Source organism: Octadecabacter sp. B2R22 (assembly GCF_018861045.1).
Classification (GTDB): domain Bacteria; phylum Pseudomonadota; class Alphaproteobacteria; order Rhodobacterales; family Rhodobacteraceae; genus Octadecabacter.
Map to the genome: position 1 here is coordinate 1 of NZ_JAHKQJ010000010.1, position 56,579 is coordinate 56,579.

Annotated in this window: 56 protein-coding genes (1 of these 56 running past the window's edge); 34 read left to right on the forward strand and 22 right to left on the reverse strand. The window is 54.2% G+C overall.

The annotated features are described in order from the left end of the window. The 3 genes from KO486_RS12905 to KO486_RS12915 form a co-directional block, all read right to left on the reverse strand. Positions 1 to 1,408, reverse strand: a 1,408-nt coding sequence (locus KO486_RS12905; protein WP_216037701.1) for a recombinase family protein, incomplete at its 3' end; no start/stop codon positions are given. Then, positions 1,405 to 1,614, reverse strand: coding sequence for a hypothetical protein (locus KO486_RS12910; RefSeq protein ID WP_216037702.1), 210 nt, complete (start codon positions 1,612 to 1,614; stop codon positions 1,405 to 1,407). The genes KO486_RS12905 and KO486_RS12910, both read right to left, overlap by 4 nt. Before the next feature lie 135 nt (positions 1,615 to 1,749). Further along, complete coding sequence (locus tag KO486_RS12915; RefSeq protein WP_216037703.1) at positions 1,750 to 2,970, reverse strand: AAA family ATPase; 1,221 nt, start codon at positions 2,968 to 2,970, stop codon at positions 1,750 to 1,752. Between the two features lie 997 nt (positions 2,971 to 3,967). On the opposite strand from KO486_RS12915, the gene KO486_RS12920 reads away from it, so the two are divergent. The 7 genes from KO486_RS12920 (at position 3,968) to KO486_RS12950 (ending at position 16,088) form a co-directional block, all read left to right on the forward strand. After that, on the forward strand, positions 3,968 to 5,296 hold the full coding sequence (locus tag KO486_RS12920; protein ID WP_216037704.1) for a hypothetical protein: 1,329 nt from the start codon (positions 3,968 to 3,970) through the stop codon (positions 5,294 to 5,296). A gap of 377 nt (positions 5,297 to 5,673) precedes the next feature. After that, on the forward strand, positions 5,674 to 7,353 hold the full coding sequence (locus tag KO486_RS12925) for a class I SAM-dependent DNA methyltransferase (RefSeq protein WP_216037705.1): 1,680 nt from the start codon (positions 5,674 to 5,676) through the stop codon (positions 7,351 to 7,353). Continuing rightward, entirely contained in the window at positions 7,343 to 8,692 is a 1,350-nt protein-coding gene (locus tag KO486_RS12930) for a restriction endonuclease subunit S (protein WP_216037706.1), read from the forward strand. Before KO486_RS12925 ends, KO486_RS12930 begins: the two co-directional genes overlap by 11 nt. Further along, complete coding sequence (locus tag KO486_RS12935; protein ID WP_216037707.1) at positions 8,692 to 9,972, forward strand: FRG domain-containing protein; 1,281 nt, start codon at positions 8,692 to 8,694, stop codon at positions 9,970 to 9,972. The genes KO486_RS12930 and KO486_RS12935 overlap by 1 nt, the downstream gene beginning before the upstream one ends. After that, complete coding sequence (locus KO486_RS12940; RefSeq protein WP_216037708.1) at positions 9,969 to 13,085, forward strand: type I restriction endonuclease subunit R; 3,117 nt, start codon at positions 9,969 to 9,971, stop codon at positions 13,083 to 13,085. Before KO486_RS12935 ends, KO486_RS12940 begins: the two co-directional genes overlap by 4 nt. Positions 13,086 to 13,125: 40 nt before the next feature. Further along, complete coding sequence (locus KO486_RS12945; RefSeq protein ID WP_216037709.1) at positions 13,126 to 14,271, forward strand: DUF4268 domain-containing protein; 1,146 nt, start codon at positions 13,126 to 13,128, stop codon at positions 14,269 to 14,271. A gap of 245 nt (positions 14,272 to 14,516) precedes the next feature. Next, positions 14,517 to 16,088, forward strand: coding sequence for a hypothetical protein (locus KO486_RS12950; RefSeq protein WP_216037710.1), 1,572 nt, complete (start codon positions 14,517 to 14,519; stop codon positions 16,086 to 16,088). A gap of 67 nt (positions 16,089 to 16,155) precedes the next feature. On the opposite strand, the gene KO486_RS12955 is transcribed toward KO486_RS12950, so the two are convergent. From KO486_RS12955 to KO486_RS12965, 3 genes are all read right to left on the reverse strand, one after another. Then, on the reverse strand, positions 16,156 to 16,470 hold the full coding sequence (locus tag KO486_RS12955) for a hypothetical protein (protein WP_216037711.1): 315 nt from the start codon (positions 16,468 to 16,470) through the stop codon (positions 16,156 to 16,158). 473 nt (positions 16,471 to 16,943) lie between these two features. Next, positions 16,944 to 17,972 (reverse strand): AbrB family transcriptional regulator, encoded by a 1,029-nt coding sequence (locus KO486_RS12960; RefSeq protein WP_216037712.1) that lies wholly within the window; start codon positions 17,970 to 17,972, stop codon positions 16,944 to 16,946. Further along, entirely contained in the window at positions 17,969 to 18,619 is a 651-nt protein-coding gene (locus KO486_RS12965) for a GntR family transcriptional regulator (RefSeq protein WP_216037713.1), read from the reverse strand. The genes KO486_RS12960 and KO486_RS12965 overlap by 4 nt, the downstream gene beginning before the upstream one ends. Positions 18,620 to 18,800: 181 nt before the next feature. Here KO486_RS12965 and KO486_RS12970 point away from each other — a divergent pair, with 181 nt between their 5' ends. From KO486_RS12970 to KO486_RS13040, 15 genes are all read left to right on the forward strand, one after another. Further along, positions 18,801 to 19,760, forward strand: a complete 960-nt coding sequence (locus KO486_RS12970; RefSeq protein WP_252734779.1) for a GAF domain-containing protein — start codon at positions 18,801 to 18,803, stop codon at positions 19,758 to 19,760. Positions 19,761 to 19,885: 125 nt separating this feature from the next. Next, the gene (locus KO486_RS12975; RefSeq protein WP_216037714.1) at positions 19,886 to 20,401 is read left to right on the forward strand and encodes a carbon monoxide dehydrogenase subunit G; all 516 of its coding nucleotides are present in this window, start codon (positions 19,886 to 19,888) and stop codon (positions 20,399 to 20,401) included. A 37-nt stretch (positions 20,402 to 20,438) separates the two neighbouring features. Next, the gene (locus KO486_RS12980; RefSeq protein ID WP_216037715.1) at positions 20,439 to 20,924 is read left to right on the forward strand and encodes a (2Fe-2S)-binding protein; all 486 of its coding nucleotides are present in this window, start codon (positions 20,439 to 20,441) and stop codon (positions 20,922 to 20,924) included. 13 nt (positions 20,925 to 20,937) lie between these two features. Continuing rightward, positions 20,938 to 23,304: a xanthine dehydrogenase family protein molybdopterin-binding subunit gene (locus KO486_RS12985; RefSeq protein ID WP_216037716.1), complete on the forward strand. Its 2,367-nt coding sequence runs from the start codon at positions 20,938 to 20,940 to the stop codon at positions 23,302 to 23,304. 63 nt (positions 23,305 to 23,367) lie between these two features. Continuing rightward, the gene (locus KO486_RS12990; RefSeq protein ID WP_216037717.1) at positions 23,368 to 24,150 is read left to right on the forward strand and encodes a xanthine dehydrogenase family protein subunit M; all 783 of its coding nucleotides are present in this window, start codon (positions 23,368 to 23,370) and stop codon (positions 24,148 to 24,150) included. 74 nt (positions 24,151 to 24,224) lie between these two features. Beyond that, positions 24,225 to 25,157 (forward strand): XdhC family protein, encoded by a 933-nt coding sequence (locus KO486_RS12995; protein WP_216037718.1) that lies wholly within the window; start codon positions 24,225 to 24,227, stop codon positions 25,155 to 25,157. A 119-nt stretch (positions 25,158 to 25,276) separates the two neighbouring features. Then, entirely contained in the window at positions 25,277 to 26,419 is a 1,143-nt protein-coding gene (locus KO486_RS13000) for a lytic murein transglycosylase (RefSeq protein WP_216037719.1), read from the forward strand. Positions 26,420 to 26,478: 59 nt separating this feature from the next. Then, a complete protein-coding gene (locus tag KO486_RS13005) occupies positions 26,479 to 27,408 on the forward strand; it encodes an ABC transporter ATP-binding protein (protein ID WP_216037720.1) in 930 nt (309 codons plus the stop codon). Then, a complete protein-coding gene (locus tag KO486_RS13010) occupies positions 27,405 to 28,166 on the forward strand; it encodes an ABC transporter permease (RefSeq protein ID WP_216037721.1) in 762 nt (253 codons plus the stop codon). Before KO486_RS13005 ends, KO486_RS13010 begins: the two co-directional genes overlap by 4 nt. Before the next feature lie 44 nt (positions 28,167 to 28,210). Further along, positions 28,211 to 28,999 (forward strand): S49 family peptidase, encoded by a 789-nt coding sequence (locus KO486_RS13015; RefSeq protein WP_216037722.1) that lies wholly within the window; start codon positions 28,211 to 28,213, stop codon positions 28,997 to 28,999. Between the two features lie 161 nt (positions 29,000 to 29,160). Continuing rightward, positions 29,161 to 30,141, forward strand: coding sequence for a calcium/sodium antiporter (locus KO486_RS13020; RefSeq protein WP_252734781.1), 981 nt, complete (start codon positions 29,161 to 29,163; stop codon positions 30,139 to 30,141). Between the two features lie 357 nt (positions 30,142 to 30,498). Further along, on the forward strand, positions 30,499 to 32,352 hold the full coding sequence (gene uvrC, locus KO486_RS13025) for an excinuclease ABC subunit UvrC (RefSeq protein ID WP_216037723.1): 1,854 nt from the start codon (positions 30,499 to 30,501) through the stop codon (positions 32,350 to 32,352). A gap of 164 nt (positions 32,353 to 32,516) precedes the next feature. Then, positions 32,517 to 33,179: a CDP-diacylglycerol--glycerol-3-phosphate 3-phosphatidyltransferase gene (gene pgsA / locus KO486_RS13030; protein WP_216037724.1), complete on the forward strand. Its 663-nt coding sequence runs from the start codon at positions 32,517 to 32,519 to the stop codon at positions 33,177 to 33,179. Beyond that, positions 33,179 to 33,424: a molybdopterin converting factor subunit 1 gene (gene moaD, locus KO486_RS13035; protein ID WP_216037725.1), complete on the forward strand. Its 246-nt coding sequence runs from the start codon at positions 33,179 to 33,181 to the stop codon at positions 33,422 to 33,424. The genes pgsA and moaD overlap by 1 nt, the downstream gene beginning before the upstream one ends. Then, a complete protein-coding gene (locus KO486_RS13040) occupies positions 33,421 to 33,858 on the forward strand; it encodes a molybdenum cofactor biosynthesis protein MoaE (protein WP_216037726.1) in 438 nt (145 codons plus the stop codon). The genes moaD and KO486_RS13040 overlap by 4 nt, the downstream gene beginning before the upstream one ends. On the opposite strand, the gene KO486_RS13045 is transcribed toward KO486_RS13040, so the two are convergent. After that, entirely contained in the window at positions 33,844 to 34,416 is a 573-nt protein-coding gene (locus KO486_RS13045) for a DNA-3-methyladenine glycosylase I (protein ID WP_216037727.1), read from the reverse strand. The two genes, KO486_RS13040 and KO486_RS13045, sit on opposite strands and share 15 nt — an antisense overlap. A 100-nt stretch (positions 34,417 to 34,516) precedes the next feature. Between KO486_RS13045 and KO486_RS13050 the strand changes: the two genes are divergently transcribed. The 4 genes from KO486_RS13050 to KO486_RS13065 all read left to right on the forward strand — a co-directional run bounded on the left by KO486_RS13050 (position 34,517) and on the right by KO486_RS13065 (position 38,989). Continuing rightward, positions 34,517 to 35,320 carry an EAL domain-containing protein gene (locus KO486_RS13050; RefSeq protein WP_216037728.1) on the forward strand — a complete coding sequence of 268 codons (804 nt, stop codon included), beginning with the start codon at positions 34,517 to 34,519 and terminating at the stop codon, positions 35,318 to 35,320. Positions 35,321 to 35,489: 169 nt separating this feature from the next. Further along, positions 35,490 to 36,665 (forward strand): acetyl-CoA C-acetyltransferase, encoded by a 1,176-nt coding sequence (locus KO486_RS13055; RefSeq protein WP_216037729.1) that lies wholly within the window; start codon positions 35,490 to 35,492, stop codon positions 36,663 to 36,665. A 91-nt stretch (positions 36,666 to 36,756) separates the two neighbouring features. Beyond that, on the forward strand, positions 36,757 to 37,479 hold the full coding sequence (phbB, locus tag KO486_RS13060) for an acetoacetyl-CoA reductase (RefSeq protein WP_216037730.1): 723 nt from the start codon (positions 36,757 to 36,759) through the stop codon (positions 37,477 to 37,479). 574 nt (positions 37,480 to 38,053) lie between these two features. Further along, a complete protein-coding gene (locus tag KO486_RS13065) occupies positions 38,054 to 38,989 on the forward strand; it encodes a transcriptional regulator GcvA (RefSeq protein ID WP_216037731.1) in 936 nt (311 codons plus the stop codon). 46 nt (positions 38,990 to 39,035) lie between these two features. Here the strand turns inward: KO486_RS13065 and KO486_RS13070 are convergent, their stop codons facing one another. The 3 genes from KO486_RS13070 to KO486_RS13080 all read right to left on the reverse strand — a co-directional run bounded on the left by KO486_RS13070 (position 39,036) and on the right by KO486_RS13080 (position 40,301). Next, a complete protein-coding gene (locus tag KO486_RS13070) occupies positions 39,036 to 39,203 on the reverse strand; it encodes a YdcH family protein (protein ID WP_216037732.1) in 168 nt (55 codons plus the stop codon). 124 nt (positions 39,204 to 39,327) lie between these two features. After that, entirely contained in the window at positions 39,328 to 40,089 is a 762-nt protein-coding gene (locus tag KO486_RS13075) for a methyltransferase (RefSeq protein WP_216037733.1), read from the reverse strand. Next, positions 40,086 to 40,301, reverse strand: a complete 216-nt coding sequence (locus tag KO486_RS13080) for a DUF2007 domain-containing protein (protein ID WP_216037734.1) — start codon at positions 40,299 to 40,301, stop codon at positions 40,086 to 40,088. Before KO486_RS13080 ends, KO486_RS13075 begins: the two co-directional genes overlap by 4 nt. A 54-nt stretch (positions 40,302 to 40,355) precedes the next feature. Between KO486_RS13080 and KO486_RS13085 the strand changes: the two genes are divergently transcribed. Further along, entirely contained in the window at positions 40,356 to 41,354 is a 999-nt protein-coding gene (locus KO486_RS13085; RefSeq protein WP_216037735.1) for a polyprenyl synthetase family protein, read from the forward strand. Here the strand turns inward: KO486_RS13085 and KO486_RS13090 are convergent. From KO486_RS13090 to KO486_RS13100, 3 genes are all read right to left on the reverse strand, one after another. Further along, entirely contained in the window at positions 41,347 to 42,195 is an 849-nt protein-coding gene (locus tag KO486_RS13090; RefSeq protein WP_216037736.1) for a 4-(cytidine 5'-diphospho)-2-C-methyl-D-erythritol kinase, read from the reverse strand. The two genes, KO486_RS13085 and KO486_RS13090, sit on opposite strands and share 8 nt — an antisense overlap. Continuing rightward, the gene (locus tag KO486_RS13095; protein ID WP_216037737.1) at positions 42,185 to 43,906 is read right to left on the reverse strand and encodes a tetratricopeptide repeat protein; all 1,722 of its coding nucleotides are present in this window, start codon (positions 43,904 to 43,906) and stop codon (positions 42,185 to 42,187) included. Before KO486_RS13095 ends, KO486_RS13090 begins: the two co-directional genes overlap by 11 nt. Positions 43,907 to 44,058: 152 nt before the next feature. Continuing rightward, on the reverse strand, positions 44,059 to 45,705 hold the full coding sequence (locus tag KO486_RS13100; protein WP_216037738.1) for an electron transfer flavoprotein-ubiquinone oxidoreductase: 1,647 nt from the start codon (positions 45,703 to 45,705) through the stop codon (positions 44,059 to 44,061). 215 nt (positions 45,706 to 45,920) lie between these two features. Between KO486_RS13100 and greA the strand changes: the two genes are divergently transcribed. Together greA and KO486_RS13110 are read left to right on the forward strand one after the other, a co-directional pair. Next, a complete protein-coding gene (greA, locus tag KO486_RS13105; protein WP_216037739.1) occupies positions 45,921 to 46,391 on the forward strand; it encodes a transcription elongation factor GreA in 471 nt (156 codons plus the stop codon). 12 nt (positions 46,392 to 46,403) lie between these two features. Continuing rightward, entirely contained in the window at positions 46,404 to 47,426 is a 1,023-nt protein-coding gene (locus tag KO486_RS13110) for a hypothetical protein (RefSeq protein WP_216037740.1), read from the forward strand. On the opposite strand, the gene KO486_RS13115 is transcribed toward KO486_RS13110, so the two are convergent. Together KO486_RS13115 and mobA are read right to left on the reverse strand one after the other, a co-directional pair. Next, complete coding sequence (locus tag KO486_RS13115; RefSeq protein ID WP_216037741.1) at positions 47,423 to 48,019, reverse strand: GNAT family N-acetyltransferase; 597 nt, start codon at positions 48,017 to 48,019, stop codon at positions 47,423 to 47,425. The two genes, KO486_RS13110 and KO486_RS13115, sit on opposite strands and share 4 nt — an antisense overlap. Then, positions 48,010 to 48,591: a molybdenum cofactor guanylyltransferase MobA gene (gene mobA, locus KO486_RS13120; protein WP_216037742.1), complete on the reverse strand. Its 582-nt coding sequence runs from the start codon at positions 48,589 to 48,591 to the stop codon at positions 48,010 to 48,012. The genes KO486_RS13115 and mobA overlap by 10 nt, the downstream gene beginning before the upstream one ends. Before the next feature lie 89 nt (positions 48,592 to 48,680). Between mobA and KO486_RS13125 the strand changes: the two genes are divergently transcribed. Together KO486_RS13125 and KO486_RS13130 are read left to right on the forward strand one after the other, a co-directional pair. After that, a complete protein-coding gene (locus KO486_RS13125; RefSeq protein ID WP_216037743.1) occupies positions 48,681 to 49,394 on the forward strand; it encodes an AzlC family ABC transporter permease in 714 nt (237 codons plus the stop codon). Then, the gene (locus KO486_RS13130) at positions 49,391 to 49,720 is read left to right on the forward strand and encodes an AzlD domain-containing protein (RefSeq protein ID WP_216037744.1); all 330 of its coding nucleotides are present in this window, start codon (positions 49,391 to 49,393) and stop codon (positions 49,718 to 49,720) included. The genes KO486_RS13125 and KO486_RS13130 overlap by 4 nt, the downstream gene beginning before the upstream one ends. Here KO486_RS13130 and KO486_RS13135 read toward each other — a convergent pair. From KO486_RS13135 to KO486_RS13150, 4 genes are all read right to left on the reverse strand, one after another. Beyond that, the gene (locus KO486_RS13135; RefSeq protein ID WP_354667497.1) at positions 49,714 to 50,343 is read right to left on the reverse strand and encodes a hypothetical protein; all 630 of its coding nucleotides are present in this window, start codon (positions 50,341 to 50,343) and stop codon (positions 49,714 to 49,716) included. The two genes, KO486_RS13130 and KO486_RS13135, sit on opposite strands and share 7 nt — an antisense overlap. Positions 50,344 to 50,347: 4 nt before the next feature. Further along, positions 50,348 to 50,482 carry an aa3-type cytochrome c oxidase subunit IV gene (locus KO486_RS13140; protein WP_216037745.1) on the reverse strand — a complete coding sequence of 45 codons (135 nt, stop codon included), beginning with the start codon at positions 50,480 to 50,482 and terminating at the stop codon, positions 50,348 to 50,350. A gap of 61 nt (positions 50,483 to 50,543) precedes the next feature. Continuing rightward, complete coding sequence (locus tag KO486_RS13145) at positions 50,544 to 50,999, reverse strand: DUF6173 family protein (protein ID WP_216037746.1); 456 nt, start codon at positions 50,997 to 50,999, stop codon at positions 50,544 to 50,546. Positions 51,000 to 51,014: 15 nt separating this feature from the next. Further along, positions 51,015 to 51,476: an Lrp/AsnC family transcriptional regulator gene (locus KO486_RS13150; protein ID WP_216037747.1), complete on the reverse strand. Its 462-nt coding sequence runs from the start codon at positions 51,474 to 51,476 to the stop codon at positions 51,015 to 51,017. Between the two features lie 102 nt (positions 51,477 to 51,578). On the opposite strand from KO486_RS13150, the gene KO486_RS13155 reads away from it, so the two are divergent. Together KO486_RS13155 and KO486_RS13160 are read left to right on the forward strand one after the other, a co-directional pair. After that, positions 51,579 to 51,815: a DUF6356 family protein gene (locus KO486_RS13155; RefSeq protein WP_216037748.1), complete on the forward strand. Its 237-nt coding sequence runs from the start codon at positions 51,579 to 51,581 to the stop codon at positions 51,813 to 51,815. 55 nt (positions 51,816 to 51,870) lie between these two features. Further along, a complete protein-coding gene (locus KO486_RS13160) occupies positions 51,871 to 52,572 on the forward strand; it encodes a class II glutamine amidotransferase (protein ID WP_303435360.1) in 702 nt (233 codons plus the stop codon). On the opposite strand, the gene KO486_RS13165 is transcribed toward KO486_RS13160, so the two are convergent. After that, complete coding sequence (locus KO486_RS13165; protein WP_216037750.1) at positions 52,560 to 53,588, reverse strand: MBL fold metallo-hydrolase; 1,029 nt, start codon at positions 53,586 to 53,588, stop codon at positions 52,560 to 52,562. The genes KO486_RS13160 and KO486_RS13165 overlap by 13 nt on opposite strands. Positions 53,589 to 53,614: 26 nt before the next feature. After that, on the reverse strand, positions 53,615 to 55,315 hold the full coding sequence (locus KO486_RS13170) for an acyl-CoA dehydrogenase (RefSeq protein ID WP_216037751.1): 1,701 nt from the start codon (positions 55,313 to 55,315) through the stop codon (positions 53,615 to 53,617). Positions 55,316 to 55,437: 122 nt separating this feature from the next. On the opposite strand from KO486_RS13170, the gene KO486_RS13175 reads away from it, so the two are divergent. Then, entirely contained in the window at positions 55,438 to 56,385 is a 948-nt protein-coding gene (locus KO486_RS13175) for an L-threonylcarbamoyladenylate synthase (RefSeq protein WP_216037752.1), read from the forward strand. 5 nt (positions 56,386 to 56,390) lie between these two features. Here the strand turns inward: KO486_RS13175 and KO486_RS13180 are convergent, their stop codons facing one another. Then, positions 56,391 to 56,579, reverse strand: the 3' portion of a protein-coding gene (locus KO486_RS13180; RefSeq protein ID WP_216037753.1) for a YqgE/AlgH family protein. The gene runs 378 nt beyond the window's last position; 189 of the gene's 567 nt are visible here — the last part of the coding sequence; the start codon falls outside the window, past its right edge — the gene reads right to left on this strand; its stop codon occupies positions 56,391 to 56,393.

Below are 56,579 nucleotides of genomic sequence, written 5' to 3' on the forward strand. Positions count from 1 at the left end.
ACCGGACACGTGTCTGATACTTCTCTGCCAACTTTGGGTGAATGCGGATGGGATCGTCGGCAGGTGCGTGCGAAAGCTGTGCCTCCAGCGCCTCTCGCCGCTCTGTGAGCGCTTGCATCTTATCCTTTACTTGTTCAGCCGGAATCCCAGCGATGATAGCGTCGACAAGTTTGCCGTGGTCGCGGGTGGCTGTCGCGAGCTCTTTCTCGAGTGCGCCGCGTCCTTGTTCTGCCTGTGCGCTCAGTCGGTTACGCTCCTTGGCGTATTCCTTACAGAAGACTTCAAGCAGGTCTTGGTCCATTAGATTGCCGTGCAGGGCACCTAAGACTCGTTCCTCCAGATCCGTTTGAGAAATCGTCAGGCGGTTTGTGCAGAGCGCTTTGCCTTTGTTGCGCGCTGTGGAGCAGCCAAACTGGGTTTGAGACACCTTGGAGAACCCACCACCACAACAGCTGCATTTTAAGAGACCTGAAAACAATGTACGCGGGCGACGTCTGTCCCAGATGTTATCGCCAGTGTTCTTGGTCTTTAGCGCTCCTTGGCGGGCTTTGGCTGCGTCCCAGAGAGTTTGCTCGATGATGCGCAATTCTGGGACATCTGATTTGACCCACTCATCTTCTGGATTGAGGCGCGATACGCGTTTGCCCGTATCGGGATCTTTGGCGTAGTTCAGTCGGTTCCAGATCTGGCGGCCGATATAGAGTTCGTTGTTGAGAATGCCGGTGCCGCGTTCCCTGTTCCCATGCAGCGTGGATGCGCCCCATCCTCGGCCGGAAGGACCTGGGATGCCTTCGTTGTTTAATGCTTCTGCGATCTTCTTAGGTGAAATGCCGTTGGCATAGTCTGTGAAAATACGCCGGACAGTCTTGGCTTCTTGCGCGTCGATCGTGCGGTCTCCGCGGATGGCCTCGCCATTGGGGCTGAGCTTGATTACATTCTTGTACCCATATGCTTTGCCGCCTGCGGACTTTCCTGCAAGTGCGCGACCCTTTAGGCCTCGATGCGTCTTGGCGGCAAGGTCTTTGATGAACAGAGAGTTCATCGTACCCTTGAGGCCGATGTGCATCTCTGAGACAGAGCCCTCGCTGACCGTCTCAATCATCACGGATTGGAATTCTAGCTTTTGATAAATGGACGCGATGTCCGCTTGATTGCGGGACAGACGGTCAAGCGCTTCCGAAATAACAACGTCGAATTGTCCGGTTGCGGCTGACCTCAGCAGATTTTGAATACCGCTGCGCATCAGGCTCGCGCCAGATGTGGCTTTGTCCGAGTAGACCTCAACCACATCCATCCCTTGCTTCGCTGCATAATCACGACATGTGCGGATTTGATCATCAATGGATGCATCACGCTGCATGTCTGTTGAAAAGCGGGCGTAGATGACGGCGCGAAGAGGCGAGTTCATGATGATGGCTCCTGTGGTTCTTCGGAATGGTCTGTCCGTGCGGCTTCGCGTGCGAGCGCCTTGATCGCGCTATGTAGCTCAGTGATATCGCGCGATTCTGATGGGCGTTTGGCCAGTGTTAAGCGTGGGTGCGAAACGTAAAGTGGGCGATGCTCGCTCAAAGGCAACGAGCCGTCTTCTGGGGTGCTATGTTTGGTCTTTGGCATAGAAAAAGTATCCTTATCTTCATTTAGCGCGACCAAAATCGGCCGCTATTAATGGCTAGGTAGGAGTAAAATTTGAAAAACCATATAGGTTGAGAAAGTTGGGCAGGGGATTCCTGTGGAAAACCCAAATTACCCCTAGTGCAGCACAGGGTTTTGCCCCACCGCAGCGGCTTCGTCGATGAGTTGTTGAATACTTCGCAAAGACGGCGGATGTCCCTGCGACACGTCAGTTGACACGCGTGCGATCAAACAATCAGTGACCTCTTCAAAGAGCCGACCAGCAGACTGTTCTCGGATGAGCTGGGCGAGATCCGTTTGCTCAGGATACCCAATATTGAACACACGGCAGCGATCAAGCAAAGGGGCTGGAATGCCCGCGATATCATTTGCTGTCATGATCCAGCTGATCTGGCTCATGTTGTAGCTGCGGCGTGTGTAAGGGCATTCCCACGCCTTTGATGACGAAGGCTCGAGCAAGCCAAGAAGAGCGCCTGTCAAAGATACCTGTTGCCCATTGCTGGCTGTCATCGTGCCTGCCTTCTCAATCTCATCAACGATCATGACAGGGTTTGCGATACCGGTCTTAGCGACCTCTTGCAGCGGCACACCCGCTTGCGATTTACCCCAAGTTGCGTCCGAACCCACAACCGTAAAACTGGCGTTTGATGCGGCAGCGTCAAGTGTTCTGACGGGAACACCAGCAAGCTGTGCCAATTTGCGTGCGTATGTCGACTTTCCGCACCCCGGCGGCCCGATCAAGATGAAAGGGGGCAGGTTCAGCCACGTTTGTCCGGCGCTATATTGCGCACGTAATGCTTTGTACGCCCAATCAGAAACTCCGGACATCCAGGGTGCAGACGCATGAAGTTCCGCAATCATCACGTCCAGACAATGCATCGTTTTGGGCCCGACCAATTCCGGACAAGATGTCGCGATCTCTTCCACGAACTTTTGAACCTCCTCGCGAGACGCGCCGCTTTTGCGGACAGATTGATGCCGACGTTCTGCATCTTTAAAGTCCTGTTCCGCGAGATCGTACACGAAGCTAACTTGCACCGCGTCTTTGACTGCAGCGATGAAGTCATCGTCTGGATCTTCGTGCGTAAATCCAAGTAGATCGATGAGGTCTTGAGCGATCAGGCCGCGCTGCGTGATGATCTCAGCAACGCGATCTGTCATGAAGTTGCCGATCTCGTCGTCAACACGCCGTTCAACCGCTCTGTCAGAGATCGCGTGTTCACGCAAAAACTCGGACAAGCCAGCGGCTTCAGCTCGTTTGAGAAGCTCGGATTTTTGCTCCCCGAGAGTGGTTTGTTTTGGGAGAAGTTCAGTAAAATCTTCGAGATAATGTGTCATTAGTCCACGCCTTTAGCATCCATTTGTAATGGCTAAATGGTACAGCGGATCTGATGATGGTCTTGTATGCACACGTCGATCGGCCAAGCCGATCGCTTGGTTTACAGCTCTATCGCTGTGATAATCAGTGGTGTGTGTATCAAAGTCATGGCGCAAATATCGGTGCAGGTCATGCTTAAATCAAGTGAAATAAATTCCGGAATGGAATATATTCTGAGCTGTGGCCCGGCCGCATCGGCGGTTGCGTGAGCGCAATTCTGGCGAAAACACTGCGACATCCATCGAGGTTAAGGCCATCAATTGGTTTTGTGTGCTGAGCGAAATGGCGTGCCATTCCTGCCACTCGAGCTCGGACAAAACGGCAAAGCGAAGTGTTATCGGCAACCATTGATCGCATCAATTTTAGATACGGAGAAAGAGTATCAAGCTCGGACAGCAGCAAGAACATCTGGGGGTCTTCGATATAGGGTGAGGGGGTTGCACCATGACATTCGGAACAAACGTAACCGTTGAAGATTTGAGGTTCGGCATAGAATTGCTGGACTCAAAATCTGTCAAAAAGATAATGAATACCTTAAGGTTTGGGTCTCGAAAGGGCGCGCAGCGAGCCCTTCGTTTGGAGTTTTGAAAGAGGGCAACGCGCCTCTTCACCGGACAGCCATAATCGCACCGTAGGGAAGATTATGGCTAGTAGGTTATGACACAGGCTGCTTATGACACAGGCTGCCCGAAGCCTTTCGAAACGATCGTCTTGTCTGGAGCGTTGCGCCGCTCCACCACGCTTCGTGGGGACACCCCACACCCCGGACCTATGAAAAAAGGAAAGAGAAAAGGGGGAATGTTTGTGAAATTTAGTGACCTAAGAGAATGAGGATGGTTTGAGGGAAACCGGACATTTGAACCGTTTGGCCGGCAATATCGGCGTTATCCACATCTGATCTGATCCGATGCCCATTCTTGGGTTTGGGCTTTCACGGGGTCACCCAATGCTGGTCATATGAAAGATTTATTTGACACCCCGACCGAACCAAAGACCGCAAACCCTTGGGCCGCATCTGTGCGGATCAAAAGCCGCACCTTGTCGCAAGCCTATGGGCAACGACGGCATGACTTCCGAGTTGGGATGCAGCCACAATACGTTGATCTGAGCAGGGCGAATTTGAACCGTGTGCTGTTAGAGCCGCGCCCACTTCCACAAATCCGCGATGAGATCGTGGAGCTTCGTGAGCGGCGTGGCGCACAAAGGGCGATGAAATCAAACTGTGCAATCGTAACGGCTGGGATTATCACTTTTGGCCGTGAAGCGGCAAAACAGTTCAACGGGCTCTCAATTGAACAGCAGGATGCGGCGTATCTGGAACTTGCCCAAGCACTGGCAAGTCACCTAAATACGCGCCTTGAGGCGTTGGTCCATCACGGCGACGAAACGGCCTCACATGCTCATTTTGAGCTGCGGGCTTTTGCGGGCAACGGGCATCCGATCAGCAAAGAAATGACACGCCAAGGGATGTCCGAATTGCAAGATATGACCGCCGAAATCCTGCAGCGTTATTGTCCGGACATTGAACGCGGTCACCGTAAAAAAGATCGGCTTGATGCAGGGGCGGATTATCCCGACACGCTCAATCGGTCTGTGCGCCAGTTGCACGAAGACCTCCCTTCGGAAATTGCGGTGAAAGAGCAAGAGATCCAAGGTCTGAATGCTGACATCGCCGAGAGACAGGCGTCGATTGCCAAAGATCAAGAGCGGGTCGCAAAATTGGAGTACAAAGAAGTGCTGCAAGCGAACGAAGAAAAACGCCTTGGCAAATACCGCGTTCGGATTGCGAAAAAAGTGGTAGCGTTGAAGGCGGTTCAATCGCAACAAGTCGAGCAACGTGAAAGATTGAAACAGCGTCAGGCAACACTTGAGCGAGCCGAACGAAAGAACGCGGCCAAGACGGAAGATCTCGTAAAAAAAACCGTTGCGGCTGACACCGCGATTGCCCAAGCAGAGTATGCCAAAGCGGATTACGAAGCAGGTGCGGCGGCGGTTGAGGCTATTGTTGAGGAAATGGCAAATGGCACCATTCAAGAAACTGCCGAGGAAATTACATTGCAGAATCCAGAACCAATTAAAGTGGCCTCGAAAAGAGTTCAAAAGCGTCTGACTACGTTGGTGCATCGATATCTTGACCTGCAGCTTGCATGGGAGAAGCGGACTGTTTGGTTGAATGAGATGCTCGGGAAAATGCAGAATTGGCTTGGGCGTGATGATTTGTCGGAAGGCGCGAGGAGTGAAGGTGACAGGATTGAGCGCGAATATGAAAGTTGGCCGGAGTTGTGATTTGGTGAAAGGCTTATAAAACTACGTGTGGCCTCATAGGTGGATTGCGGTCTGTCTCTGTAACCAACTGTTTTGTCCCAAGGCATGGGCGAAGTCCTGGGCAATCCTCTCGTCGCCACTGTGTAAATGGATCGACTGCTCATAACGCTGATGACGTCGAGCTCGCTCCGGTTGATTGCGAACTTGAGCGGCTGATGGGGCGTAAAGTCAAATTGCAACTTTAAGGATTAGTAGTTTACATACGGGAATACCATTGGTGATTAGGCGTTTTGGCCTTATCCAATCTCTTTGTTGGCACTGAAGTGGTTGAAATGTTTTAAGGCTATTTTGGCGTGATTTTAGAAGTAACGGCATGGATGCCGGTTTAAGGGCGAATTATGACTAACGAAGAAGAACAACAATTCCTGTCAAGCCTTGAGAAAAAGCTATGGAACGCCGCTGACAAACTACGCTCCACCCTGGACGCATCGCAATACAAGCATACAGTACTGGGCCTCGTTTTTCTCAAGTACGTCTCAGATTCCTTCCAGATTCGCCAAGATGAACTGATTGAGCAACTTAAAGACGCCGACCATGACTATTACCTAAATCCGGGCGATTATGGTGATGCAGAATCCGGAGAATACGCTGCGGAAATTTCCGCAGAGCTCGAGCAGCGCGATTACTATGCAGAAGTGAACGTCTTTTGGGTGCCGGCTGCTGCCCGTTGGAAATTCCTGCAAGACAACAACAAAACCGTCATTGGTGGTGCGGAACTTACACTCCCCGACGGCAATACGAAAAAGTTTAGCTCCGTTGGTCATCTGATCGATAACGCCCTTGAACAGATCGAAGCGGACAACCCAAAGCTTAAAGGCGTTCTTAATAAGCTCTACACCCGCCTGCAAATCGACCAAGCTAAGCTGGGCGAACTGATCGACCTTGTCGCTACAATCCCTTTCACGCACGCTAGCCTGAATTCCCAAGACATCCTTGGCCATGTCTACGAATACATGCTGGGGCAATTCGCGTTGGCTGAGGGCAAGAAGGGTGGCCAGTTCTATACGCCTAAGTCCATCGTTACCCTGATCGTGCAAATGCTAGAGCCCTTCAAAGGCCGTGTTTATGATCCCGCCATGGGGTCAGGTGGTTTCTTCGTTCAATCAGAGCACTTCATTAATGCCCACAAAGGCCGCATTGGTGATGTCTCAATCTACGGACAGGAATACAACCACACCACATGGCAACTTGCTGCCATGAATATGGCCATTCGAGGGATTGATTTTAACTTTGGGAAAGAGCCCGCCAGCACATATACCAACAATCAACACCCCGATCTGCGCGCTGATTACGTTATGGCCAACCCGCCCTTCAACATGAAGGAATGGGACGCAGGCGTCAGCGATAATGACCCGCGTTGGAAATACGGCACGCCGCCTTCGGGCAATGCCAACTTCGCATGGTTGCAACATATGCTCTATCACCTCGCGCCCAATGGCGCGTTGGGATTGTTGCTTTCTAATGGCTCGATGAGTTCCAACACCAATAACGAAGGCGCTATTCGCCAAAAGCTGATCGAAGAAGATCTGGTTGAATGCATGGTTGCCTTGCCAGGGCAGCTTTTCACCAACACGCAAATCCCCGCATGCATCTGGTTCTTGACTAAGAACAAGGGCGCGCGCACCTCTGCCAGTGGCCGCCTGTTACGCGACCGCAAAGGTGAGGTTTTGTTCATCGACGCGCGAAACTTGGGCTATATGAAAGACCGTGTTCTGCGTGATTTCACCGACGATGACCTAAGCCAAGTCACAGGTGCCTTCCACAATTGGCAAATGGGCGAAGGTTACGCCGATGTCGCAGGTTTCGTGAAATCCGCCAAACTTGAAGAGATCCAGAAACACGACCACGTCCTCACCCCCGGTCGCTATGTTGGCGCGGCAGATCAGGAAGAAGACAGTGAACCTTTCGCCGAGAAAATGGCGCGGCTGACTACCCAGTTGAAGGGGCAGTTTGAGGAATCTGATCTTCTGGAAGTTGAGATCAAGAAAAACTTGGCGGGGTTGGGTTATGGGTTTTGAGGTTGGAATACCGATTGATCAAATTACGGATGGAACACCGATAACCTATGGTGTCGTTAAACCGGGACCTGAAGACGGTTCTGGCGTTAAGTTCATACGCGGAGGTGATGTCGTTGGCGGCAAGATCAGGGTCAAAGAACTTCGAACGATTACTCATGATGTAAGCGCCCAATATAGGCGAACTCTACTGAAAGGTGGCGAACTCCTCGTGTCGTTAGTTGGAAACCCTGGCGAGGTCGCCGTTGTCCCAGCTGAATTATCCGGTTGCAATATTGCACGGCAGGTTGGGCTTATTAGGATAGACACCAGCAAGTTTAACCCCTGGTTCGTGCAATATTACCTCATGTCTCCACTGGGTAAGGCGCAACTTTTCGCATATTCAATGGGATCAGTGCAAAAAGTAATCAACCTTAAGGAACTAAAAAGGGTGGAAATCCCTGATGTTCCTCTGGGCGTCCAAAATAAGATCGTAAAACACCTAAGAGATTTAGACGACAAAATCGAACTGAACCGCCAAACCAACCAAACATTAGAAGCGATAGCGCAGGCGATGTTTAAGAGCTGGTTTGTGGATTTTAAACCCACTCGCGCGAAGATCAAAGCAGTTGAGGACGGCCAAGACCCCACCCGCGCCGCCATGGCCGCCATCGCCGGAAAAACCATCGATCAACTCGACACGCTCTCCGCCGAACAAATCAAATCCCTCACCACCTCTGCAGCTCTTTTCCCAGATGCCTTCGAACCGTCTGCTCTCGGCGAAATTCCGGAGGGATGGGAGGCTGGCGAATTGAACGATATAGCCAAATTTCCAACAGGCCGAGTTGATCTTTCTAACCTGTCGCAAGAAACATATATTTCAACAGAAAATATGCTTGAAAACAAGAGAGGCATAACAAGTGCTTCATCTCTGCCTGCAGTGAAAACAGTTCCAAATTTTGATGCAGGACATATTTTGATTTCTAACATCCGCCCATATTTCATGAAGATTTGGCTTGCTTGTTTTCAAGGCGGGCGGTCAAATGATGTCCTTGGTTTTGAAGCGAAGGAAGAGGGCGGGACCGAGTACCTTTATAACCTTCTGTACCAAGATAAATTTTTCGAATTTATGATGACGACCTCTAAGGGGGCGAAGATGCCGCGTGGGGATAAAGACGCCATAATGGGGTGGAGTTGTGTGCATCCAAAATTAGATATCAAGAAAGCTTATTCCAGCCTCGTAAGGGTTTTTTACCAGGATATCGAGGCAAGAAATGTTGAGAATAGATCATTGGAACAACTGCGAGATACGCTCCTGCCTCAACTCCTTTCTGGCGAAATTGAGTTGAGTGAGGCGTCTTGATGTCGGTACAGGAAGAATACTCAAAAAGAGATGCCGCTTATCATAAGAACCTCCCCGCGTGGCCAGATTTTGATGTTTATGATAAACACGTTGATGGGCTTATCCCTGCCGCGCGTTTGGACACATGGGAACAATTTCATGAACTGGTGAAAACCTATCGGTCTGGGCACAGCGAAGTTGAGTACGTTTTTCGTGGGCAGCATCGGTACGATTGGCCGTTGCAGCCAACACTGGATCGGCTCTCATCTGGCGCTATCGAAGAAGAAATCGCTAAAAAACAGTTGCGCAATTTCCGGCTTTCGGTTCGCGGCCGTGTTCCTGATAGCGCACTGCATATTTTGGATGATGACGATGTTTGGGCGATGGGACAGCATCACGGCTTGGCAACGCCTTTACTTGATTGGACCTCTGCACCGTATGTTGCATTGTTTTTCGCCTTCTTGAATGAAGACCGGTCAACATGGACGGATGACAAAGGTGATCCAGAAAACTGCAGCCGTGTCATCTATGTTCTAAACAAGTCTTTTATCGAAGACCTTGTTGGGGACCCGAATGATGATCCGCTTGAACGCGATTACCCAAAAATTGTTGAGCCTTCAAAGGATGATCATGGACGACTGGTCAATCAGGCAGGACTTTTCACGATGGCCCCGTTTCGCGAAACGATTGAATCCTCATTGTTGAAGGCACTGACAGATTCAGACGTCAACATTGATGATCCAACAGAGCTTAGCAAATATATCTGTAAGATTCACATTCCCAATGCGCCGGAAATCCGCCGGATGTGCCTGCAGCACCTAAGAAAGATGAACATTCATTATGGAAGTTTGTTTCCTGATGTCATTGGCGCATCTGGATATTGTAATGAGCTCATTAGCGAAGCCATCGAGAACCGGAGCAGAGCAAAGCCTGCTCTTACGGAAAATAGGGAAGAGATAATATCGCCCGTGACGGTGAAGGACTTTGTTATAGCCGAAACTGATGCCGTGATACGCGAGTTGATTTCAGCTCTTATCGTCGACGACAGCGTGAAGGGTAGTGTTTCTGAGGCAAAACTGAAGGTTATCGTGAAAACGGTGTTCGATTTTGTTCAAAATAAAGCTGGGGTGGACTGGTATGCGCGCGACTCTCAGCTCTCCCGCTTGAAAAACATCATTCGGCGTCAATTAAAAGGCATCCAATTTCCAGATGATTTTGTCTCAATGGCCGCAAATTCTGTAGCCCAAAAAGCTGCGGACATGAGCAAAGAGGAAGAAGAGAATATGGGGGCAGCAGAATGATTACTGAAGATCAACTCGAGCAGCTGTGCCTCAATTGGTTCCAATCCATTGGATACGACTATATCTGCGGGTACGACATTGCCCCTGATGGGCCATCGCCGGAACGCACCGATTATCGACAGATTGTCTTGCATGATCGACTGCTTGATCGCCTCGCAGTGATCAATCCTCAGATTCCATCGGTGACGTTAGAGCAAGTCGCGTTACAGTTGGCAAAGCCAGAAACGCCGATTTTGATCAAGAATAACAAAGCGTTTCATCAGGTCCTGTTGGAAGGTGTGAAGGTCACGTTTCAGGATGCCTCCGGTGAGGAGAAGACCGACTATGTCCGTCTGATTGATTTTGATGCCGTGGGGAACAATCAGTTTCTTGTTGTTAATCAGTATACGATCACTGGCACCAAGGGGAACCGCCGCCCAGATGTGATTGTGTTTATCAATGGCCTGCCGATTTCGGTGCTGGAGTTGAAAAACCCTGCTGACAAGAACGCGGATATTTGGTCTGCGTATCAACAGCTAGAGACCTATAAGGAAGAAATTTCCGACCTCTTTGCCTTCAATGAGGCCTTGGTGATTAGTGATGGCCTCAGCGCACGTATCGGTTCGCTGACGGCAAACAAAGAACGATTTATGGCTTGGCGTACTGTCGCGCATGAAAAAGACAGACCGCCATTTGAGTATGCGCTGGAGACACTTGTTAAGGGGTTTTTCCAACCTGATTTGCTTTTGGATTACATCCGACATTTTGTGCTTTTCGAGCAAGACAATGACGTCACGATCAAGAAGATCGCTGGTTATCATCAGTTCCACGCAGTCCGCGCGGCGGTTGACGCGTCCATTACTGCGACTAAGGCCCAAGGCGACAAGGCGGGTAAAGCGGGTGTTGTTTGGCATACTCAAGGATCTGGTAAATCGATCTCTATGGTGTGTTATGCAGGAAAGCTGTTAGCGCAGCCTGAAATGAATAACCCGACGATAGTCGTTGTGACTGATCGCAACGATCTGGATGGACAGCTTTTCGATACTTTTGGGATGGCAGTAGAAACGCTGAAGCAAACGCCCGTTCAGGCTGGCGATAGAGACGAGTTGCGCGAAATCCTTGCGTCCCGTCAGTCTGGTGGAATCATTTTCACGACGGTTCAGAAGTTCGCCCTGGAGAAAAGCGAAACCGCCCATCCAATCCTAAGCGAGCGTAAGAATATCGTTGTTGTGAGTGATGAAGCTCATCGCAGTCAATATGGGGATAAGGCCAAGCTTAACCCTAAAACTGGCAAGTACACTTTCGGTTTCTCAAAGCATATGCGTGACGCCTTGCCCGAGGCTTCTTTTATTGGATTTACCGGCACGCCTATTGATACAGGTGACAAAGACACGCGTGCGGTATTTGGCGACTATGTTTCGGTATATGACATCCAAGACGCCGTTGATGATGGCGCAACCGTTCCGATCTATTATGAATCTCGCTTGGCCAAGTTAAATATTAATGAGGCGGAAATTGAGGCATTGAACGACGACGTAGACGAAGTCATCGAAGATGAAGAAGACGTCTCGGCGCGAGAAAAGACTAAGTCTCAATGGTCAGCTTTGGAAAAACTTGTCGGCAGTGGTTCAAGGGTTACTGAAGTTGGCAAAGACCTAGTCCAACATTTTGAAGAACGCATAGGGAGCATGCCCGGAAAAGGTATGATTGTTTGTATGAGCCGCGAAATTTGCGCGGATATGTACAATGCCATCGTAGTCCTTAGGCCAGATTGGCATGATGAAGACCCAACTAAGGGGGGCATCAAAATCGTAATGACAGGCTCCGCATCTGATAAAGAAAAACTGCGGCCTCATATTTACAGCAAAGAAACGAAAAAGCTGTTTGAGAAGCGCTTTAAAGATGTGAACGACCCCCTGCAGTTAGTGATCGTAAGGGACATGTGGCTAACGGGTTTCGATGCCCCTAATTGCCATACAATGTATATCGATAAGCCTATGAAAGGGCATAATTTGATGCAGGCAATTGCTCGTGTCAATAGAGTGTTTAAGGATAAGCCTGGCGGCCTCGTCGTCGACTACATTGGCATTGCTAATGAACTGAAGCAGGCTTTGAAGACATACACTGGGTCCAACGGTAAGGGTAAACCCACTCATGACACGCATGAGGCCTATTCTGTTCTTTTAGAGAAGATGGATGTGGTTCGCGGAATTTTGCATGGTTTCGATTATAGCGGCTTCGAACAGAATGCTGTGCAATTGCTTCCAGGGGCGATGAACCACATTTTGGGCGCGCAGGGAGACAGCGACAACCTTGATGGCAAACGGCGTTTTTTGGATGTCATGGCGGCTATCGGCAAGGCGTACACCCTGTGTAGCACTATGGATGAAGTCGACCCACTCAAGAAAGAAATAGCTTTTCTGAGCGCAGTTAAAAACGCGATTACAAAATTTACAACTGTCGACAAGCGCCGGACAGATGAAGAAAAAAACTCTGCTTTGAAGCAGATAATTGACAACGCGATTGTTGCCGATGGTGTCGATGATATTTTCCATTTGGTCGGGTTAGATAAGCCAAACATCGGATTGCTGTCTCCGGAATTCATGGAAGATGTCGCTAAGCTTGAAGAAAAGAACCTGGCTGTCGACTTGCTGGAGCGCTTGCTACGCGATGAGGTGAAAGCCCGTATGAAAACCGATGTTGTGTCGGAGAAAAAGTACTCAGACAGAATATTGGAAACCCTTCGCAAATATCACAACCGCGCGATTGAGACAGCTCAAGTGATTGAAGAGCTGATACAGATGGCCAAAGACATGGCCGAGGATGCCGAACTAGCGGAAAAATCTGGTCTAAACCCCGATGAGGTAGCCTTCTACAGGGCGTTGATTCAAAATGAATCCGCTGTAAAGGAACTTGGAGATAATAACCTTCGGGAGTTGGCAAAGCATGTCACTGCGCAGTTAAAGAAGAGTACTACCGTTGACTGGCAGGTTCGAGACAGCGTCAGAGCGAAATTACGCAACCTTGTTCGCAGAGCTTTGAGAAAATGGAAATACCCGCCCGACAGGGCAGATGAAGCGGTGGAGCTGTGTTTAAAACAGGCTGAAGCATTAAGCGAAAGCTGGAGTAGCTAAGCTTCAAAAATCTCTCGTGAGTTGCCTAAATTAGAAGTGAGTGACGCAATTGTTCCAAGTAAATCGTTCCGAGAACCGTCTGACCAAACTTGAAGCAAAACGCTTCTCTGAGCTCAACCTACGTGAGAGGGAGCACCTGCAAGAATGGCTTGCCAATCAACCTGATGCGTTGGGTGAGGAGCTGTTGATCATTCAGAAGGAATTCGATGGTTTTGCGGACACGAGGGAACGCCTCGACCTGCTGGCGCTAGATAAAGATGGGCGACTTGTTGTGATAGAGAACAAGCTCGATGACACAGGCCGCGACGTGACATGGCAGGCGCTAAAATACACAGCCTATGTCTCTGGCCTTACGAAGGCGCAGATCGTAGATATTTACCAACAGTACCTCGATCGCTATTGCGGAGGGGGCAATGCCGTAGCCAGCATTTGCGAGTTTCTGGATGAAGAGGAGCTGGACGAAGTCGTCCTAAACCCTGGTAACGATCAACGCCTTATTTTCATCGCAGCACATTTTCGCAAAGAGGTGACGGCAACAGTACTGTGGCTCCGCGAAAACCGCATTGATGCTCGCTGTTTTAAAGTACTGCCCTATGTGTTTGAAGACGAACTGTTTGTCGATATCCAGCCTGTAATTCCCACGCCCGAAGCCGCTGACTTTATGATTGGTATGGCTGAGAAAGAAACAGAAGTCCGCGGCGCAAAAGGTGAGCAAAAGAACCGCCACAAACTGCGCCGCGAGTACTGGGGCATGACCCTTGATGCGTTGCGGGAAGAAGGTGTGACGCTTTATCAGAACATCAGCCCTAGTAAGGACCATTGGTTGAGCGCAGGGGCAGGCCTCAGTTCGTGCAACTATGCACTTATTTTTGCCAAGGCTGAGCTCAGAGTTGAGTTCACATTTGGCCGGGCCGTTGCCGAAGAAAATAAGTGGTTGTTTGACCGGCTGGTCGAAAATAAATCCCAAATTGAGACTGCCTTTGGCCATGAAATTGAATGGCTTCGGCTGGACGAGAAAAAGGCCAGCCGTCTACAATTTGGTGTGCCATGCGAAGGGTACAATCGTGAAAACTGGCATGAATACGTAAGTTGGCATGTGGAGCATATCCGCAAATGGGAGTTGGCGTTGAAGGACCACATAGTCGGGTTAAACCGAGCGTTGAAAACAAGAGGTGATGCGTCATGAAGGTATGGGTGAGCGAAGTAGATCCTTCGACGGTCATCAATATCTGGTTCTCTAATTGGGTGTTTGGGTCAAGCTCGTTTCTTTCTTAGTTTTTGGGCCTTGGTCTTTCATCCGGGTCACGCTTCTCTTCGCAGTCTGATTGATGCTCTGTAGTTGCATCGCGACATGTATGTGTAGGATCGGCAGTGGATTGTGCGAACACTGAATGAATCCGCAACAGCATAAGTATTTAGGAATTTTTCATTTTGATTAAGAACAATAAAGAAGCGCCTTCGCTGTCAGTACAAGCGGCAAAGGTGACAGGTCGTTCAGCACTATTTTTAACAAAATCTGCTGGGAAAGTCGGTTGGGCAATTGCCAAGCCCGTGGGGCGGCAAACCGGAAAATTGGCTCTAAAAGGCGGCAAAGCCGTCAAAGATCATGCGTCTGTAAAGTATGCCGAGTATGAACTGAGACATGCTGAATATACTTCAGAGAACTTTTACGAAAAAGGCGCGATGGCTTTAGAAGACCTCGTCGATGCATTGCTGATCGAGAAACAGGGGACTTCGGCAAGGATCGTCAGAGCCCTTTCTGTAAAGCTTGCAGCTGCAGGTACGACAGCTGGCCTATTCTCTATCGCATCTATTCTTGGAACAGCCAGTACTGGAACTGTAATTTCTTCGCTTTCGGGTGCTGCGTTCAATAGTGCTGCATTAGCTTGGATTGGTGGAAGCGTTGCAACTGGCGGATGGATCGTCTTGGGAGCTGCGACTGCTGGTGGCGCGGTGGCATACTTCGGATCTCGCAAGATTATCAACAAATGGACTGGTAAACGACGCAAGAAAAAGTCGTTAGATGAGCAAGAAATGCGATTTGTTGAAACCTGTTTGATGTTGGCGACTGCTTTTCGTGAGCGCGCCGGCCAAAACTCTGTATTGGACCCGATCACCGCTCATACCTTGCAGCAACACTTGACGGACGACCTCCTTAATCAGCTGGATATCTGCATCGCAAAAGTCACTGACTGGCCCGATCTACCACGCAGGAAACTTGAGGATCGCAAGGTGGATTTGATCAAATTATTTGGCGCTATTTCATCGTTTGAAAGAGAAAAAACGTCAACCACATCTGCGGCAACCCCACTCTTCACCGGTGTGGTTTCAGCGACAGTGTTGAAATTGATGTCATCAAACCTCCCATCTTTTACAGACGATGAAGAATTGGTGCTTCAGGCATTGCGGCGCTCCAATAATAGCCTCGCTAATGCAAGTAATATCGATCTTTCAAACTATGTGCAGGATCTGTCCATGGACCAAATTGCAGGCCTGAAGAACAATGTAAAAGGCATCTATCATGAACTTGCCTTCCAGCAGCGAGAGAACCTTGATGGAGACGAGTACATCGTAGAGCTCTTCGAGGACACTAACCACGCGGGCGCAGATGTCCGAATTATAAATACGGTGACTGGCAATTGTTCTGAGGTTCAACTCAAGGCAACAAACTATGAGTCTTATGTACGTGAACATAATCAAAAATACGAAAACATCGAAGTTTTGACGACCAGTGAGATTGCGGATGCATCACCTGATTGGGGGGACTCAGGGTTCAGCAATGCTGAGATCACGGATGACACCGGCTTGGCCCTACAAAAGCTCAGCCAAGGTACCGAGGCCGCCGTTATCGACAGTATGGCTGTTGCGGCGATGGTGACACTTGCTACCAACGCAAAGTCTATGTTGAAGGGAGACGCCCTTTCGACAGCTGAGAAGCAAAAAATAATCCAAGACGGAGTTGTAGCTGCAAGCGTAGCTGGCTTGGTGCAGCTGATAATTTAGTCGCCGATTGGTTAAACAAGAGAAACCGATGACAAGTGAGGCACCAGGAACACATTGTGCGGATGTGTTATCCAAGCTCAAAAGAATCTTCGTCAGGATCCTCATCCGGATGAGGATAATCATCAGGAAATAGTATAAAGCGCATCCAGGTTAAAGAAGGAACTAATTCCTGCTCTGGAATTGGCAAATCATTATTTTTATCGCACAGTGTTGTCGAACAATTCAAAAAATTCAAAAATTCAAGAAAATAGGCCCAGTCGTTATCGTCGACTGTTTCTTCGCCATATTTATTGTGGAAATGTTCAATATATACTTTCTTAGATTTTTCCAAATGTTCACAGATGTTTTGTGTCCATTTGTCGTGAAAATTTTTAATTGGCATGCTTCGCCCTCTAAGTTAGATAATTTATATCATGATAAGCACCTAATCTAAGGTAGAGTTCTACAAAAGAATATTCGTCCCTTACCGAGAAATTCGTGTTTGGTGCAAGTCATGAAAACAGTGTCCAAATCGAGCTCCCGCAACCAACATACACAAATCAACACCCAAAAAACTGGCCCCTGCCGCGCTAAGACACACCACAAATGTAGATCTGAGCGGCGCAATTGGATCGACATTAAGTGATCCGATGGCGCGTGAAATGGTCTTTTCCTTCTGGAGCGAGGTGCACACCCGTGGCCCAAGGCTACAGAACCTCCTTAGATGTCACTGTTACGGCCTCTTTTAGTGCACGCGCTGTCGGTGTGTCTTCATGTACGGGCCGAGACAGCAGTCCGATGGGGCGTATGACAGTGGGATGGGTCACAGCGCACCACGCTAGACCACCCAAAACAACGCCGGCCAGAGCCATGTGATCAATCCTGAGGTTTCTCACTAAACAGTCGGGCCGCGAACGGTGCACCGACAATCACCGTTACGATCCGCAACACATGGTGCGCGATTACAAAGGCCATGTCTGCCCCTGCGATCAACGCCAGAACCGTCATCTCCGCCTGACCACCGGGCGCGAACGCCAAGAGAGTTTCCATCGGCGGGGCCAGATCAAGAAGGTGAATCACCTCCACAAAGAACGCCGCAAGGATGAGCAGGATCACGCAAAAGCCCAAGGCCGCAACAACCACGCGGCGCAGCTCCTCTCCTGTGATGCCTGCGTATTTTGACCCAACGACCATGCCAATGTAAAATTGCGCAAGCCAGATGGCTTCGGCGGGCGGGCGATGTTCCAAAATGCCAAGTAAGGCGAGAACAGCGGCCAGTATCATCGGCCCAAGGATGGATGCGCCAATCATTCCGACGGCCTTGGCGATTTGCCAGCCCGCCAATCCGGCCACGGCCAGCAACACCAGCTGAAACACCGGCAAGCTTGACGCAGGTGCGCCCGGTGGGTTGCTGAGATCTACGCCCCAGTATCCTTTCAGGATAAAGGGCAAGGCGGCCACGATGACCATGACCCGCGTGGCATGGACCAGTGACAGGGCTCGCACATCGCCACCGGCTTCTTCGCCAAACAGCAACATGTCCTGCAAGCCACCCGGCATGGCCGAATAGTAACTGGTTGGGAAATCAAATCCCCAAAGCTTTTGGAAGTAGGGAACGCCGACCAGCCCGATGACACACACCATCACCGGAACGAGGACCAGCGTCGTCCACATGGAGGCCATGCTGATAACAAGAGCCACGGTGAATGTTGATCCAACCGCGACGCCAAGGATCGATCGCATCGCATTGTTCAGAAGGGGAATCCCCTTCATCTGCACCCCCAGAAGGGCTGCGATCAAACAGGCTGTGATAGGCCCCAAAAGCCAAGGCAACGGTAGCCTGAGAAGAACAAATACAATGCCTCCGATTGCTGCGATAGCGTGCGTAACAAGTACTCGTTTCATCCCCACATCACCTTCAGCCTATACCGCAGAGAGGTCTGCAAATGCGCCTCAGCCGCCGCGCCCGCACCGATCATGTCACCCGCACCGATGGCGTCCATGATTTGTTGATGTTGGTGCACGACGATCGAAACACGCTCTGGGTCGGCCAGTGTTGTCGGCCCAAGCAAAAGTAAGGCGTTGTTCATGGCCCGTGCGGCATCCAACAGAAACCGATTACGGGCAGAAAGATAGATCGCTTGGTGAAACCGTTGGTTGATCGCGGCTGCGCGGGCCGCGTTGTTTTGCGCATTCGAAATCTCGTCGTTTAAGGCGGCCATCGCATCCACCTCGGCTTCGGCTGCGTGTTTGGCGGCCATTTCTGCGGCCGTGCGTTCCAGAACCAATCGCATTTCATATAGCTCGACAACTTCGGCCTGTCCCAGCTTTCGGATCACCGCGCCATATCGCGGGCGATGTTCGATGATGTTCTCGGCCTCTAGCCGTCGCAGTGCTTCGCGGACGGGAGTGCGGGACAATGTTAATCTTTCGGAAACTTCGATTTCGCGAAGCCGATCACCCGGTTGATAGATGCCTGCTTCGATGGCTTGCATAAGCTTTGCAAATGCCACGCCCCCTTGGGACAGGTTTTCTTCATCTTCGGTTTTCATTGACTATCCTTGCATTGTATCCGCTTGGATGCATAATTCATAGGATGGCCGGACCGCCTTGTCAAAGACGGCCTGATGCTCTTTGGCCTCGGTGTTGTCTGCTGCACTCATGGCCCCTGATAGGCAACAGAATTTGACTCTCGTTTCAAATTGCTAATGATTGAGGTGGGAGAATTACATCTTGGCACCGCTACCTACATCACATGTTGATGCTGTTATTGCGTCCGTGGAGTCGAAATCGGCTGCGGCGCGGTCTCGGCTTGCGGCGTCTTGGCGGCGGTCCATGTTGTCCCATGGGCTTGATCCTTCTCATGCTGCGTCACCGTCCTATTTGACGGGGCGTGATGTTGCGTACCGGCAGGATGCGCTGGGGCGCGTCATGGAAATCGCGGCCCCTCAACTGGATCGGCTTTATGAGTTGGTCGGAAGTTCGGGCTGCGGCGTTGTACTAACTGACTGTGATGGTGTCGTTGTCGATCATCGTTTCTCTGACGCAGACCAAACCGTTTTTGAAGGCTGGGGCTTAGGCCTTGGTGCGATCTGGAGCGAGGCCGCCGAAGGCACCAATGGCATCGGCACATGCATTACCGAAGAACGGTCCGTCACCATCCACCGCAATGACCATTTTATGGCCCGAAACACCGCGATGAGTTGCATCGACGCCCCGATCTTTGGGGCTGAGGGTCAATTAATCGCCGCACTTGATGTGTCCTCGGCGCGGGCTGATCAAACCCAGACCATCAATGGGCTGATTGCAGAGATGGTTTCGCGGATCGCCCGTACAGTTGAGGCTGATAATTTCCGTGCCAATTTTGCGCAGACCCGCATCGTTGTTGCGGATCATGACGACTCCACAAGCTCAATGTTGCTTGCGGTCGACCAAGACGATGTGGTCGTCGGGGCGACCCGTGGCGCGCGCAAGGCTTATGGGCTCGAAGCGCAAGGCAAATTGACACCTTTGCCCGCCAGCGACTTGTTTGGGCGGGGTGATGGCCCTGTCGGTTTCGATAAAGCTGAACGCGCTGTTCTGGTGCGCGCTTTGGTACGGGCAAACAACAACGTCAGCGTTGCGGCCCGCGACTTGGCGGTGTCTCGCGCGACGCTATATCGGCGCATGAAACGGCTTGGCCTAAACGAATAACGCGCCGCCTGTCTCACATGTGCGACACATTCGGGACGCCTTGGCATCCCGACCACTTCCCAGACCTCTCTAAAATTGCTGCTCTGTCCACCTTGAGGAGACATTGATGGACTGGGAGGCCCGCAATGAAATTAACCGACCAACGCCAGATCGCTGCTGAACGAAGCGCGGTTTGGAATGCGATCTTGAATCCTGAGGTTCTGAAAGCCTGCATTCCAGGCTGTGAAGAGCTTACGGGGTCACCCGAAGACGGGTTCGAAGCAGTCGTCGTGCAGAAAGTTGGCCCCGTAAAGGCCAAATTCAAAGGCGAAGTCACAATATCAGACATTGTTGAAGGCGAAAGCCTGACGTTGTCTGGTCAAGGTAAAGGCGGGCCTGCTGGGTTTGCCTCTGGGTCTGCCGACGTGCGGTTGAGTGACGTCGATGGCGGCACACTGCTTGAATATGACGTGGACGCGAAGGTGGGGGGCAAGCTCGCCCAGCTTGGCAGCCGGATTATTGACGGGTTCGCCAAAAAACTTGCGGGCCAATTCTTTGAACGGTTCCAAGACGGGCTAGAGCCCGAAACTGCGGGCGCGGCCGAAGACACCAAAGAACAGGAGACTAAAAAAGGATGGATCGGGCGCGTGTTTTCATCATGACGCACACCGGTCTTTGATCATTTCTAGGGAGGAAAAGATGCCAAAGATAACCATGAACATCAACGGGCGCGAGACGTCGGCAGAGGTGGAAAACCGCACTCTGTTGTCTACTGCGCTGCGTGAAAAGTTGCACCTGACAGGTACGCATATCGGCTGTGATACCAGTCAATGCGGTGCCTGTGTCGTCCATGTGAACGGCAAGGCTGTGAAGTCCTGCACAATTTTCGCATCCGAACTTGATGGGGCGAACATTGATACCATCGAAGGCCAAGCCAGCCCAGACGGGACGCTGAATGTCATTCAACAGGCGTTTCAGGATCACCACGGATTGCAGTGCGGATTTTGCACGCCCGGCATGGTGATGAGTGCCGCGGCACTGCTGAAAGAGAACCCGAAGCCAACCGAGGCCGAGGTGCGCGACTACCTCGAAGGGAACATCTGCCGATGCACTGGATACCAAGGCATCGTGAACGCAATCATGGCTGCGAGCGGACAAGACGTCCCCTCCATCGCCGCTGAATAAGGGAGGATACCAAATGCCAGACGGAGGAATTGGTGCACCAACCAAACGCAGAGAAGACACGCGGTTTCTAACGGGCCGCGGAAAATACACAGACGATTTCACGCCGCAAAACACATCTTATTGCGCCTTTGCGCGCAGTCAGGTGGCGAACGGCGTGATCAAGAGTGTCGACACGAGTGCTGCGGCTGAAATGCCCGGTGTCTTAGCGACATTCACCGGCGAAGATTTCGTTGAGGTCGGCGGCAACCCCGCTGGCTGGGCTATCGTGAGCCGTGACGGCGAACCGATGAAAGAACCTAAACGTCCCGTTCTTGCGCACGGTAAAGTCCGCCATGTTGGCGATGCTTATGCAGCCGTAGTCGCTGAGACGCTGGAACAGGCGCTTGATGCGGTTGAAGCGATCGAAGCGGACATCGACGAACAGGATGCTGTCACGGATATGGCGTCGGCAGTCGCAGGGGCCGGTTCTATGGTCCATGACGAGATCGAAACCAACGTCTGCTTCGATTGGGGTTGGATCGAAGACAACCGTGCCGCCACGGATGAGGCGATCAAAAACGCGCCACATGTGACGACACTGGAACTGATCAACAACCGCCTTGTTCCAAATGCTCTGGAACCTCGTGCGTCAATCGGGGAATATGATCCGGGCACGGGTGATTACAAACTGACAACCACCTCACAAAACCCGCACCTGTCGCGGCTTTTGATTGCGGCTTTTGTTCTTGGAATTCCAGAGAACAAACTGACGGTTCTTGCCCCTGACGTTGGCGGCGGGTTTGGCTCGAAAATCTATCACTACAGCGAAGAAGCTTTGGTGTTGGCGGCGGCCAAGAAACTCGGGCGGCCAGTGAAATGGACTGCAACACGCACGGAATCTTTCCTTGCGGATGCGCACGGTCGAGATCACGTCACCAAGATCGAACTCGCCTGCGAAAAGGACGGCACGTTCATCGCGTTCCGCACCGAGACGATGGCGAATGTCGGGGCCTATCTGTCGAACTTTTCGACCGTTACGCCGACGTTCTTGCACGGAACACTGATGGCAGGGAACTACACCGTTCCCAATGTCTATGTGAACGTAAAGGCAGTGTTCACCAACACAGCACCCGTCGATGCCTATCGCGGCGCCGGTCGCCCCGAGGCGACCTATTCACTGGAACGGGTGATCGATAAATGTGCCCGCGAACTGGGCATTGATCCTGTTGAAATTCGGCGCAAGAACTTCATCAAGAAGGACCAATATCCTTACGCGTCTGCCGCCGGCCTAGAATATGACAGCGGCGACTACGACACCTTGATGGATGGTTTGGAAAAGGTAGCTGATTTTGCGGGGTTCGAAGCGCGTCGCGCGGAGAGTGCCAAGAATGGCAAGCTGCGTGGGCTTGGCATCAACGCCTACGTTGAGGCCTGCGGTATCGCGCCGTCCAACCTTGTCGGTATCCTTGGTGCGCGTGTCGGGCTTTATGATGCCGCGACCGTGCGGGTGAACCCGACAGGCAATATCTCGGTGATGGTGGGGGCGCACAGTCACGGCCAAGGCCATGAAACGGCCTTCCCGCAGATCGTCGCAGATATGCTGGGCGTTGATCCGCAGTCGGTCGACATCGTCCACGGTGACACGTCCAAAATCCCGTTCGGGATGGGCACCTACGGGTCACGTAGCCTTGCGGTGTGCGGATCTGCAGTGTTCCGCGCCACTGAAAAGATCATCTTCAAAGCGACGGCGATTGCAGCTCATATGCTGGAGGACAAGCCGGAAAATATCGAATTCAACGATGGAGTCTTTTCAATCAAAGGGACGAACAAGAACGTTGGCTTTGGTGATGTCGCGCTAAAGGCCTATATCCCGCACGACTATCCAATCGAGGATCTTGAACCTGGTTTGGAAGAAACCGCCTTCTATGATCCTGCGAACTTCACATACCCCTCTGGCGCTTATGCCAGTGAGGTCGAGGTCGATCCGGAGACTGGCAAAGTCACGATCTGTTCCATGGTAGCGCTCGATGATTTCGGCGTGGTCGTGAACCCGATGATCGTTACGGGTCAGGTTGAGGGCGGTTTGGCGCAAGGCATCGGTCAGGCATTGTTGGAAAACGGCGTCTATGACGACACCGGCCAACTGCTGTCTGGGTCCTTGATGGATTACGCGATGCCAAGGGCGGATGACTTGCCGAACCTCGTCGTTGATCACAGCCATGCAACGCGTTGTACCCATAACCCGATCGGGTCAAAGGGCTGCGGTGAAGCGGGGGCGATTGGTTCCCCTCCGACCATCGTGAACGCTGTTGTAGATGCGCTTTCTCGTGGGGGGCACGATGTCGATCATATCGATATGCCTGTGTCTCCGTCGCGCGTTTGGGCGGCTATGAACAAATGACTTTCTACTGGCGAAGGGCAGGGGTGCGCCCCTCCCTTTGGCCACAGAACAAGGACATGAAATATGTATGATTTTGATTTGGTAATCCCCACGACGGTGGCCGAGGCATCAACGGCAATGAAGGCGGATGGCGCGCAAGCGCTGGGCGGCGGGCAAACGCTTTTGCCGACCATGAAGCAACGACTTGCTGCACCGGAAACCTTGGTGAAATTGAGCGGGTTAAGCGAGCTGGTCAGTGTTAGCACCGACGCCGGAGCGCTCTGCGTTGGCGGCGCAACAACCCACGGGCAAGTCGCACAGGACGGCACGGACTACCCCGCCTTGGCCGCTTTGGCTGGCAACATCGGTGATCCGGCAGTTCGCAACCGTGGCACGATTGGCGGATCTATCGCCAACAACGACCCATCAGCGTGCTATCCGGCTGGCGCGCTCGGGTCGGGCGCGACCATCGTCACCAACACCCGCGAGATTGCAGCGGACGATTTCTTCGTCGACCTGTTTGAAACAGCTCTCGAAGAAGGTGAGATCGTCACCGGCGTAAACTTCCCGATCCCTGACGCGGCGAACTACCAAAAGTTCGACCAACCCGCCTCACGATTTGCGTTGGTCGGTGTTTTTGTCGCCAAGTTCGGCGACACCGTCCGCGTGGCTGTAACGGGTGCGTCCAATGGCGGGGTGTTCCGCTGGTCCGAAGCAGAAGCAGCCCTGAGCGCGAATTTCGCAGCAGATGCGATTGAGGGCTTGGCTGTTGATGCAGGTGACCTCATCTCGGACCTTCACGGCACGGCTGAGTATCGCGCGCATTTGATCAGCGTCCTGACGCGTCGCGCTGTACAAAGCTGCTGATCACGAAATAAACGGATGCGGCGCCGCTCTCTGGGCATCGCATCCGTTTACCGCTGCCAGAAAGCGCACCGTTCATGCAAATGACACCGATTACATCGCCACATTCTGACACCCGTGACCCCTTGCTCGCGCTCGCGACGGGGCACGTGTCGGGTGTTTTGGCTTTGGTCATCCGAACCGAGGGGCCATCTTATCGCTCTGTCGGGGCGTCGATGGTCTTTGAAGATAGCGGTGTGCGGATCGGAAGCCTGTCATCAGGCTGTATCGAAGCGGACCTCGCACTGCATGCGGCGCGAGTGTTGTCAGACGGCACTCCTTTGCGCGTTCTGTACGGCAGGGGATCGCCCTACAAAGACATTCAGCTTCCTTGCGGTGGCGGGCTCGAGATTTTGCTTCTGCCGCAACCGCGACCGGATGAACTGTCCTTGATCGCAACGGTGGTAACGGACCGCCGGCCAGTTGCGATTTCGATCGACTTTGAAACGGGGCGTATCTCGCGTTCCGCCCCCACGGTGACCGGTATTCATGGCGACCGTTTCGACTTGGCATTAATCCCGCCGCTTCGGTTTGCCGTCTTCGGCAAAGGCCCCGAGGCGACGACGTTTACACGGCTGGTTCAATCGCTTGGCTATGAGGGTGACTTGGTTTCACCTGACTTGGAAACGCTCAGCATTCCGCCTGTAAGCGGATGGGTGACGCACGAAATTCGCAGCCCAATTTGCCCTGAAAATGTAGCTCTCGACGACAGAACCGCTGTCCTCCTGTTTTTTCATGACCATGAGTGGGAAGCCCCAATCCTGAAGGGGATCTTTGATCATGACACCTGCTACATTGGCTGTCAGGGCAGTTGGCAAACCAGTCAAACCAGATTGGCTGAATTGAAAGACTTGGGCGTTTGCGATGAAGATGCGCAAAAGGTGCGCGGTCCGATTGGGTTAATACCCTCCGTGCGGGACAGCAGCACCCTTGCTGTGTCCGTCCTTGCGGAAATTTTGGCGTCGCAGTGAACCTCCGCGCGATCATTCGATAGGACGCGCCGAATATCGCTGACGTTACAACAACGCACATATTGAAACTTTGCCTTCGCGGCCCACTGGCTTAGGGTCCGATCAAAAGGATTTTGAGTATGAGTATTGATCGCCGTCATTTTATCAGTGGAATTGGCGCGCTGGGCCTTGCCGCCTGTGGCGTAAGTGTTCCAACAGTGCAGCCTGCGGGCGCACAATCTTTGCCTGATGATCTGCGCCCAGTTCGAACGGATGCTTTTAGCGCGTGGGTTCGTGCGTTCCGGCCTCGGGCCTTGGGGAACGGCATTTCGGGGGCCACCTTTGATGCGGCTTTCGCGGATGCTGGTTACATTCCGGGCGTCGTGGCACGGGATGGCAATCAGATTCAGACCCGCCGCACCCTCGAAGAGTACCTCTCCATTGCGACTTCTGATGAACGCCTCGAAAAGGGCCGCGCAGCGATTGCCAGACATGGCAACACCCTTAACGCAATCGAACGCCGCTACGGGGTTCCCGCGATGATCGTGGCTGCAATTTGGGGGATGGAATCCACGTTCGGTGAAAAACGCGGGCTCATTCCTGTGGTCTCTTCGACTGCAACGCTTGCCTTTGATGGACGGCGCGGCGCGTTTTACGAAAGCCAACTGATCGCGGCGCTGAAGATTTTGGAACGCGGTGACACGACGCCAGCCCAATTGACCGGATCATGGGCGGGGGCCATGGGCCATACACAATTCATCCCGACGTCTTATCAATCGTTTGCCGTTGATTTTAACGACGACGGTCGGCGCGATATTTGGTCGGATGATCCTGCCGATGCACTGGCATCTACGGCAAGCTATTTGTCCCGTAACGGATGGCGCAGTGGCGTGCCTTGGGGCGCTGAGGCGGGGACGTCAAACCTGTCTGGCAGCACCATCCAGCCACAGGCGGGGGGCGTGCGGTTCACGGTGACCCGTAACTTCAACGTGCTGAAGACCTACAACAATTCCGACCTTTATGCCTTGGGCGTGGGCCACTTGTCTGATCGCCTTGGTGGCGCGGGTCCGTTGCAAGGATCATTCCCACCCGATGCGAATGGATTGACAGCTGCGGACCGTATCGCGCTTCAAACGCGGCTCTCTGAACGTGGCTATGACATCGGAACAATCGATGGCGTCATTGGGGCGCGTACCGAAGCGGCGATTTCGGATTTCCAGCGTCGGCAGGGGCTGACCGTAACAGGGCAAGCCACTCGCGACGTTCTAAACGCTCTGCGATAGTTGCGGCGCTTTCCCTTTTGCAAGCGCCCGACTAGGGTGCCCGCAAAAGGAGGCCGCCGATGACTAATATTGTAGAAGTTCGCGGGCTCACCAAGCGATATGATGGTGGGTTTGAAGCACTGAAGTCCGTTGATCTGGATATCAAGAAAGGCGAGATTATCGCGCTTCTTGGCCCCAATGGCGCTGGAAAAACCACACTCATTTCGACAATCTGCGGCATCACACGGGCCACAGATGGAACGGTTTCCATTGGCGGCCATGACAATGTGACTGACTTTCGCGCCGCCCGTAATTTGGTCGGGCTTGTGCCGCAGGAAATCAATCTTGAGCCCTTTGAAAAAGTGATGAACACCGTGCGGTTTTCGCGCGGTTTGTTCGGTAAAGCGCCTGATGATGCCCATTTGGAAAAAGTCCTGAAATCCCTTTCTTTGTGGGACAAGAAGGACGCCAAAGTTATGATGTTGTCGGGCGGCATGAAGCGCCGTGTTTTGATCGCCAAGGCCCTTTCACACGAACCGCGCGTGTTGTTTCTGGATGAACCGACCGCAGGTGTGGACGTCGAATTGCGCAAAGACATGTGGGACGTTGTTGCCAAACTAAAGGCCGACGGCGTGACAATCATTCTCACCACCCACTACATCGAAGAAGCAGAGGCTATCGCCGACCGGATCGGGGTCATCGCCAAGGGTGAAATCTTGCTGGTGGAAAACAAGGACGATCTGATGACCCGCATGGGGCAGAAAACGCTGAAGATCGACCTCGCCGAACCTGTGAACGACGTGCCTGCGTCGCTGTCGGAATACGATCTTACAGTTGAGGGCGAAGGCCTGCTCTATTCCTATGACACAAAGACAGAGCGCACGGGCATCACCAGCCTGCTGGCCGATCTGCAGAAAGCCGGCCTGAAAATGACCGACCTGCAAACACGCCAAAGCTCCCTTGAAGAGATTTTCGTGTCCCTCGTGGCTGAAAAGGAAGGCGCGCCATGAACCTGCAAGCAATCAGATCTATCTACATCTTCGAGATGGCGCGATTTTTCCGCACGCTAATGCAAAGCTTTATCAGTCCTGTGATTTCTACGTCGCTTTACTTTGTCGTGTTCGGCACAGCCATCGGGTCGCGCATCCAAGAAGTCGAAGGCGTCGATTATGGGGCCTTCATCGTTCCGGGGCTGATCATGTTGTCCGTAATGACACAAGCGACCAGCAACGCCAGCTTCGGCATTTATTTCCCCAAATTTATCGGCACGATCTACGAGCTGTTGTCTGCCCCTGTGAATTTCCTAGAAATCACGATCGGCTACGTTGGGGCCGCCGCGACCAAGGCGTTGTTCATTGGGCTTGTGATACTAGCGACGTCGTTTTTGTTCGTTGATCTGCACATCGCGCATCCGATTGCGATGCTGGCGTTCCTTGTGCTTACCTGTCTATCGTTCAGCCTGCTTGGGTTTATTATCGGCATTTGGGCGGGGAATTTCGAACAGTTGCAGCTGATCCCCCTGCTGATCATCACGCCTTTGGTCTTTCTTGGTGGGTCGTTTTATTCGGTCTCAATGCTTCCGCCGATTTGGCAGAGTATCACCATGTTTAACCCCGTGGTCTACCTGATCTCGGGCTTTCGCTGGGCGTTCTTTGACACGGCGGACGTGCCGATCGGCCTCAGCTTGTTTGCTATCGGTTTGTTCACGGCGATCTGTGTTGGCGTCATCGCGTGGATATTCCGCACGGGTTGGCGCATCCGGCAATAGGGCTGGGCTTGTTTCCAGTCGCGCTGGGCACTAAATGGTGACTTATGAAACGCTGGATCCCTTTCCTCAAAACGCCGCCCCATGTCGCCGTCATTCGCCTGCAAGGTGCGATTGGAACGAGTGGGCGCGGATTGTCTGATCGCGGCCTTGCTGATGTCATCGACAAAGCATTCCGCAGCAAACCTGCGGCCGTCGCGCTTGAGATCAGCTCGCCCGGGGGTAGCCCCGTGCAATCATCGCTTATTGCAGCGCGTATTCGTCGGTTGGCGGATGAAAAAGACATACCCGTTGTGGCCTTCGTTGAAGATGTCGCTGCATCTGGCGGGTATTGGCTGGCCACGGCAGCGGACGAGATTTTCGTCGACCGCGGATCTATCGTTGGGTCTATTGGCGTGATTTCGGCGGGCTTCGGGCTCACTGGGACACTTGATAAACTCGGCGCAGAACGCCGTGTTTACACCGCCGGAAAATCCAAAAGCATGCTCGACCCGTTCCAAGCCGAAAAGCCTGCGGACGTGAAGCGGCTCAAAGGGCTGCTCGACGACATGCACGACTACTTCAAAGATCAGGTTACCAGCCGTCGCGGTCGTAAACTGGCCGACCAAGACCTGTTTACGGGTGAGATTTGGGTGGGTGCAAAATCCATCGACGTGGGACTCGCCGATAAGATCGGCCACCTTGTGCCCGTGATGAAGGACCGCTTCGGCGATAAGGTGACGTTCCGCCGTTTCGGAAAGAAAAAGCCGTTCCTTGGGCGTTTGGGCGTGCAAATTGTTGATGATGCCGTCGCAGGGATCGAAGAACGTGCAGCCTATGCGCGGTTTGGGCTTTGAATGATATTTAAGATAGTTTCTTTGTTTTTGGTCGGCATGGGTGTGCTTGCGATGTTTGGTAAACTTACGGTGCCGGGTGCAAAACGGTTGGCGGATGCGCGTTGCAAATCCTGTGGCAAATTCACTTTCGGAAAATCCTGCGATTGTAAGGGGCGTAAGTAATGCCAGACTGGCTGATGTTGCCCCAAGGCCCAATGATGGATTGGGTCGCTGTTGTAATCGGGTTGGTTCTGCTTCTTTTGGCGGGCGACAGTCTTGTAAAAGGGGCGGTGAACATGTCGCTGCGCCTTGGCGTTCCCGCGCTGATCGTGTCTTTGACGATTGTCGCCTTCGGGACCTCCGCTCCCGAGCTTTTGATTTCTGTGCAGGCGATCTGGGACGGGGTTCCTGGATTGGCGATGGGGAACGTTGTCGGGTCGAACACCGCGAACGTTCTGCTGGTGCTCGGCATTCCGGCCATGCTGGCTGTGATGCATACCAGCGAATGCGATACGCGGATCAGCTACCTGCAAATGCTAGGCGGCACACTGTTGTTTATCGTTCTGGCGTTTCGCGGTAAATTTGACTGGATTTCAGGTTTGATCCTGCTTGCCGCATTGGCTGCGATGCTGATCCACGCCGCACGCGCGGCGAACGCGCACCGTAAGGCGGGCGCGGATGAAGACGACGTTGATGACCTTGAGGGCGCGGACCCTGATTTGCCATGGGGCAAGATCATTCTCTTTCTGGTGCTCGGCCTGATAGGTTTGCCACTGGGAGCGAGCCTTCTCGTGGATGGAGCATCCAATATCGCTCGCGACTACGGGATCAGTGAAACGGTTATTGGTCTGACATTGGTGGCAATCGGTACGTCCCTGCCTGAGCTTGCGACAACCGTAATGGCGGCGTTGCGCAAACAAGCTGACGTCGTCCTTGGCAGTGTTATCGGGTCCAATATGTTCAACCTGCTAGGGATCATGGGGGTCGCGTCTTTGGTTGGCGACATTCCCGTCGAACAACAGTTCTTGGGCTTCGATCTGTGGGTTATGCTGGGCGCTTCCCTGCTGCTCATACCATTTGTGTTTCTCAAACAGGATCTGACCCGCGTTTGGGGGGTCTTGTTGACGGTTCTCTATGCGACCTATGTTTTTGTCGTGTTGTAGGGACCGCATTGGCCTGTGCTATTAGATCGGGCTTGGCTTGGTTCCAGTGGTTTGAGACCTTCAACACCTTAAGGTTGCGGCAACTTGTGCACTTGCATACCAGTTCGTCATAAATCGTTTACTTTTCCTTAATGTTTTCAACTGCTTGCTAAATGGGCGTATTTCTTTCATTAAATTTCAATAACTTAGATGAGCGCCTATTTTTTAGGCAGTTCGATGAACTCCCCATTTTTCAACGAAAAATTGCACCTGCTCAGGATTTGTCCACGAAGTTACCCACAGAAACAGTGGGTATGTTAGCGCTTGCAGGACTGTCTTAGCCATTGCAGCGGCACGATAGAATCATAGGTTAGGGCCATGAATTCAGATTCCACCGGCCATGAGGTCATTCAAGGGTACCTCCGCACCTTAGACGGATCACCTGGCGTGTACCGGATGCTCGATTCCGAAAGCCGTGTGCTTTACGTCGGTAAGGCGCGAAACTTGAAGAACCGTGTCAGTAATTACGCGCGGCCGGCGGGGCATTCGGCGCGGATTGCGACGATGATTTCGCACACGGCGTTGATGATGTTTCTGACTACCCAGACAGAAACCGAAGCGCTGCTGCTTGAGCAAAACCTGATCAAGCAGCTCAAGCCGAAATACAATGTGCTGCTGCGTGATGATAAGTCGTTCCCGAATATCCTTATCTCGGGCGACCATGACTTTCCACGTATCGAAAAGCATCGCGGTGCGAAGAAGAAAAAGGGCAACTATTACGGCCCTTTCGCCAGTGCAGGCGCCGTGAACCGCACTCTGAACACGCTTCAACGGGCGTTCTTGTTGCGCAATTGCAGTGACAGTGAATACGAAAGCCGCACGCGGCCTTGCCTGCAATACCAGATCAAACGCTGCGCGGCGCCCTGTGTCGGTAAGGTCAGCCATGACGACTACAAACAATTGGTGAAGGATGCGGAGAGGTTCTTGTCAGGCAAGTCGACCGAGATGCAGGCGAGTTTGGCAGCTCGGATGAACAAGGCTTCCGAGGAGATGGAGTTTGAACGGGCCGCCGCATTGCGGGACCGGATCAAGGCATTGACGCAGGTGCAGACATCACAGGGGATCAATCCGCAGAACACGAACGAAGCCGATGTCATCGCCTTGCACCGGGATGGCGGGCAAGCCTGCGTTCAGGTGTTTTTCATTCGCGCCAACCAGAACTGGGGCAATAAGGATTATTACCCGCGGGTCAGTGGCGATGAAGATGCGAGCGAGGTCATGCAGGCCTTTGTCGGCCAGTTCTATGGGGATCGCGAACCACCACGTCTGTTGTTGTTGTCTCACGGACTAGATGACGAAGATTTGGTGACCGAAGCCCTAAGCGAGAAAGCGGGACGCAAGGTTGAAGTCATCGTGCCGCAACGTGGTGAGAAGGCGGAACTTGTCCAAGGGGCCGCCCGAAACGCCCGCGAAAGTCTGGGCCGCAAGATGTCAGAGACCGCCACGCAGGGCCGTTTGTTGCGCGGGCTGAAGGAGGCCTTTGATCTGGACGCCGCGCCGCAACGTGTCGAAGTCTACGATAACTCACACATCCAAGGGGCGTTCGCCGTTGGAGCAATGATTGTTGCGGGGCCGGAAGGGTTCGATAAGAACCAGTACCGTAAATTCAATATCAAAGGCGATGAGCTGACCCCCGGCGATGACTTTGGCATGATGAAAGAGGTCCTGACGCGGCGGTTCAAGCGGCTGTTGAAAGAAGACCCTGATCGCCAGCTTGGCACATGGCCCGGGTTGTTGCTGATTGATGGCGGCGCAGGGCAGGTGAGCGCTGTGCGCGAGATTATGACGGATCTTGGGGTCGGCGATGTGCCGATGGTTGGGGTCGCAAAGGGCGTGGATCGTGACCACGGTAAGGAGGAGTTCTACCGCACCGGCAAACCAGTGATGGCTTTGCCTCGCAATGACCCTGTCTTGTACTTCATCCAACGGCTGCGCGACGAGGCGCACCGCTTTGCGATAGGCACACACCGTGCCAAACGCGCTAAGGCCATTGGAGCAACGCCGCTGGACGACGTGCCCGGCGTCGGGGCGACCCGCAAGCGCGCTTTGTTGCAGCACTTTGGGTCGGCCAAAGCGGTCGGGCGGGCGGCCTTGGCCGACCTGAAGGCCGTTGACGGGATTTCAGATGCGATGGCCGATACGATTTACGGCTATTTCAATGAGAAGGGTTGAGCTTATCCACGGATAAGGTTTTCATTTATTAACAATGGGTTAATTCGAATTTGCTTTGCAAATCCGATCCGGTGGGGCTCTGCCCCGCCCTTCGGGCCCCCCGAGGTATTTAAGAAACAAAGGCAAGGTGTGGTGCGCCCTATTGAAACGGACTAGATAGGGGTATGACTTGGAATATCCCTAATATCCTGACGCTGTTGCGTCTTCTTGCAGCCCCCGGGGTTGCGATCATGTTTTTGTATTTCGCGCGGCCTTGGGCCGATTGGTATGCATTGATCCTGTTTGTTGTGGCGGCGACGACCGACTGGGTTGATGGCTATCTGGCGCGCGCGTGGAACCAGCAAACCAAATTTGGCGCGATGTTGGATCCGATTGCCGATAAGGCGATGGTTGTGATTGCTTTGCTGGTGATCTGCGGGTTTTCTGGCATGGATCCTTGGATTTTGTTGCCCGCGACTTTGATCATGTTTCGAGAGACGTTTGTGTCTGGTTTGCGAGAGTTCTTGGGCGATACAGCCGGCACTTTGAAAGTGACGCAGTTGGCCAAGTGGAAGACCGCTGCACAGATGACGGCAATCGCTGTTTTGTTTTCAACGGGCGCGTTTGAGACTTATTTCAATATGGCGATCGAGGGCATGGATCAGGCCACGTTTGACGGCATTCGGTCGGGCGAAATTCCCGATGAGGGTGGCGTGATCTGGAAGTTGAATGGCATGACCTATTCATGGTGGGCCGGTATTATTCTGCTTTGGGCTGCGATGGTTTTGACCTTAATCACGGGTGCAGACTATCTTCGCAAAGCGGCGCCACATCTAAAGGAAGATTGATGCAGGTTTTGTATTTTGCATGGGTGCGGGAACGCATTGGAGTGCCGCGTGAAGACGTAGAGACGTCGGCTGTGACGGTGAATGATCTGGTCGCCGAACTGCGTGCACGAGAAGAGCGGTATGAGGCGGCGTTTGCTGACACCAGTGCATTACGCGTGGCGTTGGATCAGGAGTTGGCCGAGTTTGATGCGCCTCTTGCAGGGGTGCGTGAAGTGGCGTTTTTCCCGCCGATGACAGGCGGATGATCCGCGTTCAGGACATACCGTTTGATGCGGGGGCTGAACTGAACAGCTTTTCCGACCGCGTTGCGGGGGCGGGCGCTGTAGTGAGTTTCACCGGACTGGTGCGTGACGTGTCTGGCGGGTTGTCGGTGATGGAGATCGAACACTACCCCGTCATGACTGAAAAGGCGCTGGGCAAGATCCGCGACGATGCGATGGCGCGTTGGAACTTGGCGGATGCCTTGGTCATTCATCGATATGGGCGTCTTGAAGCAGGCGAAGTTATCATGATGGTGGCGACGGCATCGCGCCATCGCAAGCACGCCTTTGAGGCGGCCGAGTTCCTGATGGATTATCTGAAATCCCGTGCTCCGTTCTGGAAGAAAGAAGTCACCGAGGATGGGGCCGAATGGGTTGCGTCCAAGGATGATGATGAGGATGCGCTAAAGCGGTGGTGACGCGAGTGCCTTACACGGGCCGTGTTGCGGGCAGGTGGTTAGGTGGTCGTTGACGAGGCCGCAGGCTTCCATCCATGCATAAACGATCGTCGGGCCGCAGAATTTAAACCCACGTTTCTTGAGGTCCTTGGAAAAGGCGAGGGACAGGTCGGTGGAAGGCGGGACGTCTGCTTGTGTTTTGAAATTGGTTTGCAGCGGTGTGCCGCCGACCCAGCCCCAGCAATAGGCCGAAAAGTCATCGATCTTGAGGTAGGCCTGCGCGTTGGTGATGGTGGCTTGGATTTTGCCGCGGTGGCGAATGATGCCCTCATTTTGTAGCAAGCGCAGCACGTCGTCTTCGCCCCATGTGGCGATTGTGGCGGGGTCGAACCCCTCAAAGGCGGCGCGGAAGTTTTCGCGTTTCTTTAGGATAGTGATCCAGCTGAGCCCTGCTTGGAACCCGTCGAGGATAAGCTTTTCCCAGAGCGCGCGGCTGTCCCATTCCGGCACACCCCATTCCGTGTCGTGATAATCCACATAGATGGGTTCGAGACCGGTCCAGCCGCAGCGTTCAGACATTTGGGTTTTCCTTTTTAAGTGTCTCCAATTGAATTCAAACTTGGGACCTTTACCAGCCCTTAAAGCTTGGCGTGCAATTTGGCGGCAAAGGGGATGCGTCATGGGTATGAGAGCGGCCAATAAGGCATGGGACGACCAAACACCGCGCGATCCGTTGGAGTATGCGGTCAGCGTGCGGGATAAAGACGTCTTGTCCATGGTTCGGGAAGCCTTGGCGACGGACAATTGCCGGCTGGCCTTGCAACCTGTTTGTACCGCCCATGACAATTACCGCATTGCGTTCCATGAGTGTTTGATCCGTGTGATGGATGAAACTGGCCGGATCATTCCTGCGGGCCAATTCATGGGCCAGATCGAAGAAACCGTCCTCGGGCGTGATATTGATACGGCGAGTTTGCGGTTGGCATTTGGCTTGCTCAAGTATCACCCTGACATTCGGCTTTCGGTTAATGTGTCGGCTCGGTCGTTGGGGGACGCGGCGTGGCGGCGGGTTTTGGATCAAGAACTCGGAAGTTTGGCGGGCCATGCAGACCGCCTGATTTTTGAGATCAGTGAAGATAGTGCAATGCAATTGCCCGAGGTTGTGATCCGGTTCATGGAAGAAATGCAGCCCCACGGGCTTGCATTTGCATTGGACAATTTCGGAGCGGGTTTGACGGCATTTCGACACCTCAAGGATTTCTTTTTTGACTTGGTCAAAATTGATAGCCACTTCACACGCAATATTCACAAGGATCCCGACAATCAGGTCCTCGCAGAGGCGTTGATTACGGTAGCTCATCAATTCGAAATGTTCGCTGTTGCTGAGGGTGTCGAATCCCAAGAAGAAGCGGATTTCCTGATTGGAATCGGTGTCGACTGTGTTCAGGGCTATCACTTCGGCGTGCCAAAGTTCACGATCTGAGTGTGCGTTGTACAACCGTTACCGCTAAAGCGGGCAATTGACGCGGGGTAAGTCCGTTGCGATTGCACGGCCAATTGCGTATTACAAAGATAACGGCGGCGGGGGGCGGCGTAATCTACATGGTCCTCTGGTCTTGCCGAATATCGGACCCTAGAGAGGAAATTCCCATATGACCAATGTAGTTATCGCATCCGCTGCGCGCACCGCCGTGGGCAGTTTTGGTGGCTCTTTTGCCAACACACCTGCCCATGACCTTGGCGCTGCCGTCTTGAAAGAAGTCGTCGCGCGTGCGGGCATTGATGCTTCTGAAGTTTCGGAAACGATCCTTGGTCAGGTGCTGACCGCTGCGCAGGGCCAGAACCCTGCGCGTCAGGCGCACATCAACGCAGGCCTGTCACAGGATGCGGCTGCTTGGGGGATCAATCAGGTTTGTGGGTCTGGCCTGCGTGCAGTTGCGCTTGGTGCTCAGCATATCATGCTGGGCGATGCGTCTATTGTCGCGGCTGGGGGGCAAGAAAACATGTCCTTGTCCGCACACGCACAAAACGTCCGTGCGGGTCAGAAGATGGGCGACATGAAGCTTATCGATACGATGATCAAAGACGGCCTTTGGGATGCGTTCAACAACTACCACATGGGTCAAACAGCCGAGAACGTCGCCGAGAAATGGCAGATTTCCCGCGAGATGCAGGATGAGTTCGCGGTAGCATCCCAGAACAAAGCGGAAGCTGCACAGAAGGCAGGTAAGTTCGCCGATGAAATCGCGGCCTTCACCATCAAAACCCGCAAGGGCGAAACAGTGGTTGATGCGGATGAATACATCCGCCACGGCGCCAACATCGAAGCCATGCAGAAAATGCGCCCTGCGTTCACCAAGGATGGTACCGTGACTGCGGCGAACGCGTCCGGCCTGAACGACGGTGCGGCTGCCACGTTGCTGATGTCCTCTGATGAAGCAGAAAAGCGCGGGATCGAGCCACTGGCCCGTATCGTATCTTATGCGACAGCTGGTCTTGACCCGACTGTTATGGGCGTTGGCCCAATCTATGCGTCCCGCAAGGCGTTGGATAAGGCGGGTTGGTCTGTTGATGATCTAGACCTTGTTGAGGCGAACGAAGCCTTTGCTGCGCAGGCCTGTGCTGTGAACAAAGACATGGGTTGGGATCCGTCCATCGTAAACGTGAACGGCGGCGCGATCGCCATTGGTCACCCGATTGGTGCGTCCGGCTGTCGTGTGCTGAACACGCTGTTGTTCGAAATGAAGCGTCGTGATGCGAAGAAGGGTCTTGCGACTTTGTGCATCGGTGGCGGCATGGGCGTCGCTCTTTGTGTTGAGCGTCCATAAATAAATCTATTTGGCGGCGTAATATTATTGCGCCGCCACTTTCGTTGGGGTAATTAGATTACCGAACAATCATCTCTTGGAGGAGAACATTATGGGACGTGTTGCACTCGTCACTGGCGGATCGCGCGGTATCGGCGAGGCCATTTCTAAGAAACTACAGGCTGAAGGTTACACTGTTGCTGCGACTTACGCAGGCAACGATGAAGCCGCTGCCAAGTTTACCGAAGCGACTGGCATTAAGACATACAAATGGAATGTGGCGGATTACGATTCTTCCAAAGCAGGCATTGAGCAAGTCGAAGCCGATCTGGGCCCGATTGACGTTGTTGTCGCTAACGCGGGCATTACACGTGATGCGCCGTTCCATAAGATGACACCACAGCAGTGGAACGAAGTTGTCGACACCAACCTGACGGGCGTGTTCAACACCGTGCACCCTGTTTGGCCTGGCATGCGTGAACGCAAATTCGGCCGCGTGATCGTTATTTCTTCGATCAATGGTCAAAAAGGCCAGTTCGCTCAGGTGAACTATGCTGCGACGAAATCTGGCGATCTGGGGATTGTAAAATCTTTGGCGCAAGAAGGCGCGCGCGCTGGCATTACGGCAAACGCTGTGTGCCCGGGCTACATCGGGACGGAAATGGTTATGGCTGTTCCTGAAAAGGTCCGCGAAAGCATCATCGGCCAGATCCCTGCGGGTCGTTTGGGCGAGCCTGAAGAAATCGCGCGTTGTGTTGCGTTCCTTGCATCTGATGACGCGGGCTTCATCAACGGGTCTACTATTTCTGCCAACGGCGGACAGTTCTTCGTCTAAGACTTAGGCTAGAAACGACAAAAGGGCGGGGATTATCCCCGCCCTTTTTGCATTGTGGTCTTCGGTGCAATTAGCGGCCGAAGATACCAGAAATCATACGGCCAAAAGCACCAGCACGTTCAACACGAGCGCGTGTTACGATTTCGTCAATCTCTTTTTGGCTTAGTTCTTTGTACATATTTTCAATCCTTTGGTGCGTTGTTCGCTCCCTTGATTGAAAGGTAGTGCCTTTGGTGTGCGGTAAAAACCGACGATCTCGCATTCCCGCATTGCGCTGAGCGCAGGGCAGGCCGGGTGGGCCATTCCAGAAGGAATGGCCCGTTCGTTCGGCTGGACGGGTCGTTGACCTAAGCCTGCCGGAGCGTTCTATTTGCGACGAAACAAAAGGCGCAAGATGGCGCCGCGTTCGGCGTGTGCGGTGCGGATGGCGTCGCGGGTGCGGGCATTTGTCGTGGCTTCAAACATGGCGGGTTCCTTTGGGTGGTGTTTCTTTTTCTGTACCTAAGGTGACCTTTTGTGAGTGTCCTGACAAACGAGACTTCACAGGGGTTCAGTTAAGTTATACTTATGTGAAATGTCTGATCGCCTCCCTCCGTTGACCGCCTTGCGCGCGTTTGAAGCCGCCGCGCGGCACTTGTCGTTCGCGCAGGCCGCGGCGGAATTGAATGTCACGCCAGCTGCGTTGTCGTTTCAAATCAAATCGCTTGAACAACATCTCGGGGAGCCGGTGTTCCACCGTTTGAACCGTGCGGTTGAGTTGACCGAGGCCGGCAGAGCACTTGCGCCGGGGGTCAGTGATGGCTTTGCAGCGATTTCTGCTGCGTGGCGAAACGCTCAAAGATCTATAAATAACAACGTATTGACGGTGACTGCGGGGCCTGCGTTTACGTCAAAGTGGTTGGCGCCACGCCTGTTTGAGTTTGCAGAGCGCCATCCGGAGATTGAGCTGCGGTTTTCGGCATCACTGCGGTTGATGGATTTTGAGCGCGATGAAGTGGATGTCGCGATCCGGTTTGGATTGGGCAAGGATGAAGGTGTTTATTCAGAGCCGTTGGTTCGGGAATGGATGACGCCGATGATGACCCCGGAATTGGCCGATACCTACGACACGCCAGAAAAACTCAGCCATGCGCCCCTGATCCACGATGATTCCCTAGCGTTCCTGAAGGACACATCGAACTGGTCGGGGTGGTTCAAAGCAGCCGGTGTGACAGACGCGACGGGGGCAGGGGTTCGATTCAGTCAAGCAGACCATGCGTTGGATGCCGCGTTGTCGGGGGTCGGCGTTGTTCTTGGGCGGGTTTCGCTCGCGACACGGGCGCTAGAACGGGGCCAGTTGGTCGCGCCGTTTCGCCTTGGTCTTGTTCCGCCGGCGCATTTTCGGTTCGTGTGCCCTCTGGGAACAGAAAAACGCCCCCATGTGGCGGCGTTTCGATCGTGGATCAAAGATGAAATTCAAAGTTCTAAAGCGTTTGAAGGCGCGCGCGATCTGGTCCCTGTTCAGATATAACCGGTCGGTGCAGGCGCTGGCGGACACCGCCAGCACCAAGAAGCGATTATGCGGGAGTAAGTCGCGTGATCTCTTCTTTGAGATGGAGTTTTTCTTTCTTAAGGCGGGATACCTCTAGGTCATCGGAACCGGGGCTCCGCTGTGCCTTTTCCACGGCATCTGAAAGGGTTTCGTGCTTTTTCTTGAGTTCCTCGAGGTGGGACGACAAGCTCATTATATAGATCCTCCTAACATCAATTTGTGGTCTTTCAAGATGACCACAGTTTCACACATCTGTCACGCCGCAGAGCAGCAATCTGCCAGTGAATTGAGAAGATCGTGAAAAGATTGCGAAATTATTAATCGGCGAAGGGGAACGCCGCGCCGGTTCGCAGAATCGCGGCGATTTCGGGGCGGTAATCTTCGCCGTCTGTCAGGTGCGCGGGGCCGACATGCAAAGACACAGGCGCATGGAGTTTGAACGGGGTTCGCCCCCCTTTGCGCGCGTGCACGATGATGCGGTCGGCGGGGCGGCCCTCGCGACCCGTAATCGGGATCACGCTGAGGGATCCAAGCCTGTCATCCATCGCGCGCATGAGTTCAGGCAGGCGATCTGCTTTGTGGATCAGTGTTAGCCAGCCTTTGGGTTTCAGGCGGCGGGTGGCCGTTTCGATCCAGATCTTTGTGTCCGTATCGCCGCCAAAGGCAATGTCTCTGTCTATGAGTTCACTATGCTTGCCTGATTTGCGATCAAGATAGGGCGGATTGGCGATGACATGATCAAATGTCAGCGCTGTCAGGTCGTGGGGAAGAGCGCCCACATCTGCCGTCCAGATTTGCGCATCAAAGCCATTGGCGGCAGCATTGGCGCGGCAAAGGTCGGCATAGCGGGCCTGAACCTCAACCGCGTGAAGATGCAGCCCTGCGACCCGTGTCGCCAAACACAAGATGGCGGCCCCAGCCCCACAACCGAGTTCCAGAACCGACTGCCCTGCCTGCGCCTGTACTGCCGAGGCCATAAGCACCGGATCAACGCCAGCGCGATACCCCTTGGCCGGTTGTTCCAACATCAAAAGCCCCCCTAGGAAGGCGTCATGTGTGGTGTCGGCGTCGCTGTTCATTGTCCCAAATCAATGTTGTTGGCCTTCATCACTGAGGTTGCGATGAAGTGGTCTTCGCGTCGGACCATGAGGCGGCGTGGCAAAATGCCCAACGACCCGTCAAGGATGCTCATGTTTACGTCCAACTCGAACACCTCTATATCCTCGCCCTGAAGAAGGGCTTTGGCAAAAGCGATGACAGTCATGTCATTGGTGCGTAGAAGTTCTTTCATACCCCTGACTTAAGGCGCATTGTCGCCCTTTGTCGAGTAATTGACGGAGCTGTGATGAGCTTGGACCACGCTGCAACAAAACCCCATGAACGTTTGGCTGAGGCGCTGAGCGATGAAATGGCTGCCGTGAACGATTTGATCCGTGCGCGGATGGCATCCGAACATGCGCCCCGTATCCCTGAGGTGACTGCGCATTTGGTTGAAGCAGGCGGGAAACGTCTGCGCCCGATGCTGACTTTGGCCGCTGCAAAGATGTGTGGATACGACGGCCCTTATCACGTGCATTTGGCGGCGACGGTTGAGTTTATTCACACGGCGACTTTGCTGCATGACGACGTTGTGGATGAAAGCGCGCAGCGACGTGGGCGGCCGACTGCGAACCTGTTGTGGGACAATACATCGTCGGTTTTGGTTGGCGATTACCTGTTTGCGCGGTCTTTTCAGTTGATGACGGAAACGGGTTCGTTGGACGTGCTGCGTATTTTGTCCAACGCTGCGGCAACGATTGCAGAGGGCGAAGTGTTGCAACTGACGGCCGCGAGCGATTTGGCGACGAGCGAAGACATTTACTTGCAGGTCGTGCGCGGAAAAACGGCAGCGTTGTTTTCTGCCGCAATGGAAGTCGGCGGTGTTATCGCGGGCAAAGACGCGGCCACGGTTAAGGCGCTTTATGATTACGGTGATGCGCTGGGCGTTGGATTTCAGATTGTTGATGATCTGTTGGATTACGCGGGCACAGATGCCACGGGTAAGAATATCGGCGATGATTTCCGCGAACGCAAACTGACGTTGCCCGTGATTAAGGCCGTCGCCTTGGCGGACGCTGAGGAACGCGCATTTTGGGTGCGGACAATCGAAAAGGGCCGCCAAGAAGACGGCGACCTTGAAACCGCGTTGGAGCTTTTGGCGAAACATGGGACGCTTGAAACAACCCGCGTTGAGGCGTTGGCTTGGATGGATACGGCAAAAGCGGCGTTGGCCGATCTGCCGGATCACGAAATCAAAGGTATGCTGCTGGAATTGGCTGATTACGTGGTTGCGCGGGTCAGGTAGACGCTTGCGTCGTGGCCTGAACCCACCAATCGCGTTGGACAGCTGATAACGCCTTTGCGGCGGCTAGGCAGCTAGCCGCGTCTTTGAAGATCGCAAAACATGTAGCGCCCGACCCAGACATACGGGCGAGTCGGCAGCCGTCTTGCGACGCCAAGATTTTTAGAACATCGGCGATGACGGGGGCGGTTTGAATAGCGGGCGCTTGCAAATCATTGCGTTGATCCGTCAGCCAGTCCAGCCATCCCGCATCAAATGAGTTTGGCATGTCATTGGGCATTGGCGCGTTGGATTTATGAGGTAGCGCCTTGAACACGGAAGGTGTGGGGACCTCGACCCGCGGGTTCACCAACAAAATATAAAGCGGCGGCGTTGGCCCGATGAGCGTGACTGTGTCGCCGATGCCGGACATGCGCGTCAGTTCGGTAGACATGCACACCCCGACATCGGCCCCAAGCGACATGATGGTGTCCCAATCAGGCAGCGGCGTTTCCCAAAGGTGCGACAGCGCGAACAATGTTGCAGCAGCATCCGCTGATCCGCCGCCAATACCCGACGCAAGCGGGAGGTTCTTGGTCAGCGTGATGGCTGCTCCGCGATCCAGTCCAAAGGCCCGTGCCGCCCGAAGAACGAGGTTGTCATCATTCGCAGAGAGGTCGGCACCGAACGGCCCGTCAATCGAGAGGGTAAGTCGGTTAGATTGGGTGACCGTCACCACATCCCCTAGCGCGGTGAACATCACCAATGAATCGAGCAGGTGATAGCCATCATCCCGCTGTCCAGTGACATGCAGGGTCAGGTTGATTTTGGCAGGGGCCGCTTGGCGGACAGTCTTAGTTGTCATTGGCCATTTCTACGGCGGGGGCAGGTGTTTCGCCATCTTCGGCATAGACGGCGTCTAACCCGATCAAAAGCTTGCGGCGAATGCGGTCTGCCTCGGCTTCTTCGGGTTCAAATGATAGAGCGCGCCGCCATTGAAAGCGGGCTTCGATCTCACGACCCACCATCCAGTAGACATCGCCCAAATGGTCACTGAGGATCGGATCGTTGGGAACCAGTTCAGCGGCACGTTCCATCGGCCCGACGGCCTCTTGATAGCGGCCCAGTTTGTAATAAACCCACGCAAGACTGTCGATGATCGCGCCGCTGTCGGGGCGTGCTGCGGCGGCCTTTTCGATCATCTGCAACGCTTCATCATAGCTTTCCGTAATTCCGCGATCGACCAATGAATAGCCAAGGTAGTTCAAGACCGCAGGATTGTCGGGATTGCGGGACAGGGCCTCGCGAAAGTCGGTTTCGGCTTCGGGCCACAGGTCCAGCCTTTCGTTGGTCATGCCGCGCGAATAATGCAGCCACCATTGAATAGGAGCGTCGCTGTCGTAGCCTTCGATGGCATCCGTATAGGCCGCTTTGGCTTGGGCATACTGTTCCTGCTGTCGATAGATATCGCCCAAAGACGCGTGAGGCAGGGGGAGGTCGGGATGACTGCGCGTAAGCTGGGTCAGGACTTCGATGGCTTGATCAAACTTGCCCGCAAGACGCAAAGATTCGGCGCGGCCGACTTCGGCGCTGTGAAATGCAGGGTCGTTGGTTGAAACCTGCGCAAAGGTCAGCGCGGCGGCATCGTATTGGCCCAAAGTATTCAATAGGCGTGCCGCAGCGAGCTGCGCTTCCGCGTTTTGGGGCGAGATATAGCGTGCGGCCTGTGCGAACAGCAGCAGGTAGCTTTCGTTTGCTTCGCCCTGAAGGACTTCGGACAATCCGCCAAAGGCAAATGCGATGCCATCGCCAGCTGTCGTTACCGGGGACGCAAGAGTTGAGGGCGATTGAGTGTCAATGGCCGTACGCAGTGAGGTGACTTCGTCGTCTGGGGCGCCGTTAAAGGCCCGTGTCAGGATGTCGTCGGCGCGTTCAAATTCGCCCATGGCACACAGGACCCGCAGGTGTGCAATGACCGAAGTGCGCGATGGTGGCAGGCCCTCGTTGGGTGGCAGGGAATAGATCGCATCGGCGGCGGCAAGATCGCCAACCAGTTCAAGGGCGATGGCTTTGTGCTGGTAGCCGAACGCGCGAAGGCCGGTGGTGATGATGACGTCATCAAAGGCCGTCATAGCGCGAGTTTGATCGCCTTGCCCTAAGAACGCCCATGCTTGCGATAGCCCGTCCATTAGGGGACCGACTTCGTGACCGGCTTCGAGAAGGTCGAACAGCGCGTCCCAATTTTCAGTGCGAGCCGCTTGCGCCATGATTGCGATGTTGGCGACTTGGCTTTCGCCACCTGCCGCGATGAAGGGGCGCGCAATCGCAGCGGCGGATTCGCCTTTGCCTGTGCCAAGGTAGGCCGTGATGGATTGCTCCATGAGTGTTAGGTTGTTCGGGTCCGCGAGCAGGGCGCTGTGAAAGTAGTCAGAGGCTTTGACGTAATCGGCGTCAATTCCAGCCTGACGGGCGGCAAGGTAGGCGCCCGAGTCGATTTCTGCCGTCGCAGGTAAGGCAAAGGTTAGCGTCGCAAGGGCTGCGGACAATCGAAAGGCGTTTGTTAGGCTATTACTCAAGGCGGACTCCAGTCTTTCGTATGCATACAACCTACGGGGGCTGATTCCTTGGGGCAAATGACAATTCGGCTATTGGGCGAGTTATTGCGCCTGCAAACGCAAACAGGGCCCCAGTTGGGACCCTGTTGCATAGGAAGTTATGGCTGTGGCGCTTACATGTTCGGGTAATTTGGCCCGTCGCCACCCTGAGGAACCGTCCAAGTGATGTTCTGGCTCGGGTCCTTGATGTCACAGGTTTTGCAATGCACGCAGTTCTGGAAATTGATCTGGAACTTGCGGTCCGCGCCGTCACCGACAAATTCGTAAACCCCAGCAGGGCAGTAGCGCGCTGATGGGCCGGCAAAGTCGGGGAAGTTCACGCCTGTCGGTATGGTGTCGTCCGTCAACTTCAGGTGCGCGGGCTGGCTTTCTTCGTGGTTTGTAAAGCTGAACGCCACGTTGGTCAGGCGGTCAAAGCTGAGTTTGCCATCTGGTTTCGGGTAGTCGATTGGCTGGTGCTTTACGGCTTTCTCAGTCGACTCCGCATCAGATTTTCCGTGCTTGAGCGTGCCAAACAGTGAGAAACCGAACGTATTGGTCCACATGTCCAAACCGCCGCCAAGCAGCGAAGCAACCATGCCCCAGCGAGACCACATCGGTTTCACGTTGCGCACTTTCTTGAGGTCTTTGGCAATCGCTCCTTCGCGGACTTCTGTTTCGTATTCCGTCAGCTCATCGGATGCGCGACCCGCACCAATCGCGGCATGCGCCGCTTCGGCAGCGGCCATGCCTGACAGCATGGCGTTATGGTTGCCCTTGATGCGTGGCACGTTGACCATACCGACAGAACAGCCCAGCAGCGCAACGCCCGGAGCGGTCATTTTGGGCATGGACTGATAGCCGCCTTCGGTGATGGCGCGGGCGCCGTAAGCGACGCGTTTTCCGCCTTCTAACAGGTCCGCAACCATCGGGTGATGCTTGAACCGCTGGAATTCCATGTAAGGGAACAGGTGCGGGTTCTTGTAGTTCAGGTGAACCACAAAGCCGACGTAAACCTGATTGTTTTCGAGGTGGTAGATGAATGACCCGCCGCCTGCATTGCTGCCCAAGGGCCAGCCGCTTGTGTGCGTAACGGTGCCTTCCTTGTGCTTGGCTGGGTCGATCTCCCAAATCTCTTTCATGCCGAGACCGTATTTCTGCGGTTCACTGTCGGCTGCGAGGTCGTATTTCGTGATAACCTCTTTGGACAACGATCCGCGAACGCCCTCAGAAAGGAACACGTATTTGCCGTGAAGTTCCATGCCCGGCTCTGTGTCAGGCCCGATTGTGCCGTCTGCCTCTAGGCCGAAGACGCCTGCAACGACGCCTTTGACTTCGCCATTGTCGCCGTAAACCAGTTCGGAACAGGCCATGCCGGGGAAGATTTCAACGCCGAGGGCTTCGGCTTGTTCGGCCATCCAGCGGCAAACGTTACCCATGGAAACGATGTAGTTGCCGTGATTGTTCATCAGCGGCGGCATCGGGAAATTCGGGATCCGAACTTTTCCGGCTTCGCCAAGCAGGTAGAAATTGTCGTGTGTGACAGGCGTGTTCAAAGGCGCGCCTTTGGCTTTCCAATCAGGGATCAACTTATCCAAGCCGCATGGGTCCAAGACCGCACCAGACAGAATATGCGCGCCCACTTCGGAGCCCTTTTCGAGGACGACGACGTTCAAATCCGAATCGAGTTGCTTCAGACGGATCGCGGCGGACAGGCCAGCGGGCCCCGCGCCAACGATAACAACGTCGTATTCCATGGATTCACGTTCGATCTCGGCCATATCGGGCCTCCCTGCTATAAGCGCGTAATTGTTCTAGAACTGCATACCTTATGGATGCAGGTGCAGCAATCTCGCCGCGACATAAAGTTGCGTGACAGCGACGGAAACGTAACGTCTGCAAATAAAGGCCGAGTGGGTGTTGATGCCCCTTGAGGCCGTGGGGTGGGGCGGGTTATGCATGCACACTTGAGAAATTGACCAACGGACACGCCGAAATGGAAAAGATACCGCTGACACGGGCTGGATTTGACAAGCTGGATGCTGAATTGAAGCACCTGAAGTCTGTTGAACGCCCTGCTATTATTCGCGCCATTTCCGAGGCTCGCGAACATGGTGATTTGTCCGAGAACGCTGAGTATCACTCTGCGAAGGAAAAACAGTCGTTTATCGAAGGGCGCGTAAAAGAGCTTGAGGGTGCGATTTCCTTGGCGGATGTCATTGATCCCTCAAAGCTGAGCGGTGCGGTGAAATTTGGTGCCCATGTCACTTTGGTGGACGAAGATACCGACGAAGAAAAGACCTACCAGATTGTTGGTGAGTATGAAGCTGACATCGAAAATGGTAAGCTGAATATGAAATCACCCATTGCGCGGGCACTGATTGGCAAAGAAGATGGCGACAGTGTTGAAGTGCGTACGCCAGGTGGTGTGAAGTCCTACGAGATTTTGGAAATCGTCTTTAAATAAGGCTCCTTAACGATGCCGGAAAGCCAAAACACAGCAGACGTTCCGTTGCGCGCGGGTGTGCGCAATGATGGGGTGCGCGTGACTGCTATCGAAGTAATTGCGATTGTTGTAAGCCTTATCTGGCTTGTCGGGGTCGCGATTTTCTTCCTCGTTTTGCCCAGCAGCGATGAGACCGCCAGTGCGGAAACTGTTGATTCCTTGCGGTTCGTGATGACGCTGATGGCGATCTTTCTTCCGATAGCGATGGTCTGGATTGCGGCGATGGCCGCGCGGTCGGCACGGATTGTGCGCGATGAAAGCCAGCGATTGCAGGCGGCGATTGACGGGATGCGACAAACCTATGTGGCGGATCGACAAGCGCGGGGCGCTGGGATCGAACCGACCGTTGAAAAGAAACTCAATGAGATCGCGCGCGCGACCCAGAAGACCGAAACGACTTTGGCGACTTTCGCGACGTCTCGCCCCTCTGCTGTCGCAACACCGCCACGGGCTGGTGCCGCAGTCGCCACGCGTGACGACCAGCCAAGCCTTGCGCTGGGCACGACCGCCGAAGACATCGCGCCACCCATTACACGGCCTGACTTAGTGCGTGCGTTGAACTTTCCTGACACCGAGGGCGATGAGGTCGGGTTTGCAGCGTTGCGTCGCGCCCTGAAAGATCGGACCGCCAAGCAGTTGATCCAAGCCAGCCAAGATGTGCTGACGCTGCTGAGCCAAGACGGAATTTACATGGATGATTTGCGCCCTGATCGGGCACGTCCTGAAATCTGGCGTCGGTTCGCCCACGGTGAACGCGGCAAGACAGTTGCGGCTTTGGGTGGCATTCGCGACAGATCATCCTTGGCTTTGACGGCGGGCCGGATGCGGGAAGACGCAATTTTCCGCGACGCGGCGCACCATTTTTTGCGTAAATTCGATCAGATGCTTTTGGCATTTGAGGCAGAGGCCAGTGACGAAGACATTGCGGCACTTGCCGAAACACGCACAAGCCGCGCGTTCATGTTGTTTGGTCGCGTGACAGGCGCATTCGACTAGGCGCTGAGCTGGCGAACCATCGTTGTCGCCGATGAAAACCCGAAAATATGACGCAAGGGCCCAAGGTGGTGAACATCGCCAGCAATAAACCCTTTGCGTTCATATAGCGCCCGCGCTCGCGGGTTTTTATCAACGACGTCTAGTCGCAGTTCTTTATAGCCACGTCGGACGGCCTCATTGCTGATTGCATCGAGCAGCGCTGTGCCGACACCTTTGCCCTGTGCGTGACTGGCGACAAAGACGCCGTCCATAAGGAAACGTTGGTTCTCGGTGTCTCGTTCTAACAGGACCAAAAGGGCCGTGCGCCATGTGCTGCCGATCCAACCATAATGACGGGTCATATCTGCCCACGTGCCATCAACCAAAGCACCTTTGGCGGTCTTAAACCCCACGACACCCAGCAATGCGCCGCCTTGGTCGCGGGCGCAAATTGCGTGGCTGGGGTCGAGCAGGTCTTCGATAAAGGCGAGCGCCCGTTTCTTCGGTCCCATAACGTGGCCGAGCTTTTGGCCGAAGGCCGCCCAGTACATTGCGCTGATCTCAGGGCGTTCATCGTCGCTAAACCCCGCTGAGATTTGCACGTTCAGACCCATGATTGGGCCTGTGTCAGATCGTCGGGCGTATTGATGTTGAAGAAGGCAGGCGGCGTGGTGTCAGGGAACGGTGCAAGCGCCGCGTTTTGGCCCTGCGTGAAGGTGCGGACCTTGCGGCCACCCGACGCCAGAAAAGCTGAGAGAGGGTCAATAAGGGACACGGGCCACAGTCCAAAGGTGCCGTGTTCGCCATCGGGTGTCATAGCAATGGTCAGGCCGTCAGAATGGTCATCGGCAGCCATCAAAAGGTGAGGCACCAGATCACATGGAAAGAATGGGGTGTCGACGGCCACGCTAACGATATGGCTGGCGTTTTGCTTGGTTGCCCATTCCAACCCCGCGAGGATACCCGCAAGTGGGCCAAGGTGGCCGGACATTGTGTCTGGCAGGATCGTCCAGTTGCCGAGGATGGGCTCGTTCGTATTCACTGCAATATCGCGCACCTGTGGCAATAGCCTGTCGACACACCGATCTATCAGTCGTTCGCCACCGAGGGTCAGATCAGCCTTTGATGCGCCGTCCATCCGGGTTGAGCGTCCTCCTGCTAGGATCAGAGCTAAGGGTTCAATCATGGGCGATCTTCGCGTGCATTTGCGGCCTCTTGTTGTAACTCATCTTGGCCAAGGCTATGGCGGTGATACACGAACTGTAAGGCAGGCACATGGCCGAGGCGACCCAGAAATCATACTATTGGACGGGCTTTCGCGCGGGTGTGCCGTTTGTCTTGGTGGTGATGCCGTTCGGGCTTTTGTTTGGCGTTGTCGCAACCGAAGCTGGGTTCACCAGTCTGCAAACGATGGCGTTCTCGTCAGTCGTATTTGCTGGGGCTGCGCAGTTTGCCGCGCTTCAGTTGATGGTGGACAACGCGCCAATGGCGATCGTGATCGCAACGGCACTTGCCGTGAATTTACGGATGGCAATGTATTCGGCGTCACTGTCGTTATGGCTTGGTGACGCTCCTTTGTGGAAGCGCGCTTTGATTGCCTATGTGAATGTTGATCAAAGCTACGCTATTTCGATCAACAAATACGAAGACGAACCACAGATGATACTGCCGGATCGCATTGCGTTCTTCTTTGGAGCGGTGACCCCAGTTTGCCCGCTTTGGATTGTGGCAACGGGTTTGGGCATTTGGCTTGGCGATGGCATTCCGGACTGGATGGCTTTGGATTTCGCGGTGCCGATCTGTTTTCTCGCGATTATTGCACCGATGATGCGCACGCTGGCGCACATGGTGGCGGCGGTCACATCGATTGTTGTGGCGCTGGTTCTGGCTGGGTTGCCGTTCAACCTTGGGCTATTGGTTGCGGCGGTTCTTGCAATGGTGATCGGTGCGCAAGTTGAGCTTTGGACAGAACGGCGGGCCAAAGCATGAGCGCGGGATACATCTGGGCCATTATTTTAATACTCGGCGTCGGAACCTATCTGATCCGGTTCTCGTTTCTCGGCCTGATTGGCGGAAGAGATTTGCCAGAATGGGTATTGCGGCATCTGCGGTACACCGCCGTAGCGGTCTTACCTGGTTTGGTGGCCCCACTGGTACTGTGGCCCTCGGCGACAAACGGAGAGATTGATCCGGCCCGTTTGAGCGCGGCATTGGTGACGTTCGGCGTTGGGTTGCTGACGCGCAACGTTATTGCTGCCATCCTTGCGGGGGGCGGCACATTGTTTGCGATGATAGCGATTATGGGGGCTTACTGATCCGCGCTGAGTGCGGCATCGATCTGAGCTGCTGCAACTGATTTGTCGTCGGAGTCGTTTTCACGATGCTCGCGCGAACGCACGCCTGGGAGTTCCGCAAACTGATCGGACAGATTGTTCGGGAAATACGATTGACGGATGTGACCAAAGCCCGGCAACTGCCTTAGCATCCGTGTTGTGTGCGTGGTGCAGGCGGCTTTGGGTGTTGGGCCGTTCGCAATCGCGAGGTTCATCGCCATTTCAGCGACCTCGGGTGTGACGTCAATTTCTTGAATAAGGGTGTAGTAGGTCTCTCTCGAGTGGAAAGAGATGTAGAACTCTGCGATCCGTGGCGTGATGCCGAAATGAACGTCATTGCGTTCGGGAATCGAACTATGACCGAACGTACCCGCGGGATCCCAAAGGATACGCTGGCTGGCATTGATCATCAGTCCCGAATGCGCGCCGTTATTAGAGCCTACGTTCTTCATTGTCAGCAGCGTCAAACGTTTGGGGCCCGGGTGAACGTAGGCCACACGATCGATAGCAGATTGAGGTGCAAGGATTTCTTCACGGGTCACACCGCGGCCACATCCAGCAAGCACTAAAGGCGCTGACAACACAAAACTACGGCGCCGCATCATCTGGTCAGCCGTTAACCAGCGCGATGAAAATCAGGAGAAGGATGATCAAGATCGATCCTTTGGTGACCATGCTCATGAAGCCGTCGAATGTTTTCTCTTGAACTTCGATGTCCATTTCGCCGTGCTTGTGATCTGACATATTAAATTCCTTTGTTCGCTTTGGTCCGACTTAACCGATTCATTTGGACTTGTCAGCCCCGTCAGGACGTCGCATCGCCTGCATCAAGGTCTGCGGCCAGACGGAACCCAATACGGTTGGGTTCGGCCTGTTCGACCTGCTTTGGCAAAGCGCGCAGCATTACGGACAATTGGGTGACGTGTTGCACCAATTGCGTCTTGGTTCCCGCGGGATCAGAGCCGTAAAAAGTGATGATGTCTGGATCGTAATATCCCATGCCTTCAATCCGCACGACGCCAGAGCTGTCGCCTGCAAATCCCATGGCGACCTCGTGTTCGTTGTCCAATGTCTTTTCGAAGTTTTGGATGTAGACGATCAGGCGCTCATAGGCCCAACGCGCGGGGCTTTTGGGCTCGGAGGACGCTGGAATTTCTACCGGGTCAGGCGCGCATTTGTCGGGGTCCGTGTGGACTTCGTGGACATCGGGAATTGCCGTGGCCTCCAGCGCTTCGGCGGATGTGATGATTTTGTCGTCCATGTGCGGGTCTTCCTGTCAAAGCGGCAACGCCGTGGTGTCCTTGATATCTTCCATAACGAAACTGGCAGAGATATCCGATACAGAAATTCGTGAGGTCAGCCGTTTATAGAAGTGATCATAGGCCGCAACATCAGCTAGGCGAACGGTTAGGACGTAATCAAGATCACCGGTCATGCGCTGGGCGGTTGTGATTTCGGGCAGTGCGGCGACGGCGACTGCGAAATCACGGCGCCACGCATCCGAGTGGTGGTCGGTGCGGATCAGGACTAATGCGGTCAATGGGCAACCGATTTTGCTGGCGTCCAGCAGTGCCACCCGCGCACGGATAACGCCATTGGCTTCCATCGCTTTGATCCGGCGCCAACACGCATTGCGCGATAGGGCAACCTGTTCGGAAATGGTATCGACCGAACACATCGTATCTTTTTGCAGGATCGATAGAATCTTGTGATCAATTGTGTCTAGTTTGGATGTCATTTTGGGATGGTATCCCAATAACTTTCGATGTGCCCGTGTTTTTTGGGACAAAGTGACGTCGTTCGGGCGGTAGGGTCTGGGAAAGTAATCTGGAGTCCCCAAATGTCCGATCTTAGCCCACCCAAGCGCCTGCCTTTCCTTGATCGCTGGTTTCTGGCCCATCCCGCGACGGTGGACGAAACCTATCTTCAGCACATGCGCTTCGCGCTTGGGTTTTCGTTTTGGTTAATCGTAGCAGGACTTGCGGCCCTGACGCATGCCCTTCTCCCTGCGGTTTGTGAAACGACCGCCAGCCGAATTTTGGCCAAATTAACGGCGCGCATGGCGGCGCGACACTAGGATGTGTCGCCTAACTGCCTATTGCGGCCCGCCAATTCCCCTGGAAAACATAATCGTGAATCCCAAGCACTCGTTGTTGGAGCAAAGCCAACATGCAACCGAGGCCAAGTTGGCCGTCAACGGGGATGGTTTCGGGATTGCATGGTATGATGACAGAAAAGAACCTGGTCTTTATCGGGATGTGCTGCCCGCATGGTCGGACGGAAATCTGACAAGTCTGTGCCGTATGGTGCGATCACGCTTATTCTTGGCGCATGTTCGGGCGAGTACTGTGGGCGAAACGAGTCGCCAGAATTGCCACCCATTCAAGTTCGGACGCTGGTCGTTCTGCCACAACGGGCAAGTGCCACATTTCCCTGCCATCCGACGTCGACTGGAGGCTGCACTCCCCGACGATCTTTATGCTGCGCGGCAGGGATCGACCGACAGCGAGATGATCTTTCTGACGATGCTGGCGCATGGTTTGGATGAAGATCCCGAGCGGGCGATCGCCCTTATGTTAGAAGAGATCGGGAATGGACCCCAACCTGTAAAAATAACCTGTGTCTTCAGTGATGGAGAGGATGTCTTTGGGTTTCGCCATGCTTCATCGGGACAGGCGCCGACTTTGTATATGTCGCAGGGACTTGATTTTGGGGGGCATGCTTTTGCATCCGAACCGTTGTGCGACACCGATGGGCGTTGGCACGCTGTTCCACAGGATTGCGTCACTTCTCTGGCAAAGACAAATGTTTTCGGGTGCGCTCAGGTTGCCTGAAACCAATGGGTCCCGTCCCGCAAGGTGCGGGTGGCCTGACCCGTTTGGTGCAGGTGATTGAGATGCGCGAGGGCCTCGACCAGAGCCAGCCCGTATTCGCTTTCACCGATTGCGCGCTTGAACAACGGTTTGAAACAATCGCCAGCGCGTTGCGGGGTCGAGATGTGGTCAACCAAACGATCTAGCGCGCTGTGGTGGTTATCGATCAGTTGCTGCATGCGTTTTGGCAGGCCCGTGAAGGGCAGTTTATGACCGCCAAGGACTAGGTGATCCGCGCGTGCAAATGGCGCAAGGCGTTCGCAGGCTTCCAACCACTCGGCCAATGGGTCCGCGTCTGGTTCTGTTGGATAGACGCCGATGTTGGGGCTGATAGACGGTAAAAGCTGGTCGCCACCGATCACAAGATTGTCGTCGCGGCTCCAGAATGTGGCGTGTTCAGGGGCGTGGCCGTTGCCCATACGGATGTCCCATGTTCGCCCGCCGATCATGATTGTGCCGCCTTCTTGCAGGCGGGTGAACCCGAGGGGCATCGGATGGACGCAATCGGCAAAGTTGAACGGGCGGTCGTTGCGCCGTTTGGCAAGGATGTCTTCGTCCATGCCGGCTCGTTGATAGAACTCAATTGAGCGCGTTGGATAGGCAGGTTGTTCGTCCAGCGTCAGCATCCGTGCCATCAGCCATGCGGTGCGTGGCATCGTAAGCTCTGCGCCCGCCTCTTGGAACCAACCTGCAAGACCGATGTGATCGGGGTGATGGTGTGTGCCTATGACCCGCGTGACGGGCTTACCTGCCAATGGCCCCGCCAAAAGCGTTTCCCAAATGGCGCGGGTTTTGCTGCTGTCAAAACCGGTATCGACAACTGTCCAGCCGTGGCCATCGTCCAACGCGTAGACGTTCACGTGATCCAAGGCCATGGGCAGCGGCAGGCGCATCCACAAAACGCCGTTGGCGACTTCGATTGCTTCGCCTGTGGCGGGTGGTTCGGGCCATGGGTAATGGATTTTGTCTGTGCTCATGGTCTAGGTGCTTAGCGACTTGCGCCCTAGGACGCCAGATCATCCGCTGTGATCGCCAGCAGATCATCCGCCCCTTCGCGCACGTGGGCCAAAAGTGCAGAGTGTTCCGGCAACAAGCGTTTGATGTAAAACGTCGCGAGGCGCTGGCGGGTTTCATCGCCGTTCAAAGCTGCGGTCAAATGATAATGAGCGCCGAGCACTCTGGCAAAAGCACGCAGGTAAGGGACCGCCCCTGCAAAGCGATGATCCATGTCTTGAGTGACAAGCCATTCAGTGGTTTCGCGAAGGCTTTCGCTGGCCTGCCAAACAGGGTCAACAAGATCGGGCAGAGTAGAGCGGGCTGCTTCTGCGGCCTCTTCGATTTCATCCATCAAGGCAAAGGCTGCCTCGCCGTTGTCCATCATCTTACGCGCAACAAGGTCCATGGCTTGAATGCCGTTGGTGCCTTCATAAATTGTCGTGACCCGCACATCGCGGGCGTATTGGGCCGCGCCGGTTTCTTCAATGAACCCCATGCCGCCGTGAACTTGGATACCGCTTGCAGCAGTTTCGACGCCAATGTCGGTGCCGAATGCCTTTGAGATCGGGGTTAGCAGGGCCGCCCGCGCGTCCCATGCGGGCTCGCCTGTCGCCGTTGCCATATCAATGGCGACGGCATTCGCGAGCGTGATGGAGCGGGCGGCAAAAACCTCGGCCTTCATCGTGGCGAGCATCCGGCGCACATCGGCGTGTTCGATGATGGTGCCTGAACCACCTGCGCGGCCTTGCTTACGGTCCATCGCATAGGCCAGTGCATGTTGATACGCGGCTTCGGCGACGCCGATACCTTGAGTTGCCACGCCAACGCGGGCGTTGTTCATCATTGTGAACATCGCCGCCATGCCGCCGTGTTTTTCACCGACCAGCCAGCCCGTTGCGCCATCATATTCCATCACGGCCGTTGGGGACCCATGCAGGCCCATCTTATGTTCAAGGCTGACAACGCGCAGCGAGTTGCGCTCACCCAATGTGCCATCTTCGTTCGGGATAATCTTGGGCACCATGAACAGGCTGATGCCTTTGGTGCCTTTGACGCCATCGGGCAAACGCGCGAGCACAAGGTGGCAGACGTTCTCGGTGAAATCGTTGTCGCCCCAAGAGATGTAAATCTTCTGGCCCGAGATCGCATAAGACCCGTCGTCATTTGGCACCGCCTTAGAGGCAAGCGCGCCCACGTCCGAGCCGGCTTGCGGTTCGGTGAGGTTCATTGTTCCGTTCCATTCACCCGAGATCAGTTTCGGGAGATAGAGGTCTTTGATGGCATCGCTGGCGTGATGTTCGAGGGCTTCGATTTGGCCTTGAGTCATCAGGGGGTTCAGTTGCAGCGACAGGCATGCGCCTGCCAACATTTCGTTGACGGCCGTTGCCAATGTCAGCGGAAGCCCCATGCCGCCATTTTCAGGACTTGCCGAGATGCCGATCCAGCCGCCTTCGGCGATGGCTTTGTATCCTGCATCAAACCCAGGGGAGGTGCGTACAATCCCGTTTTCCAACACGGCTGGCTGTTCGTCGCCTGCTGTTTGCAGTGGCGCGAGCACTTCGTCGCACAATTTCGCGGCTTCCGTCATGATCGCATCGCGCATGTCGGGGGTGGCTTCGGCAAAGCGGTCCGTCTGGGCGATTTGCGTGAAATTCACTACGTGATCCATCAGAAACTGGAAGTCGGTGACGGGGGATGTGTACGGCATAGGATCAATCCAGCGCTTGGGTTTATTAGGACGTTCTTGGAATCGGCCCGCTTGAGGCGTATGTGGGCAGTTCAATGAAAGGCTAAAGACATGGGCCAAACCCGCAACATAAACGCAGCGTCATGAATGAAATCGATACGAAATTTCTGCAGCCGGATGCTGTTGGGCTGGCGGTCGCCGCTGAGCTGCTAAGCGATGGCGGGCTTGTCGCGTTTCCGACCGAAACGGTTTACGGGCTGGGTGTGGATGCCCGCAATAGCGATGCTGTGGCGCGTTTGTATGAGGCCAAGGGGCGTCCGAGCTTCAATCCGTTGATTGTGCATGTGGAATCTCTGGCCGTCGCTGAAACCTTGGTTGAATTTGACGATGACGCTTTGCGATTGGCGTCGGCGTTCTGGCCAGGTGCATTGACCTTGGTCTTGCCACTGAAAGACGGGGCAGGGATTTCGCCGCTGGTCACTGCCGGATTGAACACGCTGGCGGTGCGGGTGCCTGATCATGCCTTGGCGCAGTCGTTGTTGGCCGCTTTCGGCGGACCGATTGCAGCACCATCTGCCAACCCGTCAGGGCAAGTGAGCCCAACAAATTTTACCCATGTTCGTGACCAAATGTCGGGTCGGATCGACGGGATTGTTGAGGGCGGAACCAGTGGTGTCGGTCTGGAATCGACGATTGTGGCGACGCGACCTGTTCCAACTTTGTTGCGCGCTGGTGGTCTGCCGAGTGAGGCGGTTGAGGCCGCGTTGGGGCAAGGCCTCGCACAAGCAGGGGATGCCGCTGCCCCGAATTCGCCGGGGCAACTCGCGTCGCATTATGCGCCCAAGGGCGTCGTGCGTTTGAATGCTGAGGACGTCAGGGTTGGCGAAACCCTATTGGGGTTCGGTGCTGTTGAGGCGGCCATCAACCTGTCCTCGTCCAGTGATCTTGTCGAGGCAGCGGCGAACTTGTTTGATGCTTTGCATCAGTTGAATGCGCTGGGCGCGGAAAAGATTGCGGTGTCGCCAATCCCTGAACATGGTTTGGGCCGTGCGATCAACGACCGCCTTCGCCGCGCCGCTGCACCGCGGTAGCCCCCTTAAGCGGACCCACCCGAGGCCGACAGCATCAACGGGTCTATGCCGAGCGTTTTAAGCGCCGCCGTCCATTTGTGTTCTGCCGCGCGGCCAAACAAGATGTCCTCATTGGCATCTGTGACAAGCCAGCCGTTGTTGATCAATTCATCCTCAAGCTGGTGTGGGCCCCAGCCAGCGTACCCCAGCCCCAG

What these genes read in the sequence shown, in the direction of transcription:
- KO486_RS13175 (WP_216037752.1), top strand. Translation starts at nt 55,438, where the DNA reads ATGAATGAAATCGATACGAAATTTCTGCAGCCGGATGCTGTTGGGCTG.
- KO486_RS12980 (WP_216037715.1), top strand. Translation starts at nt 20,439, where the DNA reads ATGCCAAAGATAACCATGAACATCAACGGGCGCGAGACGTCGGCAGAG.
- moaD (WP_216037725.1), top strand. Translation starts at nt 33,179, where the DNA reads ATGCAGGTTTTGTATTTTGCATGGGTGCGGGAACGCATTGGAGTGCCG.
- KO486_RS13050 (WP_216037728.1), top strand. Translation starts at nt 34,517, where the DNA reads ATGGGTATGAGAGCGGCCAATAAGGCATGGGACGACCAAACACCGCGC.
- uvrC (WP_216037723.1), top strand. Translation starts at nt 30,499, where the DNA reads ATGAATTCAGATTCCACCGGCCATGAGGTCATTCAAGGGTACCTCCGC.
- mobA (WP_216037742.1), bottom strand. Translation starts at nt 48,591, where the DNA reads ATGATTGAACCCTTAGCTCTGATCCTAGCAGGAGGACGCTCAACCCGG.
- KO486_RS13150 (WP_216037747.1), bottom strand. Translation starts at nt 51,476, where the DNA reads ATGACATCCAAACTAGACACAATTGATCACAAGATTCTATCGATCCTG.
- KO486_RS13155 (WP_216037748.1), top strand. Translation starts at nt 51,579, where the DNA reads ATGTCCGATCTTAGCCCACCCAAGCGCCTGCCTTTCCTTGATCGCTGG.
- KO486_RS13040 (WP_216037726.1), top strand. Translation starts at nt 33,421, where the DNA reads ATGATCCGCGTTCAGGACATACCGTTTGATGCGGGGGCTGAACTGAAC.
- pgsA (WP_216037724.1), top strand. Translation starts at nt 32,517, where the DNA reads ATGACTTGGAATATCCCTAATATCCTGACGCTGTTGCGTCTTCTTGCA.
- KO486_RS12975 (WP_216037714.1), top strand. Translation starts at nt 19,886, where the DNA reads ATGAAATTAACCGACCAACGCCAGATCGCTGCTGAACGAAGCGCGGTT.
- KO486_RS13085 (WP_216037735.1), top strand. Translation starts at nt 40,356, where the DNA reads ATGAGCTTGGACCACGCTGCAACAAAACCCCATGAACGTTTGGCTGAG.
- KO486_RS13130 (WP_216037744.1), top strand. Translation starts at nt 49,391, where the DNA reads ATGAGCGCGGGATACATCTGGGCCATTATTTTAATACTCGGCGTCGGA.
- KO486_RS12940 (WP_216037708.1), top strand. Translation starts at nt 9,969, where the DNA reads ATGATTACTGAAGATCAACTCGAGCAGCTGTGCCTCAATTGGTTCCAA.
- KO486_RS12965 (WP_216037713.1), bottom strand. Translation starts at nt 18,619, where the DNA reads ATGAAAACCGAAGATGAAGAAAACCTGTCCCAAGGGGGCGTGGCATTT.
- KO486_RS13110 (WP_216037740.1), top strand. Translation starts at nt 46,404, where the DNA reads ATGCCGGAAAGCCAAAACACAGCAGACGTTCCGTTGCGCGCGGGTGTG.
- KO486_RS12930 (WP_216037706.1), top strand. Translation starts at nt 7,343, where the DNA reads ATGGGTTTTGAGGTTGGAATACCGATTGATCAAATTACGGATGGAACA.
- KO486_RS12935 (WP_216037707.1), top strand. Translation starts at nt 8,692, where the DNA reads ATGTCGGTACAGGAAGAATACTCAAAAAGAGATGCCGCTTATCATAAG.
- KO486_RS13065 (WP_216037731.1), top strand. Translation starts at nt 38,054, where the DNA reads ATGTCTGATCGCCTCCCTCCGTTGACCGCCTTGCGCGCGTTTGAAGCC.
- KO486_RS13135 (WP_354667497.1), bottom strand. Translation starts at nt 50,343, where the DNA reads ATGATGCGGCGCCGTAGTTTTGTGTTGTCAGCGCCTTTAGTGCTTGCT.
- KO486_RS13170 (WP_216037751.1), bottom strand. Translation starts at nt 55,315, where the DNA reads ATGCCGTACACATCCCCCGTCACCGACTTCCAGTTTCTGATGGATCAC.
- KO486_RS13115 (WP_216037741.1), bottom strand. Translation starts at nt 48,019, where the DNA reads ATGGGTCTGAACGTGCAAATCTCAGCGGGGTTTAGCGACGATGAACGC.
- KO486_RS13070 (WP_216037732.1), bottom strand. Translation starts at nt 39,203, where the DNA reads ATGAGCTTGTCGTCCCACCTCGAGGAACTCAAGAAAAAGCACGAAACC.
- KO486_RS12960 (WP_216037712.1), bottom strand. Translation starts at nt 17,972, where the DNA reads ATGAAACGAGTACTTGTTACGCACGCTATCGCAGCAATCGGAGGCATT.
- KO486_RS12920 (WP_216037704.1), top strand. Translation starts at nt 3,968, where the DNA reads ATGAAAGATTTATTTGACACCCCGACCGAACCAAAGACCGCAAACCCT.
- KO486_RS12985 (WP_216037716.1), top strand. Translation starts at nt 20,938, where the DNA reads ATGCCAGACGGAGGAATTGGTGCACCAACCAAACGCAGAGAAGACACG.
- KO486_RS13000 (WP_216037719.1), top strand. Translation starts at nt 25,277, where the DNA reads ATGAGTATTGATCGCCGTCATTTTATCAGTGGAATTGGCGCGCTGGGC.
- phbB (WP_216037730.1), top strand. Translation starts at nt 36,757, where the DNA reads ATGGGACGTGTTGCACTCGTCACTGGCGGATCGCGCGGTATCGGCGAG.
- KO486_RS13165 (WP_216037750.1), bottom strand. Translation starts at nt 53,588, where the DNA reads ATGAGCACAGACAAAATCCATTACCCATGGCCCGAACCACCCGCCACA.
- KO486_RS13100 (WP_216037738.1), bottom strand. Translation starts at nt 45,705, where the DNA reads ATGGCCGAGATCGAACGTGAATCCATGGAATACGACGTTGTTATCGTT.
- KO486_RS13010 (WP_216037721.1), top strand. Translation starts at nt 27,405, where the DNA reads ATGAACCTGCAAGCAATCAGATCTATCTACATCTTCGAGATGGCGCGA.
- KO486_RS12955 (WP_216037711.1), bottom strand. Translation starts at nt 16,470, where the DNA reads ATGCCAATTAAAAATTTTCACGACAAATGGACACAAAACATCTGTGAA.
- greA (WP_216037739.1), top strand. Translation starts at nt 45,921, where the DNA reads ATGGAAAAGATACCGCTGACACGGGCTGGATTTGACAAGCTGGATGCT.
- KO486_RS13140 (WP_216037745.1), bottom strand. Translation starts at nt 50,482, where the DNA reads ATGTCAGATCACAAGCACGGCGAAATGGACATCGAAGTTCAAGAGAAA.
- KO486_RS12915 (WP_216037703.1), bottom strand. Translation starts at nt 2,970, where the DNA reads ATGACACATTATCTCGAAGATTTTACTGAACTTCTCCCAAAACAAACC.
- KO486_RS13015 (WP_216037722.1), top strand. Translation starts at nt 28,211, where the DNA reads ATGAAACGCTGGATCCCTTTCCTCAAAACGCCGCCCCATGTCGCCGTC.
- KO486_RS13045 (WP_216037727.1), bottom strand. Translation starts at nt 34,416, where the DNA reads ATGTCTGAACGCTGCGGCTGGACCGGTCTCGAACCCATCTATGTGGAT.
- KO486_RS13005 (WP_216037720.1), top strand. Translation starts at nt 26,479, where the DNA reads ATGACTAATATTGTAGAAGTTCGCGGGCTCACCAAGCGATATGATGGT.
- KO486_RS13075 (WP_216037733.1), bottom strand. Translation starts at nt 40,089, where the DNA reads ATGAACAGCGACGCCGACACCACACATGACGCCTTCCTAGGGGGGCTT.
- KO486_RS12990 (WP_216037717.1), top strand. Translation starts at nt 23,368, where the DNA reads ATGTATGATTTTGATTTGGTAATCCCCACGACGGTGGCCGAGGCATCA.
- KO486_RS13145 (WP_216037746.1), bottom strand. Translation starts at nt 50,999, where the DNA reads ATGGACGACAAAATCATCACATCCGCCGAAGCGCTGGAGGCCACGGCA.
- KO486_RS12910 (WP_216037702.1), bottom strand. Translation starts at nt 1,614, where the DNA reads ATGCCAAAGACCAAACATAGCACCCCAGAAGACGGCTCGTTGCCTTTG.
- KO486_RS12995 (WP_216037718.1), top strand. Translation starts at nt 24,225, where the DNA reads ATGCAAATGACACCGATTACATCGCCACATTCTGACACCCGTGACCCC.
- KO486_RS13125 (WP_216037743.1), top strand. Translation starts at nt 48,681, where the DNA reads ATGGCCGAGGCGACCCAGAAATCATACTATTGGACGGGCTTTCGCGCG.
- KO486_RS13080 (WP_216037734.1), bottom strand. Translation starts at nt 40,301, where the DNA reads ATGAAAGAACTTCTACGCACCAATGACATGACTGTCATCGCTTTTGCC.
- KO486_RS12925 (WP_216037705.1), top strand. Translation starts at nt 5,674, where the DNA reads ATGACTAACGAAGAAGAACAACAATTCCTGTCAAGCCTTGAGAAAAAG.
- KO486_RS13055 (WP_216037729.1), top strand. Translation starts at nt 35,490, where the DNA reads ATGACCAATGTAGTTATCGCATCCGCTGCGCGCACCGCCGTGGGCAGT.
- KO486_RS13020 (WP_252734781.1), top strand. Translation starts at nt 29,161, where the DNA reads ATGCCAGACTGGCTGATGTTGCCCCAAGGCCCAATGATGGATTGGGTC.
- KO486_RS13090 (WP_216037736.1), bottom strand. Translation starts at nt 42,195, where the DNA reads ATGACAACTAAGACTGTCCGCCAAGCGGCCCCTGCCAAAATCAACCTG.